The sequence below is a fragment of the Sphingomonas sp. Leaf67 genome (assembly GCF_001421965.1).
Lineage (GTDB): Bacteria > Pseudomonadota > Alphaproteobacteria > Sphingomonadales > Sphingomonadaceae > Sphingomonas.
Genome location: NZ_LMLP01000020.1, coordinates 115,343 through 172,170 on the forward strand (window position 1 = coordinate 115,343; position 56,828 = coordinate 172,170).

The window sequence follows — 56,828 nt, forward strand, 5'->3', positions numbered from 1 at the left end:
CGAGGACCAGTGGACCGAGGCGCTCGGCGGCGCGGTGCTCGGGAAGCCCCCGGTGCGGTGGCTCGACCACGACGTGGACATCTGGCGCTCGCAGCTGGCCGAGCTCGCCGCCCACTTCCTCCGCGTGGAGGCCGCGGCGTTCGGCGAGACCGAGACCATGCGCAACGCCGTGCGGGTGTCGCTCACCCGCGTCGACGGCGAGGAGCGCGCCGTGATCGTCGACGTCGGCCAGCTCGACGAGGCGCAGTCGGAGGCGATGGGCGCGATCGAGCGGCTCGCCGAGGGCGCCAACCTCAGCCTCGACACCGTCGCCGCGCTGCTTGCGCTCGAGGGCATGCGCGGCGAAGCGGCCAAGACCGCCGAACGGCCTTCGCGGAAGGAACGCGCGTGATGCGCCACATCCTCAGCCTGTCGGGCGGCAAGGACAGCGCTGCGCTCGCGGTCTATCTCCGCGACCGCGTGCCCGACATGGAGTACATCTTCCACGACACCGGCAAGGAGCTGCCCGAGACCTACGACTACATGGCGCGGCTGGAGAGCATTCTCGGCCGCCCCGTGACGCGAACGACGCCCGAGGACACGTTCGAGCACTGGCTCGCGGTGTATGGCGACATGCTGCCGTCAAACCACAGGCGGTGGTGCACGAAGATGCTGAAGCTGAAGCCGTTCGAGAATTACATCGGCGACGACCCCTGCATCAATTACGTGGGCCTGCGCGCCGACGAGAAGCGGACGGGCTACATCAGCACGAAGCCAAACATCACCGCCGTCTACCCCTTCCAAGAGGACGGGCTGGTGCGCGCGGACGTCATCCGCATCCTGGAGGACAGTGGCCTGGGGCTGCCGCCATACATGGAGTGGGGCCGCTCCCGTTCAGGCTGCTACTTCTGCTTCTACCAGCAGAAGATCGAGTGGGTCCGCCTCAAGCGGCGGCACCCGGATCTGTTCGAGCGGGCCAAGGAATACGAGGAGCGCAGCGCGCTGGTCAGCGATGGCTTCACCTGGTGCAGCCGCGAGTCCCTCAAGGAACTCGAGCGGCCCGAACGGATGGAGCAGATCGAGCGGAACTGGGAGGCGGCCGCCGCGAGGAAGTCGGCTAAGCGGGCGAACCTGCCGCTGTCGGCGGTGCTGGCAGGCGCGGAGTTCGAGGAGGAGGAGCCGGAAGGCTGCCTCATCTGCCAGCTGTAGTCAGCTGCGGAGCGAGGCCGAGCGCCTGCCGCCCTCGATCACCACGTCGACGACCTGCCATTGAGAGGGATGGGCTGCCATGACAACCTCCTCGATCTCCGGCAACGTGTCGCCCGCCTCGTCCTCGTCTAGCAGCGCCTCGACGGCGGCGACCGACGCGGCCGGCACCTCAAGCGTGGCGACGCTGAACGTCTCGGTCAACTCGTCCGAGGGCTCGCAGTAGGCGTCGAGCCCGGCGTAATAGGCGCCGATGGCATGGGCCGGATCGTCGCCGGTACAAAGGCCAAGCATCCGGTCGTCGCCGATCGAGATAAGGTAGGTGGGCACGGCCCTGCGCCTAGGCGTCTCGGGGTGCGGGTTTCGCCCTGGCCTCGGCACGCCGCACCGGGCGCATGGCCAGCGCGACTTCCGGTGCAGCCGCCGGTGCTAAGCCTATCGGCGCTCCGGTGGGCGGAGGCGGTGCGTCGCCGCCGTCCGCCGGGTTGCCGCCATCCTGCGCGTCCCCGTTTCCGCTGTAGGCCGGCTCGCCGATGACCAGCACCACCGCCGGCGGGCCAGGATGCACCCATCCGGCACCGTGCGCGATGTAGACGCATCCGCCGACGCGATCGCACTTCCCCTCCGCGGGAAGCGGCTTGTCGCCGAAGAGCTTAATCCACGTGTCCGACCCGTCGATCTGCGTCGCGAGCGCCTGGACCTTGGCCGCGAGCGGCTTGCGGGCCTTCTGGTCCTCCGCGGTCACCTCAGGCATGGCCTCGAGTTGTGTGCGGAGCAGCTCCAGGTGGTCACGACACGCGAGCTTCAGCTTCGAGATGAGCGCCGGCGTCAGCATGACGGTGCTCTTCTTCTTAAAGTGCGACACCACGACCTCAGAGGCGTCCAGCGTGTTCTCGGAAACGCCGTCGACCGAACGGTAGCGGATCTTGGCCCGCGCGTGCTTCGAGATGGGCGGCATCACCGGTGGGCCTACGCGTGTCAGGTGGCTGCCGAGCTCGTGCTGCAGCTTGATCGAGTAGATCGGACGCAGGCGATCGCGGTTGCCGAGCTCGAACCCTCCGTCCTGCAGGAACTGCGTCAGCTCGCCGAGAGGCACCGTCCGGAACGTGTTGAAGCGCCAGTCGATGCGGTAGACCTCGGTGCCCTGCACCATGCCCTCGGTCGAGGCGTCGGTCGCCTTGTCGGCGGGCGTCGTCACGGTGTTCGGGTCGCCGAACATGAGGATTACGCTCATGTTTCGATCCGGCGGCCGGCCGTGCGTCGAGAAGGCCAGGTCGCAGTCGGGGCTCAGGATCACGACCGACCTGCCGCGGTCCGCGGTCAGGAACACGTCGCCGAGCTGCACGAAAGGGACGTCCGCGATAGGGGAATCCTCGGTGGCCCGGGGATGACCCCCGAGCTTGCCCAGGTTCCTGGCGAAGAGCGCGTTGTGATAGAGTGAAGCGACCGCGACCGACGGCTCGGCCGGGCTGAATGGCCCGACGGGGAACTCCAGGGCGTCGATCACCGCCTGCTGCTCGCGCAGGCCGGTCTCGAACGCGACGGCCGTCAGCTGGGAGGATAGCAGCCAGGACAAATAGTCGCCCAGTGGATGGCCGTCCTCGTGCAACGCGATGCGCTGAATGTAAGCGAAATCGCCGATGTCCAGGTCGTCGATCGTGGTCGTAAGCGCGTCGGCGGCGGCCTTCGCGCTCGCCTTCACCGCATTGATGTAGCCGCCGAGCGCCTCGGAGTGTTGCATCCCGCGGGCGAGCATGTCCAGGTGCGCCTTGACCTTCCAGTCCTCGTCCAGGTCCAGCTTCGACACGAACGCGAACGACGCCGCCTCGATGTTCGCGTTGCGCCTGAAGTTGGCGCGCATTGCGCGCACGCCCTCCTTAGTCGACATCAGCACGATCTGCTGCCTGCGCGACACGTCGCGCTTTTCGTGGACCTGGCCGGCGATCTGTTCGGCGCGCTCGCCGTTCTCGACCTTGTCGTCCAGGTAGTAGTCGATGAAGACGATATCGAACTTGTCGATCCCGGCCAGGTCGTCGTCGGGACCGAACTCGGCCACCGTGCACCCGCCGGTCTCCCGGATTGATTCGGCGATCTGCCGCATCGACCTGCGGCGGTCGACCAGGTCCTGCGTGCGGGCCGAAACGTCGCCTATCTTCGCGAAGGCCAGTCCGTGGGCAAGGTCGGGCCTCGTCAAGGCCTCGAGGGCGGCGTTTGGCGCGGCCGCAACCTGATCGGCGCTCATACCCCGAGCCTGCAGGTCCTCAAGCACGTCGGCGTCGGCAAGGAACGCGACGACCGCGTCCCGATCGTCCTCAGGCACCCGCTCCAGTGTAAGCGGTCGAAGGTCGTCGTCGATCATCGCGATCGCGGCGAAATCCGGAGCCACCGGCTCCTGCTCGGCGGCGGCGGGGGCCGCGATCTCTGCCACGGGATCAGTCATCGTTTCCGAGTTCCAGGATAACGGAGTGGATGTAGCCGTCGTCGTCGGCGTCGCCCAACGTCAGGCTGGCGCCGTGGTAGGCCGCGATCTCGCGACCGATGTAGAGGCCCAGCCCACGGCCCTGCTTCTGTTTCTTGGTCGTGAAGAACGGCTCGAAGACAAGTTCGCGGCGATCCTCCGGGATGCCGGGCCCGTCGTCGGTGACCGTCACGCGGCCCTCGTTTGGTTCGACCAGGACGCGGACGGTGCCGATCGGGCCGTCGCCCTCCGGCTCTACCACACTGCGCTCGTACTTGTCCTGCTGCTTGATCCAGTAGACCGAGTTCGAGAGCAAGTTCTCGACGATCTGGACGAACATGCCCTTCACCGCACGGACCTTGCGGTGCGAGCCGCGCGGGGACACGCTCGTCTCGAACTCGATGCCCGCTCGGGAGTTCTGCGCGGCGAAGCCCTCGACGATGTCCGTCACCCAGTCGCCCAGGTCGAACTCCTCCTTAGTCTGCCGCGCGTTCGTCGATAGCGGATCGAGCACCTTGAGCCGCTTTTGGAGCGTGCGCAGCTGCGCGTCGAGCACCCGGAGCTGGATGCCGGTCATCTTCGGATCGGATGAGGTGCGCGCGCTGGCGATCGTCTTCAGACCCCCGGCGGTCGCCCGGTAGAGCTCGTGCGCCAGTATCTCGATCAGCAGGCCGACGCTGGCGAGGTGCATGACCCGCCCGCGCTCCTGCTCAGACGCCCGCGAAGCGGTCTCGACGTCCGACGCCGCCTCGCGCAGCGAAGCAATCGCCTCCCTGACCTGCTTGGAGAGACGGCGACCTTCGGGCGACAACTGCAGCAGCGCCAGGAGGGCGGGCGTGATCTCTTCGAGCCGCGCATCCTCCGCGCGGAACCGGTCCAAGGCGTCGGTCGCCTTGACCCGGTTGGCGCGATTGATCTCGTCGTCGACTTGGACCACGAAGCCGCGGAAATACTCCATCGTCGCGCCAAGCAGGCTAACGAACGCTTCCTTCTCAGGCGTGTCCTTCAGCCCCTCACGGTTCGACTGGTCCACCAGGTACTTGTTGCCGGCCTTCGAGATGAGCGCGCGTCCTACGATCTGGCCGCGGTTAAGCTTGAACCCGCTCGTTGAGAAGGCGTCGCGGTCGAGGTCCAGCCAATCGTCCTTCGGTCCACCGTAGGGATTGACGCGGTAGCCGTCGCGGTAGAGCGACACCCCGCCGGCCCAGCTGGCCAGCAGCCGGCGAACGGCTGCCAAATCTCCGATGCCCTCGATCTTCTTGAGGACGCGGCGATTGAACCAGTAGACCTCCAGCTTGAACGCCCCCATTCGCTTCAGCGTTTCGGCAGACGCTTCTCCAGCCAGCGTGGAGATCTCCACGCCCTTGAACTCAAACGGCCGCCTGCGTTTGCGCAGCCGGTAGTCCATCATGCCCGACAGCACGGGCCTGCCCCATTTGTCCCACTCCAGCGTCGCGTTGAACACCCCGTGGGCGTGATCCAGGATGAAGCTGGAAAAAGGGGGGATTTCAACGCTGATCGCGTTGAACGTGAGTTTCAGCGGCAGCTTGCGGCGGCTGAACGGATCCACGAGCTTTGAGAAGTGCTCGCGGGCCAGCGCGTCCAGCTTGTCGTATGTCCACACGGAGGTCAGCGCTGTGACCCTGACCAGCGTCCCGTGGCGGTCGGCATCCTTCTTCGCCCCGACCTCCGGTTTAACGTCGATCGAGGAGATGTCCTCGTCGCCGGCATCCGCGAAATCGTTCCAGTTGATGTTGAGCACGTTCCAGGTTGGATCGGCAGCCGTCGCGGTGATCACTTCCATGCTGTCGCCGAGCCGCATGGCGGACAGCCGCCCCAAGCCCTTCTCGCCTAGGATGACGTGATCTTCTTCGCCCTCTACCGGCGGACGGGAGGCCTGCAGGTCGCGCTCGCGTGCGCGCTCGCCGGTCCCGATTGTGAGATAGACCCGCTCCAGCGTGGCCTCGCTCATGCCAGTACCGTCGTCGTCGACGTCGATCCGGTTCGCCTCGCGGAGGGCCGCCACGAACTCGCGCTTGTTGTCCGCGTCGCGCAACGCGGCGATTAGCTCATTAGCTTCCGGCGCCTCCTTGTCGACCGCGTCGATTGCGGTGTCGCGCAGGTGACGCCAGTTGCGCGGCGTGAACGACGGCCTGGCGATGCCGCGCTCGTTGGGCTCGCGGCGCTCACCGAGTTCGCGGAGCAGCTCATCGTATGTTTCAAACGGCATGCGCACCAGCACGTCGACGCGCACCTCGGGCGACCTAGCGTCGAGCGAGTTCTTGACTAGTTCGTAAAATGCGATCCCGTCCGAACTGATTAGGTCGGAGCCCAGATGGAGGATCGTGCGCGCGGTGACACGGAACTTCATACCGCCGCGCTCCGGGCAGGGCTGACCGGTGCTGAAAGCGATCCGACCGTTATCAATATCCCGCCTTCGTCGCGCAATGCGTCCCCCTTGTCAATCAACATGATGCCTGCAATGCCGGCGCGGGTCTATCCCCGCGGGCGAGTTGCCGCCATGTCGGGCGCTAAGACACGCGGCTGAGACCGGCGCCGCATACGACACCGTCGACTGCCCCGACGAAGAAGATCCGCTGACCGCCCGACCGTGAACCTCAGTCCTTCCACTCACTGCGCCGGGCGGGCAGGCGCGTTTCCGCGATCCGCCATGCCTTGCCGCCGCGGCTGCCGCGGACCACTGGACTGCCGTCGCGCCGGTGAGCTACAACGCTGTCGACAACGACATTACGGAAGCGCTTCGTCTCGTCCCAATCCCAGTCGAAACTGACCGTCTCTCCCTTGAATACGAACTTGCCGGCATGCGCGGCCAGGAAAGAGTAGTTCTCTCCACCTATTCTGAGGACGTGCTGGTGCCAGGCACCCGCGTTGCCGCCCTTGCTCGGCGGCCGGTACTTGTCTTTCAGGTAAGCCCTATAGTGCTCAACCTCGGCCTGCTCCACGCGCAACTTTAATCTCCCAATGCTAAACCCTGTCTAAATGTCGGCATGGGATCAGCAGACGCAAGATCGCGGCGCTTGCTGCCGAAGTCGACTAAAGCCATTTCGCCGATATCAGGCAAAGCTGCCAGCCCGCACCCGGGCAGTCGAGGCCGCCCCGCGGCAATTGAACCAACAGCCGGTTCCGGTCAGCGCTGAAGCAGCCGCTAACGTCGGCTTTTAAGTCTTCGCAGCGGTTGGGCGACTGATTGCGACATGGACGATTTTGGCCGCTCACCGTGTTGATCGCGTTTCCGAAACGCACCGCTTGAGAGGGTCGCGGCTTTCCCGTTACTCCGTCTTCATTCGATAGTTTTGGGAAAATGCATTTGGGAAGAGATTTCGGGAAAGCAGATCCCGCAGGCTACCGTCAGGCGGATCGGCGCGGCGGCATTCCTATCGCAGGTTCGTTTTCGGGAAAGCCGCGACGGGCTGTTTCCGGCAAAGCTGCCGTTCGGCTTTCGCCCATATGCTGCCTAACGTGCCAAGCCCCATTCTGTCGATGAATTGCCGAACCGCCATGTCTTTCCGTCGGAAAGTTCGCCCCGCGCTTCGATTCGCTCAATGTTTAGGCACGTCGAACCGCCAATAGCGCTTGCTTGCCGGACCGGCCGCGCGCAGGCCTCGCTGTGCCGGTGCCGCCCCGCTAGCGAAAATCTTACGGACGTCCTCCAGCACCGAGAGATTGTCGCCAATGTAGGAGTGGCCGAGCATGTCGGCGGGCAGCTCAGAGGCGTCGATCGTCTGCAGAGGAGGTGCAATCGTCACCGACGGCTTGGTATCGCCCAGCCGGCCATAGCCATGGACCTTGGCGGACGCCGCCAACGCCATATCGCGACTGGACGCATAGATGGTTATGCGCTGTGCCGCTGCCGGCAGCTTCGGCGCAATGTCGCGCTTGAAAATGCCGGCATCGATGTCGGGTGCGGCCAAGACCACCTCCTTGATTTTAGCGCGCGCAGCCGGCGACGTTCTGCCCAGTTCGGCAAGCGTGTTCACGAGAACGCGGTTGCCCATGCTGTGCGCGATGATGAAGATTTCATTGGTATCGCCGATCGCGAGCAACCGGCGGATCACTTCGGTTAGATGGGGGATTGCCCATTGCACATCCTCCTCGTCCTTGGTGTAGCCGATCGTCTTCGCCTTCGAAGGCCAGCTGAACAGCACCGCAGGGCCGGGGAACGTGGTGTCGTGCTGGATCTGCGCGGTGCGAAACAACGCATCGGGGAACGACACGTTATAGCCATGGATGAAGAGAAGGGCCGCCTTGCGCTTCGACTGCCGCAGCCTGGCTTGGACGTCGGCGGACCAGGCGGCGGGGGTTAGCAACTCCGATTGTGCGACAGTGAAATGCTTAGCCGGATCTGGTTCGAACTGGAGGCGAAACCAACTTGGAAGCTCGACCTCGCCCGCTTCGTGCGTCCGGGGAATGCTGACCGTGGCGTGCCCATAGCGCAGATCGCTTCGCGTGCCGAGGAAGGTCTGGAGCTTGCCGGCTACCGGACCGGGCGCGCGGTCAGTCGCATAAGCGACGTGGACCAGAAATGCGTTGCCGGTATCGTTCACGACAGTTTCCGCTGGGGGGGCGGTGGTTGCGGGCGGAGGGGGCAGCGCTGCCGGCCGCTTCTTTGCACAGCCACTCATTGTCAGCGTGACCGCAAGTATCATGCACAACAACCGCGCGCGCTTCATCAGGCAGCCCCCCCAACCCCGACAATATTGCGCAGATTATGTCATGACCTCGACTTGTCGAAAAGCGGCTTCGCAGGCCTGCTTACAGCGCGCCATGCATCCGGGCATGAGTGGCCGCTGCCCACCAAGCCCAGACATTCCCATAACATCATCAGAAAACGGGAATCACCTTTTGGTGGTGGCAGGCTCGATCAAGTCCCAGCGGTTGCCGTAAAGGTCTTCGAAGACGGCCACGATACCATATGGTTCTGTCCGAGATGACTCGACGAAACGGATACCCCGCTGCGTGTAGGCGAGGTGGTCACGGGCAAAGTCATCCGTTTCGAGAAACAGGAACACGCGACCGCCGCTCTGATCGCCGATCGCATCACGTTGCCGGTCGTTGACGGCCCGTGCTAGTAACAGTGCGCTTGCCGCGCCATGCGGCGCGACCACGACCCATCGCTTGCCATCACCCAGCGCAGTGTCCTCACGCACCTCGAAGCCGAGTTTCCCAACAAAGAAAGAGAGTGCGGCGTCATATTCGTCGACGAGGAGCGCGGTCATGTTCAGGTGCTGTGGCATCCGACGATGATGCCCTGATCCCGACGGAGAGCCAACGCCCGCTTCCCATCTGGGATCCCAATCGGGAAAGCTGTCAGGATTGCGGCGAGGTCGCGATGCTGGACAGGTCCGTGGCGGCGTCGATCGGCACCCCGGCTTCCTTTCGCTCCGAATAGCGATCGACCAGTTGCGCAGTATGCGGGCGCAACAAGACGGTGAAGCGCACCAGTTCCTCCATCACGTCTACGATCCGATCGTAATAGCTCGACGGTTTCATGCGGCCGGCATCATCGAATTCGTTGAACGCCTTGGCGACCGACGACTGGTTGGGGATCGTCACCATCCGCATCCAGCGGCCCAGCACGCGTAAGCTGTTGACGCTGTTGAACGACTGCGATCCCGCCGAAACCTGCATGACCGCGAGCGTGCGGCCCTGTGTCGGGCGCATCCCGCCCATGCTGAGCGGCAGGTGGTCAATTTGCAGCTTCATGATGCCGGTAATCTGGCCGTGGCGTTCGGGGCTGCACCACACCTGCCCCTCCGACCACATCGACAGCTCGCGCAGTTCGTGGACGGCCGGATGATCGTCGCCGGCGTGCTGGTCAGGGAGCGGCAGCGTAGCGGGATCGAAAATGCGCGTCTCACAGCCGAAGAAGCGGAGCAGCCGCGCCGCTTCCTCAATGCACAGGCGCGAATAGGATCGCTCACGAAGCGATCCATAGAGAAGCAGGATACGGGGCGGCGGATCGCCAGCACCCAGCCCAAGGGCGGGCCGATCGAGCACGTAACGCCGATCGAGTGCCGGCAGATGGTCAGGGTCGGTAAGGTCGCGCAGCGGCATCAGGCAATTCCAATTCGCAGCGCGAGCGCCGCCAGCGTGATGAGCAGGACAGGCACGGTCAGCGTGACCCCGACCCGGAAATAATAGCCCCATCCGATCCTGACGCCCTTCTGCCCCAGGACGTGCAGCCACAGCAGCGTCGCGAGCGAGCCGATCGGCGTCAGTTTGGGGCCGAGATCGCAGCCGATCACGTTGGCATAGATCATCGCTTCCCTGACAGCGCCGGTTGCGTGCGTAGCGTCGATCGACAGCGCGCCCACCAGCACGGTCGGCATATTGTTCATCACCGACGACAGGACGGCCGCGATCACGCCCGTCCCCAGTGCCGCCCCCCACACCCCGCCTTGCGCGGTGCGATCGAGCAGCGCCGCCAGATGATCGGTCAGGCCAGCGTTCCGTAGGCCATAGACGACCAGGTACATGCCGAGCGAAAAGATCACGACTTGCCACGGCGCACCGCGCAGCACCTTGGCCGTCGGGATCACATGGCCCCGCCCCGCGATCACCAGCAACAGGATCGCGCCGGCAGCCGCGACGGCGCTGACCGGCACGCCGAGCGGTTCGAGTAGAAAGAACCCGGCCAGCAGGAGCGCGAGGACGATCCATCCGGCGCGGAAGGTCGCGGCGTCCCTGATCGCCGCACCAGAAGCGCGCAGCGCGGTCACGTCGTAATCCTGCGGGATATCGCGCCGGAAGAAGATCAGTAGCGCACCCAGCGTGGCGGCGATTGACACCAGGTCGACCGGCACCATCACAGACGCATATTCCCCGAACCCGATCCGGAAGAAGTCGGCCGACACGATGTTGACGAGGTTCGACACGATCAACGGCAGGCTGGCGGTGTCGGCGATGAACCCTGCCGCCATGACGAACGCCAGCGTCGCCCTGTCCTTGAACCCCATCGCCCGCAACATGGCGATGACGATCGGCGTCAGGATCAGCGCCGCGCCGTCATTGGCGAACAGCGCTGACACCGCTGCGCCGAGCAGGACGATTAGGACGAACAGCCGGCGACCATGCCCTCCGCCCCAGCGCGCGACGTGCAGTGCCGCCCATTCGAAGAACCCGGCTTCATCCAGCAACAGGCTGATGACGATGATCGCGACGAAGGCGGCGGTCGCGTTCCAGACGATGCCCCAGACCACCGGCACGTCGGACAGGGTGACCACGCCCGCGAGCAGTGCCACGACCGCCCCGCCCATCGCGCTCCACCCGATGCCGAGGCCCTTGGGTTGCCAGATGACGAGCGCGATCGTCGCGACGAAGATCAGGACGGCAAGAAGCATCAGGCGACGCGCTGGCCCGATGCATCGACCACCTGTTCGCCGTCTTCTTTGGCGAACGCGGCGCGCTGGCCGCTTGGCAGCAGATCAAGGACGGCTTCGGACGGGCGGCACAGCTTCACGCCGAGCGGCGAGACGACCAGTGGCCGATTGATGAGGATCGGGTGCGCCATCATCGCATCCACCAGCGCGCTATCGGACAGCGCCGTGTCGCCCAGGCCCAGCTCCGCATATGGTGTGCCCTTCTCGCGCAGCAGCTCGCGGGGCGTCATGCCGGCGCAGTCGATCAGATCGACCAGCAGCGGGCGCGAGGGCGGCGTTTTCACATACTCGACTACATGCGGCTCTATGCCGGCATTGCGGATCATGGCGAGGGCGTTGCGGGACGTGCCGCACTCGGGGTTGTGATAGATGACGATATCGACGGCCACGGGGCGTCCTTTCAGCAGCAGGGGGCGAGTTCGGCGAGGAGCGGCGCGCACAGTTCGGGCGAGCCGGCGCAGCAGTCCTTGACAAGGAACAGCGTCAATGCGCGCAGGCCGTCGAGATCGGCGCGATAGATGATCGACCGGCTATGGCGTTCGGAGCGGACCAGGCCGGCACGTGCAAGAATGCCGAGGTGCGCTGACATGGTATTCTGCGGCACATCGAGCAGCCGAGCAATTTCGCCGGCCGCCAGTCCGGCCGGTTCATGGCGGACCAGCAGGCGAAACACATCCAGGCGCGTTCCCTGCGCCAGCGCGCCAAGCGCAGCGATAGCCGAATCACTTTCCATATATCCAGCATAACAGATATATAGGGTGGCGCTACTCTCACTCGCTCAATCGTGGATCAGGCGTCTCACCACTCACCCCGCAACAGCTTTCGGGAGGGCTTGGCGCGTCCCGTTTGTGGATCGTTTTCGGGAAAGCCTGCATGGCATCTGGAATGGCTGAGGCTCAGCACCTCCTTCGCTGCCAACCTGAATGGATGGCAGAAGGTGGGGAGCTGAAAACGGGGCGCGAAGGGCTGCACCTCGGTCACCAGCCCAACTTAGCAAGGACGCCGACTATTCCCCGCGATGCTCGCGCCGTCCAGCCAGATCGTTGGTTTGCGGACTTCCTTACCCATCTCTCAAGGCATAAAAGGTTAGCCAAACTCATTCTCGCCTCGAGGGCAATATTTCACAAACGGCAGACGGGGTAGCCAACGTATTGCTATGCAACTATGGGCAATTCCTAGTCCTCACGGGGCATCCAGCGATATCTCAGACACACATGACATCGGATCGCGCCGTTACCCGGTGAGCAAGGCCGCGCCTGCGCAAAACGCCGCCCCGAAACAGGTCCGGGGCGACGTTCTGATCCGTACCGATCGACAAGCCGTTCAGCGCAGCCGGAGCGCCTTTCGGATGGTGTCCCAGCCTACGATCTTGAAGTTCTGTGTCTCCGGCGCGTTGTCGCCGTCCTGCGCGACCATCAGGCCGTGGCGCAGGCCGGGGCCGAAATCGCCGAGCATCAAGTCGATGCCGTCGGTCTCGCTGGTGCCGTCGATCGCGCCACCGCCGATGCGGAAACGGCCGGCATAGGTGAGCGCCGGCAGGCGGTAGAGGGTGTAGGCATTGTCGCCCTGGCTGCTGACGACCAGATAGCCGCCGTCGCGGCCCTTGGGGGCCAGTGCCAGCCCTTCGGCATCGGCGATCAGCGTCGTGCCGTCGACCTTGGCAACGGCCGTGCCGGTGACGGGCGCGGCGGGATCGGCGGCGAAGCGCCACAGGCCGATATCCTCCTCGGCGACGTAGAGCAGCCCGGTCCGGTCGTCGACCACACAGCCCTCTGCCTGCGTGCCGACCTTCATCGAACGCACCGTGCGGACCTGCGGCGTCGCGCCGGTCGTGTCGATCGACACCTGATCGATGCGGCCGTCCTTCATCACGACGAAACCGAACAGCGCGTGATCGCGCGCGCGGGTCCACAGGCACATGCCATAGGCTTCGCCGGGACCGACCGGATAGCGGCCCATCGGCACCAGCTTGCCCGCAACCGTGTCGAGGGTGAACAGCGCGACATGCGCCTCGCCAACGTCCGCACGGTCGCTGGCGACGGCGATCACCCTGCCGCCGACGTCCCGCAGGTCGACATTGTTGAGCCGCGCGGCGGGGGTGAAGCTCAGCCGTTTGCCCGACAGGCTATAGACATGAATGCCGGCCTGCTTGTCGGTGCCGATCACGAGGCTCCCGGCCGGATTGCGCCGGTTGCGCCAGATGGCGGGATCGTCGGCGGCGTCGGCGGCGGTGTCGACCGGATCGGTCTCCGCCACTGCGGCAACCATCGGCACCGCATTCGGCGTCACCGGCGGTGGGGGCGTTACCCCACACCCGCCGAGCAGCAACGCCGCGACCGCGAACCGCCGCATCAGAAGTTCACCCGCACGCCCGCCTGATAGCGGCGGCCGAATGTCTCACGCTCAATCGTGTAGCGGGCGTCGCGGACGTAGCGCCGGCCGGGACCGTTCAGCAGGTTGCTGAAATTGCCGAACAGTTCGACCTGGCTGGTGACCGCATAGCGCAGCGAGGCGTCGAGTTCGTTATCCTTCGCCCAGTAGAAGTCGCCGCCGTCGACACCACGATTGACACCGTTGATGACATCGAACGCACCCAGATCATCGAGCCATCGCGAGCGGTTCTGATACTGGACCCGCGCCGAGAAGCCGTATTTCTCGTAATAGGCACCGATATTGTACACCGCGTTCGACGCACCCGGCAGCGGTACGCGGCGGCCATCGGGGGTCTCGGCGCGGCTGCGGTTGAGCGTGGCGTTCAGCTGTATGCCGAAGCCGCCTACCCAGTCGGGCAGGCCGAGATCGGTCACGAACGGATCGAGCTGCTGCTGGATCGCGCCCTCGACACCGAGGATCGAGCCGTCGCCGCCATTGTCGATGGTCGAATACAGGTATTGCGACCGGTCGACGCCGCCGAAGTTCAACAGATCATTGCCAACCGTCCGTGTCGTGTCGAACAGCACGCCACGCAATCTCTTGTAATAGGCGCCAAACGACAGGAAGCCGCTGGGGGCAGCATAATATTCGACATAGGCGTCGACGCCCATCGCCTTTTCCGGCTTCGCTGCCGGATTGCCGCCCTCGATGGTGAAGTTTCCGTCATTGATCGACAGGTTCGGACGAAGCTGATCGTAATCAGGTCGTGCTGCGCCGGTGCTGAACGACAGCCGCGCCTTCGTATTTTCGTTCACGTCATAGTTGATGTGCAGGCTCGGATATACCAGCGTCTGGCTGGTTTTCACTTCGAGACGCTGCGGTCCAGTGCCAAACGCGCCGGAGTCATTGCGGATATGCTCGATCCGCGCGCCGCCGACGACATTGCCCCATTCGGTGACGACCGTCGCCATCGCATAGGCCGAATAGATGCGCTCGTTCACGTCATAGAGGTTGGCGGTCTGATCGACATAGCGGCCGACCGTCTTGGCGCGGTCGACGAGGTCGAGGAGCTGGGCCTTGCCGAAATACTGGAAGGTGTAGCCCAGCGGGATTTCGCCCTGAAAGCCGCCGGGGATCGCGATCTGGCCATAGCCGGTCGGGATGTGGGCGGCGGCGAACTGCGCGGCGGTGTTCAGGTCGAGCAGGCGTTCGTCGACCGACTTGGTGCGATCGTCGAAGCGCAGGCCGACCGCAAAGGTCGTCTTGTCGCCGAACAGTCCGTCGACATCATGCTGCACGTCGAGGCGCGCGGTATAGGCGTCGGTGGTGTCGGCCGCGAGCAGCGAGCGCAGGCGGACAAGTGAACGCGGGAAATCCTCGATCGCGGTCACCCGGGCACCGCGGGCAAAGGTGCCGTTGGTGTTGCGGATGGTCCGGAACAGCTGGACGCGTGCCAGTTGCGGATCGGTGAAGTCGTAGCCGACGGTCAGCCGGTTGGCGGCGTTCGCGCCGTTGGTGCCGAACGACGGGCTGTCGTAGTTCAACTGTGCGGGCTGGGTCCGGTCGTCGATCGAGCGGCTATAATTGGCCCGCCACGATACGCGCCACGTGTCGAGATCATGGTCGCCGCCCAGCGTGTTGGTGAACACCGACTGCTTGTACGCGCGCACGGTGAAGTTCGAATTCAGATCGATACCGTACACCGTGCCCTGCAGCGGGGTATTGCCGGTGCAGACATCGGCATAGCCCGTCGTGCCGGTGGCCGGCGTCGCATTGACCGCGCAGGCAGCGGTTGCGGTCGACAGGCGTGACTGCTGATCGTCGAGATCGAAAATATAGTTGTTGCGCTGTTCGTCGTCCTGGAACGCCGAATAGATGGTTTCGGCGAAGATGCGGTGGTCGGGCGACGGCTTCCAGTCGAGCCGGGTCGACAGCGCATAGTTCTTGCGGACGAGGCGATACAGCTTGTTCTCGGTTTCGCGTGCCCAGATGCGGTCGGCAAAGCCCGGCCGCGCGTCCTGCGCCACGGTTTCCCAATCGGTCTCGAAATTGTCGGTGACCATGCCGCGCCGGTACAAGCTGGCCGACGAGGCAATGCCGAATTCACCGATGCCGGTGTCGAACCGGTCGGACACGACCAGCGATCCTTCGAATTCGCGACGGTCGCCCAGTTCGACCAGACCATAGGCGGCCTTGCCCGCGACATGGAACCCGTTCTGGTCGAAACCCGAACGGGTGATGATGTCGACATTGCCCGAAATGGTTTCGCCGACCATGTCCGGGGTCACCGCCTTGCGGACGATGATCTGCTTGGCGATCGCCGACGGAATTGAATCGAACCGGGCGGCGCGACCTTCGGGGCTGACGACGTTCACGCCGTCGAACGACAGCGTGGTCCAGCGCTTCGGCGCGCCGCGCAGGTTGACGTAGCGGGCCTGACCCTGGTCGCGCTCGACGCCGACACCGGGCAGGCGGCTGATCGCCTGAGCGATGTTCTGGTCGGGCAGGCGACCGACCGCGTCGGAGGCGATGACCGAGACAAGCGCGGTGCTGTTGCGCTGGATTTCGAGCGCGGCGGCTTCGGATTCGGCGATCGGGCGGCTGCCGCGCACCACGATTTCCTGTTCCTCTTCGGGGGCCACTGGATCGGCGACGACCGGCATATCCTCGACCGGATCGGCCAGCGCGGCGACGGGCAGGAACGCCGCGCCCGTCAGCAATGCGCGCACGACGACGGCCCGCGAGGACCGGGCGAAGATACCAACCATGTCAGAAAGCCCCTTGTTAGGGGAGCGTTAACGCTCCCGCCTTGGGGTTGCCCCTGACGACGGGGAATGAAACGACCGTTACGAGATCGTTACGTAACCATTACAGTGTCGAGCGTGTTGCAGATCGGCAACAGACTTGTCCGACGGTGCGATCGTTACCCCGAAACCGGTTCGGGGCAACGATCCGCACGCGTTATCCTTCGACCTGACCGAGATAGTCGCCATACCCTTCCGCTTCCATCGCCTCCTTGGGTACGAAGCGGAGCGAGGCGGAGTTGATGCAGTAGCGCAGACCACCCCGGTCGCGCGGACCGTCGGGGAACACATGGCCGAGATGGCTGTCGCCGCCCGCCGAGCGGACTTCGGTGCGGACCATGCCATGCGTCGCGTCGCGCAGTTCGGCGACATTGGCGGGCTCGATCGGCTTGGTGAAGCTCGGCCAGCCACAGTGCGAATCGAACTTGTCGGTCGATGCGAACAATGGCTCGCCCGACACGATGTCGACATAAAGGCCCGCGCGCTTCTCGTGCAGATATTCGCCGGTGCCTGGCCGTTCGGTGCCGCTTTGCTGCGTCACATGGAATTGCTCGGGGGTCAGGCGGGCGATTGCCGCCTCGGTCTTGCGATATTCGGTCATCATGGGCTTCCGTACTGGGGTGCCGGATAGATGGGGGCGCGACGGCGGGTTCGCAAAGCCGGTCAGAACAGCTCGCCGAGGAACCCGACGACCGACGCCCAGGATCGGCGATCGGCATCGGCGTCATAGGCCATGCCCTTTTCGGGCGCGGCGGCATGGGGGTTGGTGAAGGCGTGCATCGCCCGGCCATGCGCGTGCAACTGCCAGTCGGCATGCCGCGCGCCCATTTCCTCGGCAAAGGCCAGCACCTTGTCCGGCGCGGCCATCGGGTCCTGCCAGCCATGTTCGACCAGCACCTTCGCCGCGATCGGGCCGTGACCGCCCAGATCGTTGCCATCGAGCATGCCGTGCAGGCTGACCACGCCCACCACGCCGTCGGCCCCGCCGCGCGCGAGGTCGAGGGCGCACAGCCCACCGAAGCAATAGCCGATCGCCGCGATCTTCGTCGCGTCCACCCGGTCGAGCGACGCGGCGAACGCAACGCCTGCGCGCATCCGCTGCAACAACGCGGCGCGATCGGACAGGAACGGGCCGATCAGATGGCTGTTGTCGCCCGCCGGATCGCCCTTGACGTCCTTGCCGAACATATCGATCGCGATGCCGACATAGCCGAGGGCGGCGAGCCGCTCGGCAGTCCGATGCTCGGCCTCGCCGCGTCCGGCCCATTGGTGCGCGATCAGCACAGCGGGGGCCGGGCCGTCCCCGGCGGGGAACACCACGCCCGCCTGCAACACCGTGTCGCCGTCGCGATAGTCGAACTGCTGCACCGTCATCCGTCTGCTCCATGATGGGAAAGTCGCGCGCTGAACGGTCGGACCGGCAGGGGGGTTGCGCGTGGACAGGTCCGCTTCGTACGATGCCGGCGAAGCGCCGGAATACGGGCGCGATTGCAGGAGGTTGCGCGATGCGGATGGTGTGGGCGACGATGGCGGCGGGGATCGCCACCGCCGGGGTGGCGCAGGACGCCCCGACGCTGGGTGCCAGCAACCATGCGGTCGATATCGCCATCGCGCCACCCGCCGGCACGCCGACCTTTGCCGACGAATTTACCGGCAAGACCATCGACCCCGCCCACTGGCGCTTCGATACCAGCCGCAATCGCGACGGCTGGTACAATAACGAACGGCAATATTATGCGCCCGCCAACACCCCCGCCAATGCCCGGATCGCCGATGGCGCGCTGGTGATCGAGGCGCGGCGGGAGAAACCGAAGGGCGGCGATTCCGGCGGACAGGACTATACCTCCGCCCGGATCGTGTCGGTGAAGCCGATGGGCTATGGCTTTTACGATATCCGCGCGAAGCTGCCGTGCGGACGTGGCATCTGGCCAGCGCTGTGGATGCTGCCGCCCGATGGCAAATGGCCCGAAGAGGGCGAGATCGATATTCTCGAACTGGTCGGCTACGAACCCGATCTGGTCCATGCGACGCTGCACACGGCCAAATTCAACCATGCCCGGGGCCCGCAACGCGGCGGATCGCGCAGGATGACCGACGTTTGCGGGCAATGGCATCACTATCAGCTCGACTGGACCCCACAGGCGATCATCATCGGCATCGACGGGCGCGGCTATATGCGCGTCGCCAACGACCAGCCGGGCGGGCGCGCGGCTTGGCCGTTCGACCGGCCGTTCGACCTGATCCTGAACGTCGCGGTCGGCGGCGACTGGGGCGGCAAGATGGGCATCGACGACAGCAAATTCCCGCAGTCGATGCGGGTCGATCATGTCCGCTACTGGCGACGCTGAACCACGACGATTTCGCCACAGGCGGGGATGAAGTCGACCGCGCGGGTAAGCGACTGGCCGTCGAGCACCGTGCGCAGCGTCGCGATCGGCCCGCCATGCGCGACGACCAGCACGGTCGGTTCACGGGGCAGCGCCGCCCATCCGGCCAGCACCCGGTCGGCTAGGTCGCGTCCGCGCTCTCCGCCGCCGGGCCGGTAGGTTTCGGGATCGGTCATCATCCGGTCCATCTCCGCCCCCGTCTCGCGCCAGATCGCGTTCCACGACCGGCCCTCCCATGCGCCGAAGTCGCGTTCGAGCCAGCGAGGGTCGTTGATGACCGGTACGTCGCGACCGCGCGCAATCTTCTCCGCCAGCAGCCAGCTACGGAGCGCGCCCGAATGGACGATGGCGTCGATCGTGGTGGCGGCGAGGTCGGCAACGATCCGCGCCGCCAGCGTCTGGCCCTCGCGGCTCCACCCCATGTCGGACCGGCCATAGCAGCGCCCGGCCCATGCCTTCGCGACCGGCGGGTGGCGCAGCAGCAACACCTTCACCGTACGGCGACCGCCAGCAGCAGCGCCAACTGCCCCATCGCTGCCGCGAAGCCGAGGCAGTCGCCGGTACTCCCCCCGATGCGTGCGATCAGGAAACGGCGCAGCCAGAGCAGCAGCACGAGCATCGCGCCGAACGCCGCCCCGGTCGCACCGGGCCGCAGCCACAGGATCGGGGCAAGGCCGGGCAGTGCCAGCACGATTGCCAGCGCAAGGCGGCCGCGCGGCATCCGCCCGGCACGCACCGCCATTCCTGCCCCACTGCCGACCGGGGCGACGATCGCCGCCAGCGTCACCGCGCACGACCGTCCCGCCGTCGCCGCGCCGACGATCGCCGCCGCCGCGACCGGGGCCGGCAATGCGACCATCGCCGCGATCCGCAGCACCACGCTCAACGCCAGCCCGAGCGCGCCATAGCTGCCGATGCGGCTGTCCTTCATGATCGTCAGCGCGCGCTCCCCCGACGCGGTGCCCCCGAACGCATCGCAGAAATCGGCGACCGCATCCTCGTGAAACGCACCGGTCAGCAACGCCTCGACGATCAGCGCCAGCGTCGCTGCGACCAGTGGCGGCCAAATCCAGCCGGCAACGACGAACACCCCCGCCGTCGCCGCACCGATCAGCGTGCCGACCGGCGGCAGCCACGCCATCGCCCGCGCCAGCCCCGCCCCAGCCTGTTCCGCCGACAGCCGGGCAAGGATCGGCACCGGCAGGCGGGTGAGGAACTGGACCGCCAGCAACGGCGCGGCCCAGCGCGGCGCGTCAGTCGGCACGATCCGCCCCGATCTGATCGAGCCGCACCACGTCGTTGAGCAGCGCCGACGCGGCATCGAGCAGCGGCAACGCCGTCAGCGCCCCGCTCCCCTCGCCCAGCCGCATCTCCCAGTCGAGCACCGGCGTCAGCCCGAGTGCGGCGAGCGCCGCCTGATGCCCCGGCTCGGCCGAACGATGCCCCGCGATCATCGCCTTCCCGCTGCCCGGCGCGAGCGTCTCGGCGATCAAGGCGGCGGCGGTGGCGACATATCCATCGAGCAGCAGCGTCACCCCCCGCGCCGCGCCCGCCGCATAGAAGCCGGCCATCGCCGCGATTTCATAGCCCGCGACCGATGCGATCGCTGCACGCGGATCGGCCCCGCCCCGCGCACGATCGGTCGCGGCGGCGACGACCCGGCGCTTGGCGGCAAGCACCGTGTCGTCCGCCCCTGCCCCGCGCCCGACCGCCGCAGCGGGGTCGAGTCCGGTCAGCAGCGCGGTGAGGCAGGCGGCCGGGGTCGTGTTGCCGATCCCCATCTCCCCGGCGATCAGCAGCACCGCGCCTTCGTCGATGGCGCGCTCCGCCTCGCTGGCACCGATGCCCCAAGCCGCGTCGAACTGTGCGACCGTCATCGCCGGGCGGGCACCCAGCGGCGCGGTGCCATCGGCGAGGCGCGCATCGCGAAAGAAGGCCGGCCCGTCGACCCGCGCACCCGTCATGCCGACGTCGACCAGCCGCAACGGGCAATCGGCGGCAGCTGCCAGCGCGTTGCTGGTCGCACGGCCCGACAGGATGGTGGCGACCATCATCGCCGTCACTTCGGACGGCCATGCCGACACGCCCTCCGCCACACAGCCATGATCGCCCGCGAACAACACCGCCTGTCGGGGCGAGGTCCGCGCATCGATCCGCCGCTGCGTCAGCGCCAGTTCGGTCGCCAGCGCCTCCAGCCGTCCCATCGCCCCGCGCGGCTTGGCCAGCGCGTCCAGATGCGCGCGAATCTCGTCGATCATGGGGCCTCCCCGGCAATGTCCAGAAGTGCGTCGATATCCAGCGCCGCCTCGAGCGCCCGCGCGACGCCGTCGAGCGCCGCGTCGATGCCCTCGCGCCGGTCGAGCGGATCGCCCCGCGCGCCGATCCGCCGCAACAGGCTCGCGCGCGCGCTGGCGGCATCGAACAGGCCATGGACATAGCAGCCGGCGATCTGCCCGTCGCGCGCGACCGCGCCATCGGCCGTACCCTCGGCGAACCGCAACAGCGGCGGCGTGCCCGGCGCGACGGTCGTGACGCCGGCATGGATTTCGTACCCGGCGAACGCCGCTCCGTCCGTCAGCGTGCCGGTGACCGGCCGGGTCGTCTTGGCCCCGGCCATCACCGTATCGATCGGCAGCAGCCCAAGGCCCGCCACCCGTCCGGCCGGTCCCTCGATCCCGTCCGGGTCGGCGATGCTGGCCCCCAGCATCTGATAGCCGCCGCAAATCCCCAGCACCTGCCCCCCGCGCCGGACATGCGCGCAAAGATCGATATCCCACCCCTGTCCGCGCAGGAAAGCGAGGTCGGCGATCGTCGCCTTGGTCCCCGGCAGGATCACCAGCGCGGCATCGCCCGGCAGCGGCTGGCCGGGCGGGATCATCCGCAGTCGCACCGCCGGATCGTGCGCCAGCGCGTCGAAATCGTCGAAATTGGCGATGCGCGACAGCATTGGCACCGCGATTAGCGGGCCTTCGCCGTGCTCGGCCCCGCGTCCCAGTGCCACCGCATCCTCGGCGGGCAGGCGCGCGGCGTCCGCCAGCCACGGGACCAGCCCGATATCGCGCCAGCCGGTCCGCACGACGATCTCCGCGCGACCATCGTCGAACAGCGCCGGATCGCCGCGAAACTTGTTGACCAGAAAACCGCGGATCATCGCCGCGTCGTCGGGGTCGATCACCGCCTGCGTCCCGACCAGCGAAGCGATCACCCCGCCGCGATCGATATCGCCCGCCAGCACCACCGGCACCCCCGCCGCGCGCGCGAACCCCATGTTCGCGATATCGCCGGCGCGCAGGTTGATCTCAGCCGGCGACCCTGCCCCTTCGGCCACCACGATATCGGCTTGGCCCGACAATCGGCGATAGGCCGCCAGCACCTCGGCCAGCAATTCGGGCCGCCGCCGCCGGTAATCGCCCGCGCGCATCACCCCCGCGACCCGCCCGCCGACGACCAGTTGCGACGTCCGGTCGCTCTGCGGTTTCAGCAGCACCGGGTTCATGTCGGTCGTCGGCGGCACCCGGCACGCCATCGCCTGCAACGCCTGCGCCCGGCCGATCTCGCCGCCACCCGCACAGACGGCGGCGTTGTTCGACATGTTCTGCGCCTTGAACGGGCGCACCCTGAGGCCGCGATCGGTCAACAGCCGGCACAAGCCGGCGACCAGCACCGATTTGCCGACATCCGATCCGGTCCCCTGGATCATCACCGCAGCCATGCGACGCCCCCGACCAGCAGCCACAGCAACAGGCAGGCGGCACGATAGATGCCGAGCGCGCGGGTCAGGTCGCCGGCATCGGGCGGCGGCCCTTCGCCCAGCACCGCGCGCTGCGCCGGCTCGCCATCATAGGTCACCGCCCCACCCAGCCGACGCCCCAGCGCACCCGCCATCGCCGCCTCCGGCCAGCCGCCATTGGGCGAAGCGTGGTGGCGTGCGTCGCGCAACATGGTGTGCCAGCCACCGCGGCCGGCCAGCGCGATCAATGCCCCCGCCACCCGCGCCGGCACGAAATTGACGACATCGTCGGCACGCGCCGCGGCCCAGCCGAACGCGCCGAGCGCCGGCGTACGGTGCCCGACCATCGAATCGGCGGTGTTGATCGCCTTCACCACGAACAGCCCCGGCAGTCCGAACAGCACCAGCCCCAGCGCCGGCGCGACCACCCCGTCGCAGAAACTCTCCGCCAGACTTTCGATCGCCGCCGTCGCGACGCCGGCTTCGTCCAGCGCATCGGTATCCCGCCCGACGATCATCGCCACCGCTTGCCGTGCTGCCGCAAGATCGCCCGCCATCAACGGCCGCGCCACCGCCGCGACATGATCGTGCAGACTGCGTTGCGCCAGCCCCGTAGTGGCGACCAATATCGTGACGACCGTCCCCAATCGCTCGATCGCCAGACCCAGCACGACCGACAGCGTTACCAGCAGGACGACCAGTGCCACCCCCTCCAGCCGCCGCCGCCGGTTCCAGCGCCGCTCTGCCCACGCGATCAGCGCGCCGATGCCCATCACCGGATGCCACCAGCGGCGCGGATAGCCGAGCGCCGCCTCGACGATCAGCGCCGCCAGCGCGATCACCGCGCGACCGGCAGGATATAGCGATGCCCCTGCGGCGTGCGGCCGATCTCGACATCGATGCCATAGGCCTCCGCAATGGCCGGCGCGGTCAGCACATCGTCCGCGTCACCGCTTGCCACGATCCGCCCGTCCTTCAGCAACACCGCATCGTCCGCCACCCGCGCCGCCAGATGCAGATCGTGCAGCACCAGTACCACCCCGCGCCCGCCCCCCGCGACCCCGCGCAACCGCGCCAGCACATCCAGCTGATGCGCGGGGTCGAGGCTGGCGAGCGGTTCGTCGGCGAGCAGCCAGTCGGGTTCCCCGGCCAGCACCCGCGCCAGCAGCGCGCGACCGCGCTCGCCGCCCGACAACCGTTCGACGCCCCGCCCGGCCAGCGCGGTCATGTCGGTCGCCGCCAGCGCGTCCGCCACCGCATCGCGGTCGGCCTGCGTCTCACCCCACCGCCCGCGATGCGCGAACCGGCCGAGGCCGACCAGCGTCGCCACATCGATATCCCAATGCACGTCGGCCGATTGCGGCAGCAACCCGATCGCCCGCGCCCGCGCGCGCCGGTCGATCGCCTGCACATCCTGTCCGCCCAGCCGCGCCGCGCCCTTATCGGGGCGGCGCAGCGCGGCGAGGCAGGCGAGCAGGCTCGACTTGCCCGCGCCATTGGCACCCAGCAGCGCGGTCACCCGCCCCGGCCGGAACGCGAACGACACCGCGTCGAGCACGCGCTGCCCACCAAGCGTCAGCGAAATCGCATCGGCCACCAGATCGGTCATGCCAGCCTCCGCCGCATCGCGATCAGCAGGTACAGGAAGAACGGCCCGCCCAGCATCGACATGGCGATACCCAGCCGCAATTCGCTGACCGTCGGGGCCAGTCGAACGAGGCTGTCGGCAAAGGTCAACAGCACCGCCCCCGCCAGCGCCGAAGGCAGCAGGATTGCCGACGGACGATTGCCGGCGAACGGCCGCACCATATGCGGCACGATCAGCCCGACGAACCCGATCATCCCCGCCGACGCCACCGATGCGCCGACCGTCAGCGCGACGCCGGCGATCACCAGCCGTTGCAGCCGCGCCGGATCGACGCCCATCGACCGCGCCGCCGCCTCGCCCAGCGTCAGCGCATCGAGCGACCGAGCGGTCAGCGCCAGCAGCCCGATACCTGCCACGATCAACGGTGCCGCGACGAGCACATCGTCCCAGCTGCGATCGGTCAGCGCCCCCATCAGCCACGTTACGATCTGCGACGACACGAACGGCGTCGGCGCGACGCTGATCGCCAGCGCGGTCAGCGATCCGGTGATGCTGGTCAGGATCATGCCACCCAGCGTGAACAGGATCAGGCTGCCCGAACGGCCCGCGATCAGCGCCAGCAGCGCCATCGTCACCCCTGCTCCCATCAGCGCGAAGCCGGGCAGCAGCCACATCTGCGCGGCATAGCCGAAATACAGCGCCATCACCGCCCCGAACGCCGCGCCCGACGACACGCCGAACAGCCCCGGATCGGCCAGCGGATTGCGCAGATAGCCCTGCATCACCGCCCCCGACAGTCCGAGCGCACTCCCCACCAGCAACGCAAGCACGGTGCGCGGCAGGCGCAGTTCGACGATGATGATCGATCGCGGATCGTCGGCAGTCCACGCGTCGAACGGCACCCACACCTTGCCCGCCGCAACCGACAGCGCGGCGGCGAGCAGCAACAGGACGATCAGGCCGAGGGTCAGCCGCTTCATGACGTCACTGCTCCACGCACCTGTCGCAACCGCGCCATCGCCGCGATGATCGTCGGCCCACCACAATTCATCAGACGCGTGGGATACGGGGCGACGGTGATATGCTTCGCCAGCCGCCGCACCGCCGGATGGCCGGTCATCCGGTCGTCCTGCACCCCTTGGGGCGCGGTCGACAGCAGCACGCGCGGTGGATCGGCAACCAGATATTCGAGCGGGAGGACGTCCCATTGCTTGAGGCCATAGGCCGCGCTCATGTTACGAAAACCGGCGCGTTTGAGCAGGTCGTCGGTTAGCGTACCACTACCCGGCACCAGCCCATTGCCCTGCCACACCAGCGCCCCGACTGGACGCGCGGTCGAAGGAATCGCCGCCGCCCCGATCCGCGCCGCCAGCGCCTCACCCCGGTCGGCATGGCCGGTGGCTGCGGCGATGGCGCGGACCTGATCCATGCTTTCCGGCACCGACTCCGCCACCGGATATTGCACCAGCGCGATCTTCATCCGCTTCAATGCGGCGATCGTCGCCGGTTCGACGTGCGGCCCGGCGAGGACGATGTCGGGGCGCAGCGCCACGACCTCCTCCGCCGTGCCCGACGTCGCCTTGAATCGCTGCGCCCAGCCGAGCGGCACCGACGTCCCGCGCGCATCCTGCGAATAATGGCTGATGCCGACGATCTGTGCCGGATCGGCGACCAAGCGCAGCACCGCATCGACGCACGGATTGATCGACACGATCCGGGGCGCACGCGGCGCGGCCGAGACCAGCGCGGGCGCGGCGAGCAACAGGGCGAGCGGACGGATCAATATTCGACACCCTTCTGCGCCTTGAACCCGGCATGATAGGGATGCTTCACCTCGCCGAATTCGGTGACCAGATCCGCGAGGTCGAGCAGTTCGGGCTTCGCGTTGCGGCCGGTGATGCAGATATGCTTGGTGAGCGGCCGATCCTTCAGGAAGGCGATGATGTCGGCGATCGGCAGCGTGTCGTCGCGCAGCACGATGTTCAACTCGTCGAGGATGACGAAGTCGATCGCAGGGTCGAGGATCATCTCCTTCGACCGTTCCCATGCCGCGCGGGCGGCGGCGATGTCCTGCGCGCGGTCCTGCGTCTCCCACGTGAACCCCTCGCCCATCACCTCGAAGCTGGCAAGATCGGGATGCGCGTCGAAGAAGTTGCGCTCGCCTGTCTCCCACTTGCCCTTCACATATTGGAGGATCGCGACTTTCATCCCCCAGCCGATGCTGCGGATCGCCATGCCGAACGCGCTCGACGACTTGCCCTTGCCATTGCCGGTATGGACGATCAGCAGCCCACGTTCGAGGGTGCGGCGCGCCTGCATCTTTTCGCGCGCCACCGCCATGCGCTGCATCCGGGCATTGTGGCGGGCGTGATCGTCGGGCGTCTCGGTCATCAGATAACCTCCTTCAGGGCGGTGGTCAGGCGGGACAGCGCCGCCCCGTCGGGTGGCAGGCCGATCCGCAACCGGTCGCGCCGGTCGGCGAACGGCCGGGTCAGGATGGCATGGTTGCACAGATGGCGGAACAGCGCGTGCGCGTCGCTGGTCTCGATCAGCCGGAACAACGGCGCGCGGCCGATGATATCGACCCCGGCCAGTGCCAAGTCGAGCAGCGCGCCGACCGTCGCGATCCGCTCTGCCTGTGCATCGGCAAAGGTGCGGTCGGCATAGGCCGCCGTCCCGATCCGCACCGCCGCGCTCGACACCGGCCAGTCGCCGAGCAGGTGACGCAGCGCACCCGCCACCCCGCTCCCGGCAACGACGAAGCCCAGCCGCAATCCGGGCAGGCCGTAGAATTTGCCGAACGATCGCAGCACGATCAGCCGGTCGGACGCTTCCCCCGCCAGACCGGCCACGGGATCGGCATAGGCTTCATCGACGACCAGTGTCATCCGCCGCGCCAGTGTGCGCAGATGGTCCGCCGGCGTGACGAAGCCGTCGGGATTGGCGGGGCTAGCCAGCACTAGCAGGTCGGCATCGCGCGGATCGGCGAGCGCGGCCACGGCGCTTGCGTGCGGCCATGCGGCCGCGTGGCCGGCATAGCCCGGCCGCACTACCGCCGGCCGCCCGGCGGCAAGGATCACCCCCAGCAGCCGCAGCGCCAGATCGGTACCCGGCACCGCGACCACCGCTGTAGGGTCGGCCACCCCGAACGCCCGCGCCGCCGCCCGTTCCAGCGCCGCCAGTTCGCCCGGTTCGGGCAGCCGGTCATGGCCCGGATCGATCGCGCCATGGGGATACGCCCATGGCGCGATGCCGGTCGACAAATCGATCCAGTCGTCTCCGCCGAACGCACGCATGGCGGCGGTCACCCGCCCGCCATGCGCACAATATTCGGCGAGGTCGATCATCAGTAGGTCAGCCGCACGCCGCCATAGGCAGCGCGCCCCGGCGTCCCGTACTGGAAGATCGTCTGATAGCGTTCGTCGAACAGGTTCTCGACGCGGCCATAAACCTCGACCCGTTCGGTCACCGCGAACGACGCGCGCAGATCGGTCAGGACATAGCCGTCCAGCCGCCGCGCGTTCGACGCATTGTCGAAACTGTCGCCGACCATGGTGACGATCGCCCCCATCGCCAGCCCGAACGCCCAGCGGTAATCGGCGTTGACGGTCAGGCTGTCGGCAGGACGCCGGGCCAGCTTGCGCCCGAAATTGGCGGTCCCGGCCGACCGGTTCTCGGCATCCAGCCATGTATAGGCGGCAGCGACGGTGAACGCCTCGACCGGCTTCAGCTTCAGCGCGAATTCCAGCCCCTTCGCCTCGGCGCGGGCGATATTGTCATAGGTGCCGTTCGGCTTGCCCACACAGACGCCGGTCGTCACGCCGAAGCACGACACGAACGCGATCAGATCCTTCGACGTGCGATCGAACCATGTCGCGCTGGCCTCCACCGCACCATCGAGGCCACGCTGGGTGATGCCCGCGTCCCAGCCCTGCGAACGCTCCGGGGTCAGCGCCGCATTGCCATATTCGCTCTGCAACTGGAACAGGGTTGGTGCCTTGAACCCTTCCGAATAGCTCGCCCGCAACACGGTGTTGCCGGCGTTCGGCGACCACACGCCGCTACCCGAAAACACCGTCGCCCCGCCGAAGACATTATGGTCGTCGTGCCGCACGCCGCCGGTCAGCGTCAGGTTCTCGATCGGCGTCACCGCCAGCTGACCGTAGACGCCCAGCAGCCGCGCCCGACCGGTGGCGGTCGGACCGCCGAAGCTCGACGTCGTGAAGCGCGACACCTCACGCTCGACGCCAAAGGTCGCGAATACCGCGTCGGTCACGTCGAACGACCCCTGATAGTCGATGCGGTCGTTGCGCCCCTTGCCCCGGAACGTCTCGGTCGGCGTGCCATCGGGGTCGGTGTTGGTGCGGTTGCTCGACGTATGGGCATAGCCGATGCGATTGCGGAACCGCCCGTCGAACAGCGCCGCGTTCAGGCCGGTATAGCCGGTCCATTGCTCGGCATCGCCGTATTCGCGGGTATCGCCGAAGCTGAACGTCGGCGCGGGGAAGCCGTCGATCTCGGTCCGGCCGTTGGAATAGAAGCCGCGGACATCGACCGACACGCTGTCGGCCAGCGCCACCGACACGCTGCCGTTCGCGCCATAGCTGCGATAGCCGTCCGCCTCGCGCCCCGGCGCATAGGCCGAGATGCCGTCGGTGGTCAGGAAGCCGCCGCCGATGCTGGCCGATACCGGCCCCGCCTTCCCCGAGATGTTCGCGAACCCCTGTCCGGTGCCGAACGAGCCGCCCTCGCCGCGCACGTTGATCGACAGCGCGTCGGTCGGCTGGCGGGTGATGAGGTTGACGACGCCGCCGATCGCCTGGCTGCCCCACAGCACCGACTGCGCCCCGCGCAGCACTTCGATCCGGGCGATATTGCCGATCAGCAAATTGCCGAAATTGAACCCGCCGCCCGGCGAGGACGGATCGTTGAGCTTCACGCCATCGATCAGCGCCACGGTCTGGTCGCTGTCCGCGCCGCGGATGTTGACGCTGGTCGTCGTGCCGATGCCGCCGTTGCGGGTGACGGTGACGCCGGGCGTCTGGCGCAGCAGGTCGGACACGACCACCGCCTGCCGCTGTTCGATGGTGGTCAGGTCGAGCACGGTGATCGCCTGCCCGACGGTATCGACCGGGCGGGCTTCGCGGTTGGCGGTGACGACGATCTCGTCGCCTTCCCCCGCCACGCGTTCGAGGCCGACCGACGATTGCGCGCTCTGCGCGAAGGCCGGGGCAGCCGCGAACAGGCACGGCAGCAACAGCAAACGGGTCTTCGAAATCTTCATGAGGCACTCCCCCCAGACATAACCAGGGGGACGCGCACCGATGACGCCGGAACAGGCTGTTCCCATGCGCGCACGACCCCCAAACGACGTCGTCACGCGAGGAAACCCTCGATCGCCCGGCACACCCCGTCCGCGCGAAGGACAACCGCGACGGGCAGGTCTCCTGGCTTCCGGGTCGTCGCCTTGCCCGGCCTTCCCGGACCGAAGTCCAGTGGCACGCGGGGGAGCAAGGCTCGCCGGTCACAGTTGCGGGGGCAGCCCCGGATGACGCGTCCAAAACGCGCTTCCGGGTTCCCTTTTCATCCCGTTTCTGGGAACCTGTCGCATCCGCGCCCTTAGAGCGCATCGGGGCACAGGACAAGATGGCGACGACAACCCTGTTCATGGGCGGCGCGCGCTCGGGCAAGAGCCGGCTGGCGCAGGCGGCGTGCGAGGCGCTGGCGGGGCCGTGGACCTATCTCGCCACGGCGGAGGCGTGGGACGAGGAGATGACCGACCGCATCGCCTGCCACCGCGCCGATCGTGGTCCGGGATGGCACACGGTCGAATGCCCGATCGATCTGGCCAGCGTGATCGATGCGGCGACGGGGCCGGTGCTGATCGATTGCCTGACGCTGTGGTTGTCCAATCTGATGCTCGGCGACCATGATATCGACCGTCATACCACCGATCTGCTCGCCGCGATCGGCCGCGTGGCGCATCCGGTGCTGCTGGTCAGCAACGAGGTCGGCATGGGCATCGTCCCCGACCACCCCCTCGGCCGCCGGTTCCGCGACGCGGCGGGGCGGCTCAATCAGGCGGTGGCGGCGACGGTCGATCGCAGCTGGTTCGTCGTGGCGGGGATGATGTTGCCGCTGGAGCGGTTCGATCCACACGCAACGCGGTGACCCCCGCGCAGGGGGATAGGATCATCCCTGCGCCACCACCTCGCGCAACGGCGTCCACGCCACGTCATACCGCCCGTTATCCACCGGCGCCGACGGTGCGCGACCGTCGAACATATTGTGGAGATACTGCATCCCCTGCCACGCCGGAAACACCTGATCGCGCGCGGGGAACAGCCGGCGCGTCACCCCGATCATCCGCGACAGCGCCGCCAGCGATCCGGCGCGCAGCAGACCATAGGGCCGCCCCGTCACCTCGCCCATCAACGCCGCCAGATCGCGCGCGCTGACCTCAGCCCCCGCGATATGCAGGTCGCGCGGCGCGGCGGGGTCGAGCGCGGCGGCGGCGGTATAGGCGGCGACATCGTCTTTGGTCGTCAGCGCGAACTTCGTGTCGGCATCGCCCCAGTACAGCACCCGCCGCACCCGCCGCTGGATCAACGGCATCTGTCCGTTGAGCATATCGGCGAATGCGCCGTTGAAGATCGACGTCGCCATGATCGGCGCGGTGTCGATCCGGGTGCGGAACGCGCGACGCAGGTCGAAATTGCGGTTGGTGCCGGTCGGCAACGCGCGATAATCGATCGAGAAATCGGACGGAATGAACCGTGCCGCCCCGCCGCCCAGCGCCGCATCGAGCAACCGTGTCTGGGTATCCAGAATCGTCTCGCCCAGCCCGTTCAGCGCCGATACCACGCACAACACCCCGCGACAGGCATGGGCCAGCGCCTGCGCATCGTCGAAATCGACCGGACAGGGTTCGGCCCCGATCGCTTCCAGTGCGGCGATGCGCTCGGCCGCGGTCTCGGGGCGGACCAGCGCCCGCACCTTCGCGCCGCGCGCAACGGCCGCCTTCGCGATCCGGCCGCCAAGGTCGCCGGTCGCGCCTGCGACGATGATCGTGTCGTTGGTCGTTTCCCGCATCAATCCTCCGAACCGCCACGCGACGTCGTGCGTTCCCCGACGCAGCAACGCAAGGGGGCGGATGGGATGAATCAGGATTGGCCACGCTGCCCGATCTGCGGCAACGCCAACTGGCACGACCGCGCGCTGCCCGAATGCACCCATTGCGGGTTGGCGGTCGCCGATCTGGCCTTTGACCCGGTCGCGCTTCGCGCGGCGGTCGCCGACCATCTGCGCGGCGGCACGCCCGAACGCGGATTCGCGCTTTCCCCCCATGCCCGTCGCAACGCCGCATGGGCGCTGGGACTGATCGACGGCAAACCGGCGACACCGCAGCCGCACGCCGTGACGCTTGGCATGATCGCCCGTGCCGGCGAAGCCGACGGGGTCGCGGCGATGCTGACGGGGTTGCGTTCCGACTTTCCCCGCGCGATCGTCCTGCTCGACGGCACGGTCGACGACGCGGCGGCGCTGGCCGGACGGGTGCCATGGGCGCGGATCGTCGCCCATCCGCTGAACGGCGACTTTGCCGCGCAACGCAACCGGGTGCAGGCATCGGCGACCGGCTGGATCCTGCAACTGGATACCGACGAACGGCCCGATGCCGCGCTGCTGACGTCTCTCGGCTGGCTCACCGCAGCGGCCGATCGCGACGGGCTGCAGTCGCTAGGCTTGGCGCGCCGCAACCGGGTCGACGGGGTACCATCGGCGCTGTGGCCCGACATCCAGTACCGGCTGAACCGGGCCGAGGTCCGCTTCGCCGGCATCGTCCATGAACGCCCGGTGGTGGCGTTCGAACGCACCTCGCTCGCGCTGGCCGGGGCGATCGACCATTTTCTCAGCCGGTCGCGCGTCCTCGAACGGTCGCGCGTTTACGAAGCCATGTCGACCGGTGCCGGCCGCCCGAGCGACGAGGCGGCCCTGCTCCGCCCGTTCGCCGCCGCGACATAGGCCGCCGCCGTCTCCACCGCGAGGCCGGCGCGGGTGAACCGCCCCGCCGCCACCCTTGCCGCCGCCGACAGCGCCAGCCGCAGCGCATCATCGCACAGCATCCGCCGCAAGACCGCGCCCAGCGCGATGGCCGTGCAATCCTGCGCCAGCAATCCCGCGCCGCTGCTGCCGACGAACAGCCTCGCGCTCGGGTCCTCGCCGCACGCCGCGATCGGTCGGCCGAACGTCATCGCCTCCTGATAGACCAGCCCGAAACTCTCGTAGCGCGACGGCGCGACGACGATATCCGCCGCCGCCAGCGCGGCGTGGAGCGCATCGTCCTCGACCCGGTGATGGATGTCGATCCGCCGGAGCGCCGCCGGCGGCAACCCGTCGAGTTCGTGGCGGTGCAGCCCGATCATCGTCAGCCGGAACTCGGGCAGCGTGCCGGCATCGGCCTCCGCCGCCAGCGCGGGCAGCGCACCGATCAGCGCATCGGTTCCCTTGCGCGGTTCGTTGCGCCCGACGAACAACATGCGTAGCGGGGCATTGCCCGGCGGATAGAGCGCGGCCTGTCCGGCCGCCACGATCGCGGGCGGCAGGCTCAGCCCGATCACGGCATGTCCCGGCCCCGGCGGCACCGTGCCGTACAGCGCCGCGACCTTCGCACCATGCGCTTCGGTATTGGAGATCAGGCCGGCGGACTGCCGCGCCGACAGCGCCTCCAGCGCGACCGCCGCCCACCGGTCGATCCGGTCGCGCAGGGTGCGGGGCCGCCCAGCGCTGGTCGCGACCGGCGTCGAATTGCGGGTGACCAGCGGCACCGGCCCGGTGAGCGCGACCCACAGCCCCGGCGCATACCAGTTGGTCGCCTCGACCACGTCGAACGGCCGCTCGGCATGCAGCCGCCGCACCGTCCGCGCGATCATCGCCGGGCCGCACGCATGACCGATGCCGGGCCAGCGCCGCAACCGGGCCAGCCAGCCATCGACCTGCGCGCCGATCACCTCGACCGCGCCGTCCATGCTGCGGTCGCGGCGGTCCATCGTCACGACGCGGACGTCATGTCCCGCCTCGGCCAGCGCCTGCGCAATCTCCTGCGCAGCGCGCGACAGGCCGCTCTTTTCGGGGGGATAGGCCCAGCTGATCAGCCCGACCCTCACGCCACCGCCCCATGCGCCAGCGCGATCCGTTGCCGGTACAGCGCCACATACTCCGCCGCCATGCGCGTCGCGGTGAAGCGCGCCTCGAACCGTTCGCGCACCTTTGCCCGGTCGAGCGTATCGATGCGCGCCAGCGCCGCGATCGCCTCGTCCTCGTTCCTGACGACGAAGCCGGTGACGCCGTTGTCGACGACCTCGCGCACGCTGCCGCGATCCCATGCGATCACCGGCGTCCCGCAGGCCATCGCCTCGATCATCACCAGCCCGAAGGGTTCGGGCCAGTCGATCGGGAACAGCAGCGCCGCCGCCTCGCCCAACAACGCCTGTTTGGCGCGGTCGTCGACCTCGCCGACATGTTCGGCATCGTTGCCCAGCAATGGTGCGACCCGTTCGTCGAAATAGCGCGGATTGCCGACATCGATGCCCCCGGCCAGCCGGATCGACCGCCCGGCGGCGCGCGCGACGCGGATCGCGACATCGGGCCGCTTCTGGTCGGTCATCCGCCCGATAAAGGCGACTCCCGGCCCACCCGGACCGGCCGAGAACCGCTCGGCTGGAATGCCGTGATGCACCACGCCCGCGCGGTTGGCGCGCGGCAGGTCGCGCGCCTGCGCCGCCGAGATCGCGACGACCGGCAATTCGGGAAAGCTGTGGAAGAACAGCTTGCGGTCGAGCTCGTCCAGCCGCCAGTGGACCGTCGTCACGCTCTGCCCTATCCGCTTGCCCAGCACCGCGGCATGGGCGAACTCGCCATGGCAATGGACGATGTCGAATTCGTGGCAGTGCTGCGCCAGCAGCCCCAGCTGCGCCGCCTCCAGCGCGGCGGGCACTCCCGGCGCGACCGGACCGTGATAGGCCTGCAACGCCTGCAGGCTGGGATGCGCCGACAGATGGCGGGCGGTGGTCACGCTGTCGCTCGGGGCGATCAGCGTCACGTGATGGCCCATCGCCATCAACGCCTCGGTCAGGTCGGACACGACCCGTTCGGTCCCGCCCGTCCTGCCCGGTGGCGTGGGGTAGATGACGGGGGCGATCTGCGCGATCCGAAGCGGGGATACCATCGTCCACCGGAACCAAGCGAAAGCCGAACGGTTCCTGTGAAGACGGTCACAAGTCCGTATTTTTTAACGGGAAAGTTCCGTAATGTTCATCCTCCATCTCGCGCTTCAGGGCTGTCTTCGTGCGCACGAGGTGGAATATGGCGTCACTGCCGATACCGGCGGCCACATCCGCTACCTCCTTGATCTTGTTGCCGCGACCGGTCGGAACGATGCGATCACCCGGACCGATATCGTCACCCGCGCCTTTCGCGGCGGCGCGCTCGGCGATGGCTATTGGCACGCGGTGGAGCCGATCGACGACACGACGCGCATCGTCCGCCTGCGTTCGGCCAGCGACGCCTATCTGCCCAAGGAAGCCCTGTGGCGCGAACAGGACAGCATGGTCGACGCGCTGGTCGCGCATATCGAGGGGCTGGACCGTCGCCCCGACCTGATCCACGCCCATTATGCCGATGCCGGCGCGGTGGCGGCGGCGGTCAAGGCGCGGCTGGGCATCCCCTATCTCTTCACCGCCCACTCACTGGGACGCGTCAAGCGCATCGCTTTTGGCACCGACTGTGCAGAGACGCAGGGGCTGGAGCGCCGCATCGCCATCGAAGACCGCGCGATCGCCGATGCCGACGCGATCATCGCTTCGTCCCGCGACGAGGCGGAGGTGCAATATGCCGGCTATGCCAGCTATGATCCCGGCCGCATCCGCATCATCCCGCCGGGCAGCGATCTGGCGATGTTCGCGGGCACCTGTACCGATCCGATGGTCGATGCGCGGATCGACCGCTTCCTCGCCGATCCGTCGAAGCCGGTGATCCTCGCGCTGGCCCGCCCGGTCAGCAAGAAGAACCTCGCCGCGCTGGTCCATGCCTATGGCCGCTGCCCCGCGCTTCAGACCGCCGCCAATCTGGTGATCGTCGCCGGCACCCGCGACGATCCGCGCAGCCTCGAACCCGAACTGGCCGGCAACATGGCCGAACTGTTCGCGCTGATCGACCGCTACGACCTGTACGGATCGGTCGCGATCCCCAAGACCCATGCCCCGCACGAAGTCCCCGCCATCTATGCCCATGCCCGCGCGCGGCGCGGCATCTTCGTCAACCCGGCGCTCAACGAACCCTTCGGACTGACGCTGCTGGAGGCGGCGGCGTCGGGCCTGCCCCTCGTCGCGACCGACAGCGGCGGGCCGAACGACATTATCGAGGGGTGCGGCAACGGCATCCTCGTCGACCCGCGCGATCCACAGGCGATCGGTCGGGCGATGCTGACCATCCTGTCCGACGATGCGCTGTGGGATCGCTATTCGCGCGCCGGGGCGACCGCCGCCGACCTGTACGACTGGGACGGGCATGTCGCGCGCTATGCCGAACTGGCGCAGGCGGTGATCGCCCCGCCCGCCCCGGTCGCGGAAACCCCGCGCCTGTTGCTGGTCTCCGACATCGACAACACGCTGCTGGGCGAATCCGAAGCGGCGCAGGCGTTCAACCTGTGGCACGGCGACCAGCACGACATGCTGTTCGGCATCGCCACCGGACGCAGCCTGCACAGCGCGCTGGCGATCCTTGCCCAGAATCAGGTCGCGCCGCCCGCCGTCATGATTACCTCGGTCGGCTCCGAAATCTATCACCGTGCCCATGGCGGCATCTATGTCCGCGACGATACGTGGACGGCGACGATCGATGCCGGCTGGGACCGGGCGGCGATCGGCGCGCTGCTCGCCGCACAGTCCGACCTGCGCCCGCAAAGCCCGCTCGAACAGCGCAGTCACAAATTGAGCTACTTCACCGCCGGCGAAACCGACATCGCCCAGCGGGTCCGCGACCTGCTCGCCGATGCCGGTTTCGCCGCCTCGGTGATCCACAGCCATGGCCGCTATCTCGACATCCTGCCGCTCGCCGCGTCGAAGGGGACGGCGGTCGAGTATGTCCGCCAGCAGGCGGGGATGCGCCGCGATCAGGTGATCGTCGCCGGCGACAGCGGCAACGACGTCGAAATGCTGCGCGCCTGCGCCCATGCGATCATCGTCGGCAATTATTCGGACGGCCTCGCAGAGCGTCCCGACCTCGCCCACAGCTATGTCGCGCGGCGCGGCTATGCCTTCGGGATCATGGAGGGGGTCGCCCATTTCCGGGGGCAGCCGGTGCAGCAGCGCCTGTCGGCGTGATCTCGGTCTGCACGCTGGTGCGCGGGCGGACCGCGCACCTCGCCAACCTGTTGTCGGGCATCGCCGCGCAGACCCGCGCCCCCGACGAGCTGGTCATCGCCTATATGCAGGATGCCGCACCCGCCGGCCTGCCCGATCCAAGGGTGCCGGTGCGCGAGGTATTCGTGCCCGGCGACCCGATGCCGCTGGCCGAGGCGCGCAATGCGGCAGCCCTGGCGGCGCGCGGCGATAGCCTGATCTTCCTCGATGTCGACTGCATCCCGTCACCGTCGCTGGTCGCCCGCTATGCCGAGGTGCTCGACGATCGTCCCGCCTGCTATCTGGGCGAGGTCCGCTACCTGCCGCCCGGCACGGTCGATCTGGCGCAGGCGGTCCGCCATCCGGCCAAGCCGGCGCTTGCCGATGACGAAGTCCGCCCTGTGCCGAGCCATGGCGAGCTATGGGGCCTGTCCTTCGCCCTGCCGCGCAGCGCCTGGGATGCGGCGGGCGGCATGGACACCGGCTATGTCGGCTATGGCGGGGAGGAGACCGACTTCGCATGGGCGCTGGCGGCGGCGGGCGTGCCGATGGCATGGGTCGGCGGCGCGGTCGCATGGCATCAGCATCATGCGGTTCATGTCCCGCCGTTGCATCAATTCGACGCGATCCTGCGCAACGCCACCCGCTTCCGCGCGCGCTGGGGGCGGTGGTGCATGGACTATTGGCTGGGGCAATTCGCCGACGCCGGGCTGATCCGCTGGTCGCCCGATGCCGATACGATCGCGGTGCTGCGGCATCCGACCCCGGCCGAAATTGCCGCCAGCCACCGCCGCGACGCGCTGTTCAGCTAACGGGTACCGATCGGGCTGGACGGAAGCATCGCTGTCTGAGGGTGACAGCACCCACCACCGTACCCCCGCGCAGGCGGGGGTCCAGGGTCCCGCACGCAAGCGGTTGTTTTGCTTGGCTCCGGCCCCCCGCCTGCGCGGCGGCACGGTGCATCAGCGGTTGAGCTCGCGACTTGCCCAGAGGTCTTGATCGTACCCCGGCAACGATAGCAACGGACCGGCCCGCCTCGGCCCACCCGGCTTTCCTACAACGAACCGTTCTGGTTACGTTCTCCATCCAACAGGAGGACAATATGGACGCGACCCCATTGATCGAAGACGTCATCGACCGCGAAGGCGGCTATGTCGACCACCCCGCCGATCGCGGCGGTCCGACCCGGTTCGGCATTACCCAGGCCGTCGCCCGCGCCGAAGGATATACCGGCCCGATCCGCGAACTGCCGCGCGCCGCCGCCGCTACCGTCTACCGTCGCCGCTACTGGCAGGCCCCGGCCTTCGACCGCGTCGCGTCGCGCGCGCCCGCTCTTGCCGCCGAACTGTTCGACACCGGCGTCAACATGGGACCGGCGGTCGCCGCGACCTTCCTGCAACGCGTGCTCAACGCCCTGAACCGTGAGCAGCGCGACTGGGCCGACATCGCGGTCGATGGCACCATCGGCGCGAAAACGTTGCACGCGCTCGACACCCTGCTCGCCACGCGCGGCCCGGGTGCCGAAGCAGTTTTGGTCAAGGCGATCAACGCCTTGCAGGGCGAACGCTATCTCCGCCTCGCCGAAACGCGTCCCGCCAGCGAAGCCTTTCTCTACGGCTGGCTGGCCCACCGCGTCGATACGTCGCGAGTGTGACCTTTGTGACCTTTGAACCTGTGGGAGGACTTATGCTCGACACCCTGATCGCGCCGATCGCGGCGCTGCTCGACAAGCTGATTCCCGACCCCCGCGCGAGGGACGCCGCCAAGCTCGAACTGCTCAAACTCGAAGGGAGCGCCGATCTCGAACGGGTAAAGGCGCAACTCTCGGCGATCGTGGCGGAGGCGCAGTCGACCGATCCGTGGACCTCGCGCGCGCGTCCCGGCTTCCTCTACGTCATGTACGCGCTGCTGCTCTGGGCGATCCCGATGGGCCTGATCTCGGCGGTCCAGCCCGCCATGGCCGAGAGCATCGCCCGCGGCATGACCGCCTATCTGCGCGGCATTCCGGAGGAATTGTACGCACTCTTCGGCACGGGTTACTTGGGCTACACCGCTGCACGGGCATGGGGGAAGGCGAAGGGCGTGGAACGCTAAAATCCTCCCCGGCACGGGGAGGGGGACCAGCAAAGCTGGTGGAGGGGGGATCTCCCCACACGGAACGACAGCGTTCGCGACCGCCCCTCCACCACCCCCGCTTGCACCGGCGAACCCCCTCCCCATATCCGCGCCCATGAGCAAAGAGACGGTGTGGCACGGCACCACCATTGTATCCGTGCGTCGCGGCGGTCGGGTGGTGATCGCGGGGGATGGGCAGGTTTCGGCCGGACAGACGGTCATGAAACCCAATGCGCGCAAGGTCCGCCCGCTGGGCGATGGCAAGGTGATCGCGGGCTTCGCCGGTGCCACCGCCGACGCCTTCACCCTGTTCGAACGGCTGGAGGCGAAGCTGGAACGCCATCAGGGCCAGCTGCTGCGCGCCGCCGTCGAGCTGGCCAAGGACTGGCGCACCGACAAGTTCCTCCGCAATCTGGAGGCGATGCTGATCGTCGCCGACAAGGACGTGACGCTGGTCGTCACCGGCAATGGCGACGTGCTCGAACCCGAAGCCGGCATCGCCGCGATTGGTTCGGGCGGTAATTTCGCCCTCGCCGCCGCCCGCGCGCTGTCAGATTATGAAGGCGACGCGGAGAAGGTCGCGCGCAAGGCCTTGGCCATCGCCGCCGAACTCTGCGTCTACACCAACGATCGCGTCACCCTCGAAGCGCTCGACAGCGCGAACTGACGGACATCCCATGCAAGACAATCTGACGCCCAAGGCGATCGTCGCCGCGCTCGACGCGCATATCATCGGCCAGCAGGACGCCAAGCGCGCCGTCGCCGTGGCGCTGCGCAACCGCTGGCGTCGCCAGCAGCTCAGCCCCGACCTGCGCGACGAGGTGTCCCCAAAGAACATCCTGATGATCGGGCCCACCGGCTGCGGCAAGACCGAGATCAGCCGCCGTCTGGCGAAGCTCGCCGACGCGCCGTTCGTGAAGGTCGAGGCGACCAAGTTCACCGAGGTCGGCTATGTCGGCCGCGACGTCGAACAGATCGCCCGCGACCTGGTCGAGGAAGCGATCCGGCTGGAGCGCGAACGCCGCCGCGTCGCGGTGAAGGACAAGGCCGAGGAAGCGGCAATGGCCCGCCTACTCGACGCACTGACCGGCAAGGGTGCCAGCGAGGCGACCCGCGAAGCCTTCCGCCAGCGCTTCGCGGACGGCCATCTCGACGACAAGGAAGTCGAGCTCGAACTCGACGCCGCGCCGCAGATGCCGTTCGAAATTCCCGGCGCCGCGCCACAGATGATCAACCTGTCCGAGATGATGGGCAAGGCGTTCGGCGGCGGCCAGCAGAAGCGCCGCAAGCTGACCGTCCGCGCCGCATGGGACAAGCTGGTCGAGGAAGAGGCCGACAAGCGCCTCGACCAGGACGAGGTCAGCCGCGTCGCGCTGGCGGACGCGGAGGCGAACGGCATCGTGTTCCTTGACGAGATCGACAAGATCGCGGTCAGCGACGGGCGCGGCGGCGGATCGATCAGCCGCGAAGGTGTGCAGCGCGATCTGCTGCCGCTGATCGAGGGGACGACGGTCGCCACCAAATACGGCCCCATGAAGACCGACCACGTCCTCTTCATCGCCAGCGGCGCGTTCCATGTCGCCAAGCCCAGCGACCTGCTGCCCGAATTACAGGGTCGCCTGCCGATTCGCGTCGAACTGAAGGGGCTGACCGAAGCGGATTTCATCGCGATCCTGTCGGATACCAAGGCGTCGCTGCCGGCCCAGTATCGCGCGCTGCTGGCGACCGAACAGGTCAGCATCGACTTCACCGACGACGGCATCGCCGCCGTCGCCCGGATCGCAGCGGAGGTGAATGCGGAAATCGAGAATATCGGTGCCCGGCGCTTGCAGACGGTCATGGAAAAGCTGCTCGAAGAGGTCAGCTTCGACGCCGAGGATCGCGCGGGACAGGCGGTGACGATCGACGCCGCCTATGTCGACAAACAGCTGGCGAGCATCGCGCGCAACACCGACCTCAGCCGTTACGTGCTGTAAGAGGTTCTCGACAAGCTCGAACTGAACGGGGTGGCCGGGAACCCGCGCCACCTTCCGTTCGGTTCGAGCAGCTTCGAGCTTGTCGAGAACGGGGTGCCTAAGGCACCCGGTTCCCCACAGCTCACCCGGCCTTGTCGTACGGCACGAAGTCCCCGAACGTGCAGTCGCCCGACGGGATCGATACCCCGCGATCGATCAGCCGGAAGCGGTCGTTGCGGCACACATTGGTCCCGTACAGGATCGACACCACGATCTGATCGTCGCGCAGGAACGGGCAGCGGTCGCGGACCTGGGTCCGCCACAGCCGCTTGCCGCTCTGACGATAGATCAACGAATCACCGACCACCTGCGGACCATCGATGAATCCCGTCGGCAGGCAGTTTTCGGGCTTGCCCGCGACCCGCCCTTCCAGCGTCTTTGCCAACAGCCGGTCGCCCTTCGCCTGCATCTCCGCCTGTTGCTGCGGGGTCGCACATGCGCCCAGCAGCAGCGCCGCCGTCCATGCCAATCGCTTCATGCCGCTTCTCCTTGTCCGGTCAGAACGCATCCTTCGCCGCGCGGTGCCGTGCCAGTTCCTCGACCGACCCTGCGCGTAGAAACGGATTGGTGGCGAGTTCCGCACCGATCGTGGTCGGCACCGTCGCCTCGCCCTTGGCCCGCATCGCCTCGACCGCCTGCATCCGCTCGACGATCGCCGCATTGTCCGGCTCGGCGATCAGCGCATAACGCCCGTTCGACAGCGTATATTCGTGCCCGCAATAGACCCGCGTTTCGGGAGGCAGGTCGGCATAGCGCCGCATATTGCCGAACATGTCGGCCGCCGTCCCTTCGAACAAGCGACCACACCCCATCGCGAACAGCGTGTCGCCGGTGAACAGCAGCGCCTCGTCAGCGAAATGGAACGCGATATGCCCCGTGGTATGACCCGGCACCGACCACACGGTCGCCTGCGCGTCCCCGACCGACAGCATCGCGCCTTCGCCGACGCCCCGGTCGAGGTCGGCGATCTTCGTACGCTCCGCCTCCGGCCCGGTCACCTCCGCGCCGGTCGCCGCCTTGATCGCCGCATTGCCGCCGACATGATCGGGATGCCAATGCGTGTTCCAGATCGCGCCGATCGTCCAGCCGCGCGCCGCCGCCGCGTCGAGCAGCGGCTGGCCCTCGCCCGGATCGATCGCCACCGTCTCACCGCTCGCGTCGTCGTGCAGCAGCCACGCATAATTGTCCGACAGGACAGGGACGCGGACGACTTCCATCACCACGTCCCGACATTGGGCATCGATGCCCAGGGTTCGGCGGCGGGCAGCGACCCGTCCTGCAACAGTTCGATCGAGATGCCGTCGGGCGTCTTCACGAACGCCATATGGCCGTCGCGCGGCGGGCGGTTGATCGTCACCCCGGCGTCCATCAACCGCTGGCACGTGGCGTAGATGTCGTCGACGCGGAACGCCAGATGGCCGAAATTGCGGCCGCCGCCATACGGCTCCGGGTCCCAATTATGGGTCAGCTCGACCTCGGCCACGCCCTCCTGCCCCGGCGCGGCGAGAAAGATCAGCGTGAACCGCCCCTTCTCACTGTCCATGCGCCGGACCTCTTTCAGGCCCAGCATGTCGAAAAAGGCGATCGTGGCGTCCGGGTCGGTCACCCGGATCATGGTATGGAGATAGCGGGTCATCGACGGCTCCGTTGGTTCGAACCCGGATATCGGGTCGCCGTCGCATCCTCGCAACCGCGTCAGGCCGGCGGCAAGGTATCGAGCGCGGCGGATGCGGCCTTTGCCTGCGCACTGTCGGGGGCGAGCCGCTGAACCGCCTCGAATGCCGCGCGCGCCGCTTTGGCGTCCCCCGACAACCCGGCGATATTGCCCAGCTCCAGCTGTACCGACGGATCGTCGGCCGACCGCCGCACCGCTTCGGCGATGTCGGTTCGCGCCCGGGTCAGATCGCTGGTCCGCCGCGCGAGCGTCGCCGATAACAGCCACGCCAGCGGATCGGCCGGCGCGTCCTTCAGCGCGCTGTCGATGTCGCCGCGCGCACCCGCCAGATCGCCCGCCGCGACGCGGACCCGCGCCCGGTCGAGCTGCGCCTCACCCCGCGCCAGTCCGGTCAGCGCGCCGCTGGCCAGCGCCGCGTCCAGCGCCGCGCCTGCCGCGATCGTATCGCCATCGGCCAGCCGCGCATTGCCCGCCTGCGCCCAGTAATTGGCGGCACGGACGTCCTTGGCCACCTCCGCCTCGCGTGCGGCCTGTTCGAACGCCTCCGCCGCCGCGCTCCACTTCTGCCGCGTCGCATAGCTCATGCCGAGGCATTGGCGGGCAAGGAACCCGCCTCCGGCCAGCCGCCATTGGCCCGCGATCCGTTCCGCCACGTCCGGCGTCGTCGTCGCGGCATCGACGCACTGGTCGTACCGGGCCTCGGGCGTCGCCCCGGCCGGAAGCTGGGGCCCGGCGGTGGCTTGCAGGGCGAGGAACAGCAACGATGACAGCATCAGCTCAACACATCCTTGATGGCGCGCAGGATCAGCGCGATATCGCCGTCGCGCGACAGGCGATGGTCGCCATCCTTGACCAACACCGTCTGCACATCGGCTGAACGAAGCCGCGACGCGAGGTGGACCGCGCGCTCCCACGGCACATCGGCATCGCGCTGCCCCTGTACCAGCCGCACCGGCACGTTGATCGGCACATCGCCGTGCATCAGCCGGTTCGCCTCCCCCGACGACCAGAAGGCGCGGGTGAACACGGTCGGCGTATCGGCATAGGGCGATGGCCGCTCGATCCGTCCTTCGGTCAGCATCGCCATCTTCTCGGCCTGCGAAAAGCCCCAGTCGGTGAAGTCGGGCGCGGGCGCGATGCCGACCAGTCCGACGATCCGCTCCGGCCGGGCGCGCGCCACCAGCAGTGCGATCCAGCCGCCCATCGACGATCCGACCAGCACCACCGGCCCGTCGACGCACAAGTCGACCATTGCCAGCGCGTCGTCGACCCAGCCGGCCAGGGTCTGTTCCTCGAACACGCCGGGGCTCTCACCGCATCCGGCATAGTCGAAGCGCAGGAACGCCTGCCCCCGCGCCTTGGCCCATGCTTCGATCGCCAGCGCCTTGGTGCCGGCCATGTCGGACGCATAGCCGGGCAGGAACAGGATCGTCGGGCCGGCACCGGGCGTGTGACGATAGGCGAGCGGGCGGGGATCGGTCATGCCCGCGTCCATGCCATGCGCCGAACCGCGACGAAAGCCGCCGTCAGCGAAGCGTGCGCAGATGCCCCCGCACCAGCTTCCCCGATCCGGTCAGATCGCCGGCAAGCCATCCCGCCACCGCCTGCGTCCCGGGCTTCAGGATTGCCGAGGCCTCGTCCTTGTTCGCGACCGACCAGTTCAGATAGCTGACACCGTTCCTCGCGCACCATTCCCACCAGATGCGTGTTTCCGCCGCATCGATCGGCGCATCGCCATTGGCGGCGGTCGTGCCATATTCGGTGACGAACAGGGCAATGCCCCGCCGCATCGCCAGATCGGCCTTGGCGCGCAGTTCGGCTTTGTGCGTCGCCGCGTAGAAATGCAGCGTGTAGGCGACATTGGCAAAGGGCAGCGGATCGGCCGCCGCTTCGTCGACATCCTGCGACCAGCTCCGCGTGCCCGCCACGACGAATGCTTCCGGGTCGATCGCCCGGATCGCTCCGATCACGCGGATGTGATAGGGTTTGAGCACTTTGGCCCAGCCATGTTCGGGCAGCGGCTCGTTATAGGGTTCGTAGATCAGGTTGGGAACGCCGCGATACTTGCGGGTGATATGGGTGAAGAAGGTCACCGCATCGTCGGCGCGCGGTTGATGCGCGTGCCAGTCGACCACGACATAGATCCCCCGGGCGATCGCCGCGTCGATCACCGTCTCGGCCCGCCTGGTTTCGATGTCGGGTTGCTTGTCATAGCCGCCCGACTGTGCCCCGATCGCCGCCCGCACCGCCGTTATGTGCCAGTCGCGCACCAGCCAGTCGATCGTCGCGGCATCATAGTAACGCGGCTGCCACTGGCTCCAGAACAGCGACATGCCTTGTACCGCATAGGGCTCGCCCCGCCCATCGACGACCCGATTGCCCTTGACGGCCAACCGCCCATGCACCGCGACAGGTGATCCGGACGGCGGCAGCGGCGACGCCCACGCACCCTGGCCGACCAGCAACGCGACCAGCAGCACCCACCAGCGACGCATGACACCTCTCCCATTCCTCGTTGCGGCGAGCGTGCCGCTCCACGTCGACGCGGTCAACGCGCCTGCCCGGCAGGAATTACCGCTGCGGTGATGGGTCGGGTTCGGCAGAAGGCGGCGAATCGTTCAGTTCCCGCGCCTGCCCCTTACGGCGCCGGAGGTTCTGGCGGAGCGCCTGTGCCAGCCGCGCCTTGCGTTCATCGTCGTCCATTCGCGCTTTCTACGCTTTTCGCGGCCAATTCGACAACCGTCGCTTGACATCCCGACCAATGGCTGCACATAGGCCCCTCCCGCCGCCGAGGGTTTCCCCCGGCTCGGAGTGCTGCCGTAGCTCAGTGGTAGAGCGCATCCTTGGTAAGGCTGAGGTCGTGAGTTCAATCCTCACCGGCAGCACCATTTCTCACGCTTAGGTGGATTTGTCACCGCCCTTCGGGGTCCGGGTCATCGGTCGCCGGCAACCCTCATGGATGCCAGGCGACGCCGGTGTCGCCAGCGGTCGGACCCGGGACGAGCAACGTTGCGCCCGATACGGAAACCGCGACCTCCTCCGGCCCTTGTCATTCCACTTTCACGAAGCATCCCTAGGTGCCGAGGCTGAGCGACGGGCGGAGTGACAGGGTGGCATCGACGAGCGGCACAGCGCCGGATTCAGCGGCATGCCAAGGCGGTGTTGACGAGCCGGCGCTGTACGCCTTGCTGCATCGTTTTGCGCTGTCCCGGCTACGCGACCGGTGCGACAGCGACGATCTGGTACAAGAAACCTTTCTCCGCCTTTATGCCTATCGCACCCGGCGGACGGTGGAGGACGTCACCGCCTTCTGCCTGGCGGTGGCCGGGAACCTCATCCGCGACCGGTTTCGGCAGAGCGGCAAGCGGCCGGTGATGGTCGAAGTGCCGGTAACGCTTGTATGCCCACGGCTGCGGGCTGACGAAGTCCTGCTGTACCAGGAGCGCGTCCATGTCCTTGTGGCGGCGATAGAGGCCATGCCACCATTGCGGCGCGAGGTGTTCCTGCGGCGGCGGCTCGATGGCGATACCATCGATACGGTCGCGGCGGATCTCGACCTGTCGCCTGCCGCGATCGAGAAGCATGTGACGCGCGCACGCTCCGATTTGCGCCGGGCCCTTTGCCGCCGCGATCTTTGGATCGACAAGGGCGCATGAGAAACGATCATGACGACATGGCGCCAACGGAACGTGATTTCGCGCCGGAGCTGGCGGACGCCCTCGTAAGCTGGCGTGATCGCGGGCGGCTGTCGAACGAAGAAGTGCGCTCACTGCGGGCGCGCAGACGCCGCGTGACGACAGGCGCCACGGCCGGCGTCGTCGCGCTCGTCGCCCTGTTCGGACTTCCGCGGGCATGGCTTGGACCGGCACCGGATCGGATCGCCTCGCTGCGAACCGGGCGGGGCGAAACGCGCGCAGTGCGGCTGCCCGATGGGACGCGGCTGCGCCTCGACGGGGCGACGCAACTCACCGTCCGCTATGGGAAAACGGCCCGGGACGTGACGCTGGCGGACGGTGCGGCGTTCTTTGACGTGGCGCACGATCCCGCCCGGCCGTTCACGGTGCGCGCAGGCGATGGCAAGGTCCGCGTACTCGGCACGGCGTTCGACATTGATCGCACCGTCGGTCGAATGGATGTCGCAGTATATCGCGGTGCGGTGCGGGTCGCCGGGACGGACGATACATATAGCGAGCGGGTGCCGGCGGGATGGCGTGGGCATGTCGTGCGCGGACATGTCGGCCCCGCGGTACGCTTCGATGCCCGTGCCGACGATCGTCGTCAGGGCTGGCTGGATGTCGACGGGTTGCGGCTTGGTGATCTGGTGGCGATACTCAACCGGCAATCGGGGCCGATTGTACAATCACCACCAGCCGGATTGGCCGATCTGCCGATCAGCGGCCGGTTTCGGATCGATGACGCGCCCTCGCTGTTACGATCACTCGGCATGACCTACGGATTTGTCGTAAAGAAAACAGATTCTACGCTGATCTTGTCACCGGAGTGAATTATTAGTGACATAAAAATGCTATAAAATTATTTATGTCCGTACCGTCGTTGATTGACGTCTTCCTTTCGTGACGGCTGCCATGCAGCCGATTGGGGGAAAGATACATGCGACGTTCGACGATGATGGGTGCCAGTGTTTTCAGTCTGACGATGGCGATACTGGTACCGCAAGCCGCCATGGCGGCACAGATGCCCGCATCGTGGACCGCGCACGCTGATTTCGCGATCCCTGCCGGTGATCTGAGGCAGAGCATCTCGCTCTATTCGCGTGCGACGGGCATTCAGGTCATGGTCGCGCCGGGCAATGCGGCGGGGCGGCGGGCGGCGGCCGTGGCCGGGCGGCTGACGCCGCGCGCCGCACTGATCGCGATGCTGCGCGGCACCGGGCTGGTGCCGGTGGTCCGCGGCAATCTGGTCGTGCTGACGCCGCGCGCGGCGCCGGCGCGGGTGATCCCGGTCGCCATATCAGCCCATGCCGCGCCCGAGCCGGCGCAGGATGCGGCGAACGCCCCGGCGCAGGGCGAGGGACAGGACATCGTCGTCACCGGTCTGCGCAAGAGTCTGGAAAGTGGGATCGCCGCGCGGCGTGATGCGATCGGGCTGACCGACAGCATCTTCGCCAAGGACATCGCCGCCTTCCCCGACACCAACGTCGCCGAGAGCATCCAGCGCATTCCTGGCGTGCAGATCACGCGCGACGCGGGCGAGGGCCGGCAGATCGCGGTGCGCGGCCTGAACGCCGATTTCACCCGCGTCCGGTTGAACGGCATGGAGGCGCTGGCGACCACCGGCACCACCGATCAGCGTGGCGCGGTGAACCGGTCGCGATCGTTCGACTTCAACATCTTCGCTTCCGAACTGTTCAGCCGGATCGATGTGGTGAAGGCGCGGTCGCCGTCGCTGGACGAAGGCGGCATCGCCGCGACGGTCGACCTGCACACGCTGCGGCCGTTCGACAATGCCGGCTTCCACGTCGTCGCCTCGGGGCAGGCATTCTGGGCGACGCGTACCGATGATGTCGGCCCGCGGGCCGCGCTCGTGGTGTCGAAGACGAGTGACGACGGCGTATGGGGCGCATTGGTGTCGGCGGCCTATTCGCGGCGGCAGGTGATCGAGGACGGTCACCAGACGCTGCGCTGGGCAAGCGGTGGCTGGACCCTCGCCAACGTGTCGGCCGCGATCGATCCCGCGACCCGCGCGCGGCTGAACGGCACCGGCTCCGACCGGCTGTTCTACCCGCGGACGCCGCGCTATTTCATCTTCGACCACGACCAGAAGCGGCTCGGCCTGACCGGGGCGTTCCAGTTCCGGCCAAGCGATGCGCTGCATGTCGACCTCGACGTGCTGTATGCGCGGCTGAAATCGACCCGGCTGGAATATTTCCTCGACGCTCAGTCGTTCAGCCGCACCGATGCGACCGGCATCCGGGAAACGACGATCCGCAGCCTGGTCACGCAGGGCAACGACATCGTGGCAGCGGAATTCGGCAACGTCGACAACCGCATCGATAACCGCCGCGACCGCAACGACACGAAGTTCCACCAGTTCGCGCTGACGACGACATGGAAGCCGACCGATCGGCTGACCGTCGACCTGCTCGCGGGCGTCGAGGGGTCGGACTATACGGTCGACACGCGGACGCTGCAGGCACTGACCAACAACCGCGATTTCGCCTATGACTATCGCCCGAACGATCGCGTGCCGGTGATGACGTACGGTTTCTCGCTCACCGATCCGTCGGCGCTGCGGCTCGACCTGTACCGGCCGCGCATCAACGTCGTCGACAACGACTACCGGATCGGCAAGGTCAACCTCGCCTATCGCGCGAACGACGCGGTGACGGTCAGGGCTGGCGCGAGCCATACGCGCTACATCTTCGACACCTCCGATTTCGGCCAGGACGTGACAAGCGTGCGCGGCCGGACGATCGCGGACCTGGTGTACGCACGATCGCCCTACACCTTCGGCAAGGCGCTCGACCTGCCCGCGGGCGCGCCGCGCGAATGGCTGTACGTCGATTTCGACAAGGCGCTGCCGCTGATCGACCCCAACGCCACTCCGCTGACGCGCAATCGCGAGAACGACCGGCGCGTCAAGGAGGAGGTGCTGGCCGGCTATGCCCAGCTCGACCTGCGCGGCGAACTCGCGGGGATGGTCGTGCGCGGTGATGCGGGTGTGCGCGTCGCGCGGACGCGGACTACCGCGACCGGTGCCGTCGTCGTGGGCGGGGTCGCGCAACCCGTGACGTTCGAGCGGAGCTACACCGACTGGCTGCCATCGGCGAACCTCGTCTTCGAACTGGCCCCCCGGTTGCAGCTGCGCGCCAGCGCCAACCGCAACATCACGCGCCCGACGCTCACATCGCTGACGCCTGGCGGGCAGGTGCAGGTGAATACGCGCACCGTGTCGGTCGGCAATCCTGACCTTGAGCCGTTCCGCGCCGATTCGGTCGATCTCGCGCTGGAATTCTATCCCTCCCGCGACGGCTTCTTCGCGGTCGGCCCGTTCTACAAGCGGATCGACAGCTTCATCACCAACCGCACCACCGAACAGGCCTATGCCGCGTCGGGCTATCCGATCGCCTTCCTCGGCAATCAGCAGGTGGCGCGGCCCGAGGACATCTTCTTCTTCACCCAGCCGGTCAACGGCCCCGGCACGAGCCTGAAGGGCGTGGAGGTGATCGCGCAACAGGCGTTCACCTTCCTGCCCGGCGTGTTGCGGCACCTGGGCGCGATCACCAACTACACCTACACCAGCTCGGATACCGACTATGCGCTGACCGCGACGACCAGCGTGCGCAAACCGCTGGTTGGTCTGTCGAAACACTCGGCCAACGCGACGCTGTATTACGAGACACCGGTCTATGGCGGACGCGCGTCGATCAACTATCGCGACCGCTATCTGACCGCGGTTCCCGGGGCCAACGGCAACGACATCGCCGGGGTCAACGCGGCGACCTATGTCGATGCCTCGCTGTTCTGGAACGTCACGCCGCGCTTCACGGTCACGCTGGAGGGCGTGAACCTGACCAATCAGGCGGAAGACCAGTTCGTCGACAGCTCCGACCGGGTGAGCAGCTATGCGCGCAGCGGCCGGCAACTGCTCGCCGGCATACGGTGGCGGATGTGATCCGCGCCGCGCGCCTGATCGCGCTGGTCGCCGCGACGGCGGCACCGGCGCGGGCGCAGGACACGGCGCTGCGGGTCAACGACATCGTCGCGGTCGGCACGCACAACAGCTACAAGCAGGCGATCCCGCCCGCCGTGATGGCGCGCCTGATCGCGGCCGATCCGCGGGCGGTGGCGCTGGACTATGCGCACCGGCCCCTCACCGCGCAGCTCGACGCGGGGATGCGCCAGATCGAGCTGGATGTGTACCGCGACGATGCGGGCGGCCGCTATGCCCGGGCCGGCGATGGTCCCGCCATGGCCGCGCCCGGGCTGAAGGTGATGCACATGCCCGGCATCGACCGGGGCTCGTCCTGCCTCACGCTGGCCGCTTGCCTGCGTGAGGTACGGACATGGTCCGACGCGCATCCGGATCACGCGCCGATCCTGATCCTCGTCAACGCCAAGGACGAGGCGAGCCCGATGGCGCCCGTCCCCGAACGGTTCGACGCGGCCGGCTTCGACATGCTCGACACCGAACTGCGCAGCGGCCTGCCCGGCCGGCGCCTCATCACCCCCGACGAGGTACAGGGGACCAGCCCGACGTTGCGCGACGCGGTGCTGGCAGGGGGCTGGCCGACGCTGGCGCAGGCGCGCGGGCGCGTCCTCGTCGCGCTCGACGAGGGGCCGGCGAAGGTCGCGCTCTATCGCGGCGCGCGACGCGCGCTCGAAGGACGCGCGATGTTCGTCAACACCGACGAAGCCTCGCCGGCGGCGGCCTATCTCACGCTCAACGACCCCGTCGCCGACGGGCCGCGGATCGCGGCGGCGGTACGCGCCGGCTTTCTCGTCCGCACCCGCGCCGACGACGGCACGCGCGAGGCGCGCGATGGCGACACCCGCCGCCGCGACGCGGCGCTGGCGAGCGGGGCGCAGTATGTCTCGACGGACTATCCCTGGCCGGATCGCCGTTTGGGCGGCTATCGCGTCATGCTGCCGGGCGGGGCGGCGGCCGGCTGCAATCCGGTGCGTGCCGCCACGCGCTGTACCGACGGGCCGGTGGAGCGTCTGGGCGGCTATCTCGTCGCGCGGGACCGCCCCGATCTGACGCGGATCCTGCCGGGGCCGCCCGCGCCGGGCTCTCCCCCGGCACTGGCGGATGCACGCCGCTTCGTCGAGGCGCGGGCGCTGGCCGGTTCGCCGCGCTGGCGACAGGCGCAGGCCGACGTGTCCGACGACCTGCCGGCCCGTTTCCGCGATGCGATCGGGTTCGCGATCGACATCGGCCGCACGCCCGTCCTCGCGCGATTGCTCGCCCGGTTCGGCGCCGATCGTTCCGCCGCCATCGGCGCGGCCAAGCGCCATTGGCATAGCGCGCGACCGTTCGTGAGCAACGACCTGCCGATCTGCGAGCCCCGCACGGCAGCGCTCGCCGCCAACGGCGACTATCCCTCGGGCCATGCCGCCAACGGCATGGCGTTCGCGCTGATCCTGGCGGAACTGTTGCCCGATCGTGCCACCGCGTTGCTCGCGCGGGGTCGCGATTATGCCGACAGCCGCCTCCTCTGCGGTTCGCATTCGGCCAGCGCGGTGGAGGGCGGGCTGCTCGCCGCGGCCGCGCTGGTGGCCGCGGCGCACGGCTCCGCAGACCTTCGCGGCGACCTCGTGGGCGCCCGCGCTGAACTCGACGCGCTCCGGCCCGCTTCAGCGCACCCGGCAGGAGACGATCAATGACCCTGCCGCGCTAGCCTGCTGCCGCACTGGGCTATCCTCGCGCTGGTCGGCCTGTCGGTTGGCAGTCGATACTGCTGTCATTCCCCCCGACAAGGTCCGCGACTTTCCCGACCGCATGTCGGACGATTTCAGAACGTTCCATCGTCACCTGAAGGTATCTTCCGGCTGCATGCCGTCCTTTTCCAGAACGCCCGCGCCGTACGATGATCGTTCCCGATCGGGAAGGTAGCGTCCAACCGGTTCTTGCGTCCAGCCAATTAGCGCTTGCTTCGATGTCTATACCTGATCTGGCCCCCGTTTTACCGGACGGAATTAGGCGGTTGCAGAAACCAGTGCGCGATGCTCGCGCGGCGAACGCATTTTGAGCCCTGAGTGGGGGTGGTTGTCGTTGTAGTCCTCGATCCATCCGGCCAGCGATGTCAACGCGGTGAGTGCATCGGGGAGCGGGGAGACACGGACGTAATCTCGTTTGAGGGTATGCACGAAGGCCTCGGAGATGCCGTTGGACTGCGGGCTGCGGACAGGGGTGAAGCAGGGTTTGAGGCCCAGCTGCCGGGCAAAGGTCCGTGTTTCGCGGGCGGTATAGGCCGAGCCGTTATCGGACANAGACACGGATGTAATCTCGTTTGAGGGTATGCACGAAGGCCTCGGAGATGCCGTTGGRCTGCGGGCTGCGGACAGGGGTGAAGCAGGGTTTGAGGCCCAGCTGCCGGGCAAAGGTCCGTGTTTCGCGGGCGGTATAGGCCGAGCCGTTATCGGACAGCATCTCGACCGGCGTGGTCGCGCGCATGCCGCCGAAGCGGGTTTCCACGGCTTCCAGCATGATGTCGCGCACGTCCGAGCCGCTGATGCCGGCATTGGCGACCGCGCTCCAGGCGATGATCTCGCGGTCATGGGCATCGATGATGAAGGCGCCGCGCACGACCTCGCCGTTCCAGCAGGTGAAYTCGAAGCCGTCCGAGCACCAGCGCAGGTTGGAGCGGATCGTCACCACGACGCCGTCATGGCCATAGTCGGCCCGCTCGGTATAGCGCCGCGCCAGCAGCAGGCGGTCCGCCGCCATGATGCGATAGACGCGCTTGTGGTTGACCGGCGCCAGCCCTTCGGCGCGCTGCTGTCGATTGAGGACCGCCGCGATGCGGCGGTAGCCGTATGTTGGCCGCTGCGCGGCGATCTGGCGAATGCGGGGCAGCAAATCCGCATCCTCGGCCTTGGTGTACGGCCCGCGAGCCTTGGTGCTGCCGGCCAGGCGGTCGTACACCGTCGAGCGCCCGACCCCGAGCGTGCTGGCGACCAGGCTCACCGGATAGTCTTGGCGCGCTGCTGTCGATTGAGGACCGCCGCGATGCGGCGGTAGCCGTATGTTGGCCGCTGCGCGGCGATCTGGCGAATGCGGGGCAGCAAATCCGCATTTCGGCCTTGGTGTACGGCCCGCGAGCCTTGGTGCTGCCGGCCAGGCGGTCGTACACCGTCGAGCGCCCGACCCCGAGCGTGCTGGCGACCAGGCTCACCGGATAGTCTYCGGCAGCGGCGAGTGCATGAGCAAGCTCGCTTTTTTTGGGCGTGAACGCTCCAGCGCTTCCTTCRGGATCTCGACCTCCAGCGTCTTGCGGCCGAGCTGGCGCTCCAGTTCGCGGATGCGATTGTCCATCTCGCGGACCTGGCGGTTGCTGGTCACGTCATCGNGGGATCTCGACCTCCAGCGTCTTGCGGCCGAGCTGGCGCTCCAGTTCGCGGATGCGATTGTCCATCTCGCGGACCTGGCGGTTGCTGGTCACGTCATCGTCGCCGGCGACCGCTACGCTTCCGCCTTCCAGCATCAGCCGCCGCCAGCGGTACAGCAGGTTCGGCGCCACGCCGTTGCGGCGCGCCACCACCGAGATGCTCTCGCGACCGTCGAGCGTCTCCTCGACGATCCTCAGCTTCTCAGGCGTGCTCCAGTGACGGCGACGACCGCCGTCGGCGATGATCTGAGCTCATTTGGAACGTCACCCGGNGGCGCGCCACCACCGAGATGCTCTCGCGACCGTCGAGCGTCTCCTCGACGATCCTCAGCTTCTCAGGCGTGCTCCAGTGACGGCGACGACCGCCGTCGGYGATGATCTCGGACACGGACATAAGCCTATGCTCAGGGGATAGCCCCAAGCCTCCTTCTTAGGCTTAATTCCGTCCGGTCAAAACAGGGGCCAGTTCAATCGATTGGCAGCATATCTCCAACTTCGTTCGGTTTGCCCGTGCCAAAGGGTGCTGCGAGCATTGCGGTCGGAGACATCTGAAGCGCGTCTTCCATATGGGCGATGGACGATGGTGGAACGCCGAACGCCGAACGCCGGTATTGGCGGAATGGGCAGGGCAGGCGTCCGCACAGCAGCCTCGGCGGCATGGTACCCCGCCGAGTTCAGCCGATGGCTGTACGGACTCGATCGCGTCTTCAGCCGTGCCGAGCGGGGTTAATTGTTGGTCGAGGTACGCAACTGCCGTCATCTGCTGGCGATGGGCGCATGGTGGCCAGGCCCAACGGGCCGCGCCTCGATCCGGCGTTGCTGCCGCTTAAAGCACTCGAGCGCCTCATCCAGTGCCACCCCGACAGCGCGCTGGCTGATGCGCTGCATGTCGATTCGACGTATCGCCCCCGTGCAAAGTTGTATATCCCAGCGACATATCCAAATAGCGACGGTCTAGAAGGAGTGCGTCAGTTGACCCGGACCAACCTGTTCCAATCCAATCGTTCGCAGGCCGTCCGTCTGCCCAAGGATGTGGCGTTTCCCGAGGGTGTCCGCGAGGTCGCCATCCTGCGTGACGGAGACAGGCGTGTAATCGTGCCGGCGGACCGCCAGTGGGACGACTTCTTCGCTGCGTCTGGGATCGATATCGACGAGAACAAGCAGCCGGAAGCGCAGGTACGAGAGTCGTTCTGATGCTTCGCTACATGCTCGACACGAACCTGTGCATCCGGGTGCTGCGCGATCGGCCACAGACGATCCGGGAGCGGTTCAATGCCGAGGCCGATGGCCTGTGCATATCCAGTATCGTGCTGTTCGAGCTCCTCTACGGGGCTGCCAAATCCGCGCGCCCGATCGAGAACCGCAGCGAGGTCGAACGTTTCGCGAGCCGTTTGGACGTGCTGCCCTTCGACGACGATGCGGCAGCCCATGCCGGTGACATTCGCGCCGTTCTGGCGAGACAGGGGCGGATGATCGGTAGCTACGACCTGCTGATCGCGGGACATGCCCGCAGTCGGGGGCTGGTCGTTGTCACCGGCAACCTCGGCGAATTCGAACGGGTAGAAGGACTACGCTGCGAGGACTGGCTTCCTGCCCACTGAGCTGTTGCAGGGGAGAAGAGGGGGAGGGGTGGAGGTACACCGTGGTCCTGTCGCTGACGCTCGACGAGAACAAGGTCCAGCTCATCTGCGTGCGCATCCTCGCGTGGTTCTGGGACTGGGTTGGGTTCGATCAGACAAAGGCGGTCGACCTGCTGATGCCCGATGGTTCATGCCAACGCACCGTCATGGGCATGGTCCCCCATGTCGGCGAGGTCATCCGCGCGTGGAACAAGGCGACCCGCGGCCTCGTCGGTTCGCTGCTGATGGCCACCTTCGCCACCGTTCCGCTCGCCATCTGGTTCGTCGATTACTCGAAGCGGCGCGGGCGCGACATTCTCGCCGAACGCCACGAACGCGGGGCGGCGCTGGTCGAGCGCGACGTGCTGCGCAAGGAGCTTGGCGGCTACAACCGCGCCCAGTTCCTGAAGGAAGCCCGCGACCGCCACGCCTGACCGAAAAGCAGGTCGATACCTTCACCCGGAAGGCGCTTGCCGCAGCCGGACTGCCCCATTCCGTATCGGATCGAGCAGGCCCACACGACACTCATCGGGACCTTGCCCACCACCGTCATATTGTCGCGTTGCGCGATGCCGGAATGTGTGTTGCTCGAACCGCGGAACTGGCAGGACGCAGCATTGCGCAGGTCAAGCGCGTGACGGCGCTGCACCGCCAACGACTTGCTGGAACAGCGACCTCCAACCTTGCCGCGGCAGGAGTCCGTCTGACGGTGTTGTTCCCGGCGCGCTACAGGCGTGCGAACGGACGGTGATCGATGGGGTGACCATCCAGACCCAAGGGATGGTTCGAAGCGATGGCGAAACGCTCTTTCGTACGTTTCCAGACAGACGCTACACCGACACCCCCGTCAGCTGCTCGACCAGCTGCATCTGCCGCGGCAGGCAGACCGACAGGGCGCAACGGCCGACGGCGGTCGCCCGGGCGGCCTTGCGCAGGCGCAGATGGTCGCTGCGATCGGCGAGGGTGGCGATGATCCGGTCGGCGATGGCGGCGGGGTCGTGGAAGGGGACCAGATGCCCGTTGATGCCGGGTTCGAGGAATTCGAGCACCGGCGCGGTATCCGATGCGATCATGACGCACCCGGTCGCCATCGCCTCGACGAACGACCATGACAGCACGAACGGCACGGTCAGATAGGTGTGGACGCTGGAGACGCGCAGCAGCGACAGATAGTTCGCATAGGACAGCTTGCCGGTGAAATGGACGCGATCGGCGAACGGACCGGTGGTCAGCGGCACCTCCAGCTCCATCTGCTCGCGCCACGACCGCCCTTCGGGGGCGGGCGCGCCATAGCTGACCTGATCGCCGCCGGTGATGACGACCTGCGCTTCGGGCCGGGCGGTCAGGATGGCGGGCAGCGCGCGGATGAAGGACGGATAGCCGCGATAGGGTTCGAGGTTGCGCGCGACATAGGTGATGACCTCGTCCTGCCGCGACAGCGTGCGCCCGTCGGGCAGGCGAAAGCGCGCCGCCGGATCGGGCTTCACCACATCGGTCTCCACCCCGTCGAAGATGGTGCGGATGCGGGGCTGGTAGATGGCGGGATGGCGGCTGCGCTGCCATTCGGTCGGTGCGATGCCGGCATCGGCCATGTCGAGGCTGAGCAGCAGATGCGCGTTGCGCGCCCGCGTGCGACATACGGTGTCGAGATCGGCGGGCTGCGCCGGATCGAAACCGACATCGGCCCCGGCCCCGTGATAATAGAATTCGGCATAGCTGAGGATGACGGCGCGCGGGAACACGTCGCGCACGAACATCATCTCGCCCCAGCCCGGATGGCCGATGACGATCGTCGGCACGAATCCTTCGCGTTTCAGCTGGAGCAGCGTGCGCGCGACCTGCTGCCCGTAACGGACGCTGGCTTCGTACAGGCGGACATAATGATGGGTGGTCGGATTGGCCGGACGCGGCGCTTCATAGCCGACACAGCGGACGCCGGGAATATCGACGCCTTTGCCACGGGTTACGAAGACGACGCGATGTTTTCCCGATGCCGCCAGCGCGGGCGCA

Annotated in this window: 54 protein-coding genes, 1 tRNA gene, 3 pseudogenes and 1 riboswitch (2 of these 59 running past the window's edge); of the genes and pseudogenes, 19 read left to right on the forward strand and 39 right to left on the reverse strand. The window is 67.4% G+C overall.

From position 1 onward, the window contains the following. Both ASE90_RS11445 and ASE90_RS11450 read left to right on the forward strand, forming a co-directional pair. Positions 1–391 carry the final stretch of a hypothetical protein gene (locus tag ASE90_RS11445; protein WP_156361548.1) on the forward strand. Its footprint begins 2,996 nt before the window's first position, so 391 of the gene's 3,387 nt are visible here — the last part of the coding sequence; its start codon lies beyond the left edge, outside the window; its stop codon occupies positions 389–391. Then, the gene (locus tag ASE90_RS11450) at positions 391–1,188 is read left to right on the forward strand and encodes a phosphoadenosine phosphosulfate reductase family protein (protein WP_056000467.1); all 798 of its coding nucleotides are present in this window, start codon (positions 391–393) and stop codon (positions 1,186–1,188) included. The genes ASE90_RS11445 and ASE90_RS11450 overlap by 1 nt, the downstream gene beginning before the upstream one ends. On the opposite strand, the gene ASE90_RS11455 is transcribed toward ASE90_RS11450, so the two are convergent. The 14 genes from ASE90_RS11455 to ASE90_RS11520 form a co-directional block, all read right to left on the reverse strand. Beyond that, positions 1,189–1,515, reverse strand: a complete 327-nt coding sequence (locus tag ASE90_RS11455; RefSeq protein ID WP_156361549.1) for a hypothetical protein — start codon at positions 1,513–1,515, stop codon at positions 1,189–1,191. It lies immediately after the preceding gene. A gap of 10 nt (positions 1,516–1,525) precedes the next feature. After that, entirely contained in the window at positions 1,526–3,613 is a 2,088-nt protein-coding gene (locus ASE90_RS11460; RefSeq protein ID WP_156361550.1) for a hypothetical protein, read from the reverse strand. A 4-nt stretch (positions 3,614–3,617) separates the two neighbouring features. Further along, positions 3,618–6,014: a sensor histidine kinase gene (locus tag ASE90_RS11465; RefSeq protein WP_056000475.1), complete on the reverse strand. Its 2,397-nt coding sequence runs from the start codon at positions 6,012–6,014 to the stop codon at positions 3,618–3,620. Positions 6,015–6,261: 247 nt separating this feature from the next. After that, positions 6,262–6,606 (reverse strand): hypothetical protein, encoded by a 345-nt coding sequence (locus ASE90_RS11470; RefSeq protein ID WP_156361551.1) that lies wholly within the window; start codon positions 6,604–6,606, stop codon positions 6,262–6,264. Positions 6,607–7,203: 597 nt separating this feature from the next. Next, positions 7,204–8,208, reverse strand: coding sequence for an alpha/beta hydrolase (locus ASE90_RS11475; protein WP_056000482.1), 1,005 nt, complete (start codon positions 8,206–8,208; stop codon positions 7,204–7,206). Between the two features lie 291 nt (positions 8,209–8,499). After that, on the reverse strand, positions 8,500–8,898 hold the full coding sequence (locus ASE90_RS11480) for a VOC family protein (RefSeq protein ID WP_056000485.1): 399 nt from the start codon (positions 8,896–8,898) through the stop codon (positions 8,500–8,502). 73 nt (positions 8,899–8,971) lie between these two features. Continuing rightward, positions 8,972–9,718 carry an arsenical resistance protein ArsH gene (arsH, locus tag ASE90_RS11485; RefSeq protein ID WP_056000488.1) on the reverse strand — a complete coding sequence of 249 codons (747 nt, stop codon included), beginning with the start codon at positions 9,716–9,718 and terminating at the stop codon, positions 8,972–8,974. Continuing rightward, positions 9,718–11,004, reverse strand: coding sequence for an arsenic transporter (locus ASE90_RS11490; protein WP_056000492.1), 1,287 nt, complete (start codon positions 11,002–11,004; stop codon positions 9,718–9,720). The genes arsH and ASE90_RS11490 overlap by 1 nt, the downstream gene beginning before the upstream one ends. Beyond that, positions 11,004–11,432 (reverse strand): arsenate reductase (glutaredoxin), encoded by a 429-nt coding sequence (gene arsC / locus ASE90_RS11495; RefSeq protein WP_082449747.1) that lies wholly within the window; start codon positions 11,430–11,432, stop codon positions 11,004–11,006. Before arsC ends, ASE90_RS11490 begins: the two co-directional genes overlap by 1 nt. A gap of 11 nt (positions 11,433–11,443) precedes the next feature. Beyond that, the gene (locus ASE90_RS11500) at positions 11,444–11,776 is read right to left on the reverse strand and encodes an ArsR/SmtB family transcription factor (RefSeq protein WP_056000495.1); all 333 of its coding nucleotides are present in this window, start codon (positions 11,774–11,776) and stop codon (positions 11,444–11,446) included. A gap of 590 nt (positions 11,777–12,366) precedes the next feature. Then, entirely contained in the window at positions 12,367–13,395 is a 1,029-nt protein-coding gene (locus ASE90_RS11505; RefSeq protein ID WP_200910871.1) for a phytase, read from the reverse strand. Next, positions 13,395–16,184 carry a TonB-dependent receptor gene (locus ASE90_RS11510; RefSeq protein ID WP_056000498.1) on the reverse strand — a complete coding sequence of 930 codons (2,790 nt, stop codon included), beginning with the start codon at positions 16,182–16,184 and terminating at the stop codon, positions 13,395–13,397. Before ASE90_RS11510 ends, ASE90_RS11505 begins: the two co-directional genes overlap by 1 nt. Before the next feature lie 193 nt (positions 16,185–16,377). Then, on the reverse strand, positions 16,378–16,821 hold the full coding sequence (msrB, locus tag ASE90_RS11515; RefSeq protein WP_056000854.1) for a peptide-methionine (R)-S-oxide reductase MsrB: 444 nt from the start codon (positions 16,819–16,821) through the stop codon (positions 16,378–16,380). Between the two features lie 62 nt (positions 16,822–16,883). Beyond that, the gene (locus tag ASE90_RS11520; protein ID WP_056000501.1) at positions 16,884–17,594 is read right to left on the reverse strand and encodes a dienelactone hydrolase family protein; all 711 of its coding nucleotides are present in this window, start codon (positions 17,592–17,594) and stop codon (positions 16,884–16,886) included. 131 nt (positions 17,595–17,725) lie between these two features. Here ASE90_RS11520 and ASE90_RS11525 point away from each other — a divergent pair, with 131 nt between their 5' ends. After that, positions 17,726–18,568, forward strand: coding sequence for a family 16 glycosylhydrolase (locus tag ASE90_RS11525; protein ID WP_082449748.1), 843 nt, complete (start codon positions 17,726–17,728; stop codon positions 18,566–18,568). Here ASE90_RS11525 and ASE90_RS11530 read toward each other — a convergent pair. The 11 genes from ASE90_RS11530 to ASE90_RS11580 are packed head-to-tail and all read right to left on the reverse strand — an operon-like array spanning position 18,553 to position 29,209. Next, on the reverse strand, positions 18,553–19,101 hold the full coding sequence (locus ASE90_RS11530; RefSeq protein WP_056000504.1) for a histidine phosphatase family protein: 549 nt from the start codon (positions 19,099–19,101) through the stop codon (positions 18,553–18,555). The two genes, ASE90_RS11525 and ASE90_RS11530, sit on opposite strands and share 16 nt — an antisense overlap. Then, positions 19,098–19,871 (reverse strand): adenosylcobinamide-GDP ribazoletransferase, encoded by a 774-nt coding sequence (locus ASE90_RS11535; RefSeq protein WP_235531778.1) that lies wholly within the window; start codon positions 19,869–19,871, stop codon positions 19,098–19,100. The genes ASE90_RS11530 and ASE90_RS11535 overlap by 4 nt, the downstream gene beginning before the upstream one ends. After that, positions 19,861–20,865, reverse strand: a complete 1,005-nt coding sequence (gene cobT / locus ASE90_RS11540; RefSeq protein WP_056000510.1) for a nicotinate-nucleotide--dimethylbenzimidazole phosphoribosyltransferase — start codon at positions 20,863–20,865, stop codon at positions 19,861–19,863. The genes ASE90_RS11535 and cobT overlap by 11 nt, the downstream gene beginning before the upstream one ends. Further along, on the reverse strand, positions 20,862–22,319 hold the full coding sequence (locus ASE90_RS11545) for a cobyric acid synthase (protein ID WP_056000513.1): 1,458 nt from the start codon (positions 22,317–22,319) through the stop codon (positions 20,862–20,864). Before ASE90_RS11545 ends, cobT begins: the two co-directional genes overlap by 4 nt. Continuing rightward, on the reverse strand, positions 22,307–23,176 hold the full coding sequence (gene cbiB / locus ASE90_RS11550) for an adenosylcobinamide-phosphate synthase CbiB (RefSeq protein WP_056000860.1): 870 nt from the start codon (positions 23,174–23,176) through the stop codon (positions 22,307–22,309). The genes ASE90_RS11545 and cbiB overlap by 13 nt, the downstream gene beginning before the upstream one ends. After that, complete coding sequence (locus tag ASE90_RS11555) at positions 23,176–23,946, reverse strand: ABC transporter ATP-binding protein (RefSeq protein ID WP_056000515.1); 771 nt, start codon at positions 23,944–23,946, stop codon at positions 23,176–23,178. Before ASE90_RS11555 ends, cbiB begins: the two co-directional genes overlap by 1 nt. After that, positions 23,943–24,905, reverse strand: coding sequence for a FecCD family ABC transporter permease (locus ASE90_RS11560; RefSeq protein ID WP_056000518.1), 963 nt, complete (start codon positions 24,903–24,905; stop codon positions 23,943–23,945). Before ASE90_RS11560 ends, ASE90_RS11555 begins: the two co-directional genes overlap by 4 nt. Next, on the reverse strand, positions 24,902–25,708 hold the full coding sequence (locus tag ASE90_RS11565) for an ABC transporter substrate-binding protein (RefSeq protein WP_235531779.1): 807 nt from the start codon (positions 25,706–25,708) through the stop codon (positions 24,902–24,904). The genes ASE90_RS11560 and ASE90_RS11565 overlap by 4 nt, the downstream gene beginning before the upstream one ends. After that, complete coding sequence (cobO, locus tag ASE90_RS11570) at positions 25,705–26,316, reverse strand: cob(I)yrinic acid a,c-diamide adenosyltransferase (RefSeq protein ID WP_056000522.1); 612 nt, start codon at positions 26,314–26,316, stop codon at positions 25,705–25,707. Before cobO ends, ASE90_RS11565 begins: the two co-directional genes overlap by 4 nt. Next, entirely contained in the window at positions 26,316–27,272 is a 957-nt protein-coding gene (locus ASE90_RS11575; RefSeq protein WP_056000525.1) for an aminotransferase class I/II-fold pyridoxal phosphate-dependent enzyme, read from the reverse strand. The genes cobO and ASE90_RS11575 overlap by 1 nt, the downstream gene beginning before the upstream one ends. Next, positions 27,272–29,209 (reverse strand): TonB-dependent receptor plug domain-containing protein, encoded by a 1,938-nt coding sequence (locus ASE90_RS11580; protein WP_056000528.1) that lies wholly within the window; start codon positions 29,207–29,209, stop codon positions 27,272–27,274. Before ASE90_RS11580 ends, ASE90_RS11575 begins: the two co-directional genes overlap by 1 nt. A 135-nt stretch (positions 29,210–29,344) precedes the next feature. After that, positions 29,345–29,546, reverse strand: a riboswitch (cobalamin riboswitch). A 25-nt stretch (positions 29,547–29,571) separates the two neighbouring features. Between ASE90_RS11580 and cobU the strand changes: the two genes are divergently transcribed. Beyond that, complete coding sequence (gene cobU, locus ASE90_RS11585; RefSeq protein WP_056000530.1) at positions 29,572–30,096, forward strand: bifunctional adenosylcobinamide kinase/adenosylcobinamide-phosphate guanylyltransferase; 525 nt, start codon at positions 29,572–29,574, stop codon at positions 30,094–30,096. A gap of 21 nt (positions 30,097–30,117) precedes the next feature. On the opposite strand, the gene ASE90_RS11590 is transcribed toward cobU, so the two are convergent. Beyond that, the gene (locus ASE90_RS11590; RefSeq protein WP_056000533.1) at positions 30,118–31,017 is read right to left on the reverse strand and encodes an NmrA family NAD(P)-binding protein; all 900 of its coding nucleotides are present in this window, start codon (positions 31,015–31,017) and stop codon (positions 30,118–30,120) included. Between the two features lie 66 nt (positions 31,018–31,083). Here ASE90_RS11590 and ASE90_RS11595 point away from each other — a divergent pair, with 66 nt between their 5' ends. Then, positions 31,084–31,947 carry a hypothetical protein gene (locus ASE90_RS11595; RefSeq protein WP_056000536.1) on the forward strand — a complete coding sequence of 288 codons (864 nt, stop codon included), beginning with the start codon at positions 31,084–31,086 and terminating at the stop codon, positions 31,945–31,947. Here the strand turns inward: ASE90_RS11595 and ASE90_RS11600 are convergent. Together ASE90_RS11600 and ASE90_RS11605 are read right to left on the reverse strand one after the other, a co-directional pair. Beyond that, on the reverse strand, positions 31,869–33,089 hold the full coding sequence (locus ASE90_RS11600; protein WP_056000539.1) for a glycosyltransferase family 4 protein: 1,221 nt from the start codon (positions 33,087–33,089) through the stop codon (positions 31,869–31,871). The two genes, ASE90_RS11595 and ASE90_RS11600, sit on opposite strands and share 79 nt — an antisense overlap. Further along, complete coding sequence (locus ASE90_RS11605; protein WP_056000541.1) at positions 33,086–34,150, reverse strand: glycosyltransferase family 4 protein; 1,065 nt, start codon at positions 34,148–34,150, stop codon at positions 33,086–33,088. The genes ASE90_RS11600 and ASE90_RS11605 overlap by 4 nt, the downstream gene beginning before the upstream one ends. Before the next feature lie 82 nt (positions 34,151–34,232). Here ASE90_RS11605 and ASE90_RS11610 point away from each other — a divergent pair, with 82 nt between their 5' ends. The 6 genes from ASE90_RS11610 to hslU all read left to right on the forward strand — a co-directional run bounded on the left by ASE90_RS11610 (position 34,233) and on the right by hslU (position 40,414). Continuing rightward, on the forward strand, positions 34,233–36,305 hold the full coding sequence (locus ASE90_RS11610; protein WP_056000544.1) for an HAD-IIB family hydrolase: 2,073 nt from the start codon (positions 34,233–34,235) through the stop codon (positions 36,303–36,305). Further along, positions 36,302–37,135, forward strand: a complete 834-nt coding sequence (locus tag ASE90_RS11615; protein ID WP_200910873.1) for a glycosyltransferase family 2 protein — start codon at positions 36,302–36,304, stop codon at positions 37,133–37,135. Before ASE90_RS11610 ends, ASE90_RS11615 begins: the two co-directional genes overlap by 4 nt. 290 nt (positions 37,136–37,425) lie before the next feature. After that, positions 37,426–37,977 (forward strand): glycoside hydrolase family 108 protein, encoded by a 552-nt coding sequence (locus tag ASE90_RS11620; protein ID WP_056000547.1) that lies wholly within the window; start codon positions 37,426–37,428, stop codon positions 37,975–37,977. A gap of 32 nt (positions 37,978–38,009) precedes the next feature. After that, positions 38,010–38,417 (forward strand): holin family protein, encoded by a 408-nt coding sequence (locus ASE90_RS11625; RefSeq protein WP_056000551.1) that lies wholly within the window; start codon positions 38,010–38,012, stop codon positions 38,415–38,417. Positions 38,418–38,553: 136 nt separating this feature from the next. Next, complete coding sequence (hslV, locus tag ASE90_RS11630) at positions 38,554–39,105, forward strand: ATP-dependent protease subunit HslV (protein ID WP_055757729.1); 552 nt, start codon at positions 38,554–38,556, stop codon at positions 39,103–39,105. A 10-nt stretch (positions 39,106–39,115) separates the two neighbouring features. Next, complete coding sequence (gene hslU / locus ASE90_RS11635) at positions 39,116–40,414, forward strand: ATP-dependent protease ATPase subunit HslU (RefSeq protein ID WP_056000554.1); 1,299 nt, start codon at positions 39,116–39,118, stop codon at positions 40,412–40,414. Positions 40,415–40,535: 121 nt separating this feature from the next. Here hslU and ASE90_RS11640 read toward each other — a convergent pair whose 3' ends face one another. From ASE90_RS11640 to ASE90_RS11665, 6 genes are read right to left on the reverse strand one after another with little or no spacing between them, the layout of a single operon-like run. Then, positions 40,536–40,931 carry a hypothetical protein gene (locus ASE90_RS11640; RefSeq protein ID WP_056000557.1) on the reverse strand — a complete coding sequence of 132 codons (396 nt, stop codon included), beginning with the start codon at positions 40,929–40,931 and terminating at the stop codon, positions 40,536–40,538. Positions 40,932–40,950: 19 nt separating this feature from the next. Continuing rightward, complete coding sequence (gene gloB / locus ASE90_RS11645) at positions 40,951–41,673, reverse strand: hydroxyacylglutathione hydrolase (RefSeq protein WP_056000868.1); 723 nt, start codon at positions 41,671–41,673, stop codon at positions 40,951–40,953. Beyond that, entirely contained in the window at positions 41,670–42,089 is a 420-nt protein-coding gene (locus ASE90_RS11650; RefSeq protein WP_056000560.1) for a VOC family protein, read from the reverse strand. The genes gloB and ASE90_RS11650 overlap by 4 nt, the downstream gene beginning before the upstream one ends. A 59-nt stretch (positions 42,090–42,148) precedes the next feature. Continuing rightward, complete coding sequence (locus tag ASE90_RS11655) at positions 42,149–42,901, reverse strand: tetratricopeptide repeat protein (protein WP_056000563.1); 753 nt, start codon at positions 42,899–42,901, stop codon at positions 42,149–42,151. After that, positions 42,901–43,611 (reverse strand): alpha/beta hydrolase, encoded by a 711-nt coding sequence (locus ASE90_RS11660; protein WP_056000872.1) that lies wholly within the window; start codon positions 43,609–43,611, stop codon positions 42,901–42,903. Before ASE90_RS11660 ends, ASE90_RS11655 begins: the two co-directional genes overlap by 1 nt. 43 nt (positions 43,612–43,654) lie before the next feature. Next, positions 43,655–44,623: a glycoside hydrolase family 5 protein gene (locus ASE90_RS11665; RefSeq protein ID WP_056000566.1), complete on the reverse strand. Its 969-nt coding sequence runs from the start codon at positions 44,621–44,623 to the stop codon at positions 43,655–43,657. A 318-nt stretch (positions 44,624–44,941) separates the two neighbouring features. Here ASE90_RS11665 and ASE90_RS11670 point away from each other — a divergent pair. The 5 genes from ASE90_RS11670 (at position 44,942) to ASE90_RS11690 (ending at position 51,475) form a co-directional block, all read left to right on the forward strand. Further along, positions 44,942–45,016 (forward strand) — tRNA-Thr (locus ASE90_RS11670). Between the two features lie 222 nt (positions 45,017–45,238). Further along, on the forward strand, positions 45,239–45,784 hold the full coding sequence (locus ASE90_RS11675; protein WP_162233693.1) for an RNA polymerase sigma factor: 546 nt from the start codon (positions 45,239–45,241) through the stop codon (positions 45,782–45,784). 17 nt (positions 45,785–45,801) lie between these two features. Next, positions 45,802–46,632, forward strand: a complete 831-nt coding sequence (locus ASE90_RS11680; RefSeq protein ID WP_056000572.1) for a FecR family protein — start codon at positions 45,802–45,804, stop codon at positions 46,630–46,632. Between the two features lie 107 nt (positions 46,633–46,739). Beyond that, positions 46,740–49,763: a TonB-dependent receptor gene (locus ASE90_RS11685; RefSeq protein ID WP_056000575.1), complete on the forward strand. Its 3,024-nt coding sequence runs from the start codon at positions 46,740–46,742 to the stop codon at positions 49,761–49,763. Further along, entirely contained in the window at positions 49,760–51,475 is a 1,716-nt protein-coding gene (locus ASE90_RS11690) for a Ca2+-dependent phosphoinositide-specific phospholipase C (protein ID WP_200910875.1), read from the forward strand. Before ASE90_RS11685 ends, ASE90_RS11690 begins: the two co-directional genes overlap by 4 nt. Positions 51,476–51,787: 312 nt before the next feature. On the opposite strand, the gene ASE90_RS19145 is transcribed toward ASE90_RS11690, so the two are convergent. From ASE90_RS19145 to ASE90_RS20635, 4 genes and pseudogenes are all read right to left on the reverse strand, one after another. After that, the coding region (locus ASE90_RS19145; protein WP_156361564.1) for an integrase core domain-containing protein at positions 51,788–52,080 on the reverse strand (293 nt) is incomplete at its 5' end. 1 nt (position 52,081) lies between these two features. Then, positions 52,082–52,799: pseudogene (locus ASE90_RS11695) on the reverse strand (IS3 family transposase); the annotation flags it as partial. A gap of 14 nt (positions 52,800–52,813) precedes the next feature. After that, a pseudogene (locus ASE90_RS20630) lies at positions 52,814–53,160 on the reverse strand (IS3 family transposase); the annotation flags it as partial. A 1-nt stretch (position 53,161) separates the two neighbouring features. Then, positions 53,162–53,445: pseudogene (locus ASE90_RS20635) on the reverse strand (transposase); the annotation flags it as partial. Between the two features lie 534 nt (positions 53,446–53,979). Here ASE90_RS20635 and vapB point away from each other — a divergent pair. From vapB to ASE90_RS11720, 3 genes are read left to right on the forward strand one after another with little or no spacing between them, the layout of a single operon-like run. Continuing rightward, on the forward strand, positions 53,980–54,393 hold the full coding sequence (gene vapB / locus ASE90_RS20855) for a type II toxin-antitoxin system VapB family antitoxin (protein WP_268795011.1): 414 nt from the start codon (positions 53,980–53,982) through the stop codon (positions 54,391–54,393). Between the two features lie 11 nt (positions 54,394–54,404). Next, positions 54,405–54,800 (forward strand): type II toxin-antitoxin system tRNA(fMet)-specific endonuclease VapC, encoded by a 396-nt coding sequence (gene vapC, locus ASE90_RS11715; protein ID WP_321163782.1) that lies wholly within the window; start codon positions 54,405–54,407, stop codon positions 54,798–54,800. Between the two features lie 41 nt (positions 54,801–54,841). Beyond that, the gene (locus tag ASE90_RS11720; RefSeq protein ID WP_056000585.1) at positions 54,842–55,252 is read left to right on the forward strand and encodes a hypothetical protein; all 411 of its coding nucleotides are present in this window, start codon (positions 54,842–54,844) and stop codon (positions 55,250–55,252) included. A 396-nt stretch (positions 55,253–55,648) separates the two neighbouring features. On the opposite strand, the gene ASE90_RS11725 is transcribed toward ASE90_RS11720, so the two are convergent. Then, positions 55,649–56,828: the 3' portion of a glycosyltransferase family 4 protein gene (locus ASE90_RS11725; protein ID WP_056000588.1), read on the reverse strand. It continues 50 nt past the right edge of the window; 1,180 of the gene's 1,230 nt are visible here — the last part of the coding sequence; its start codon lies beyond the right edge, outside the window; its stop codon occupies positions 55,649–55,651.

What these genes read in the sequence shown, in the direction of transcription:
- ASE90_RS11450 (WP_056000467.1), top strand. Translation starts at nt 391, where the DNA reads ATGCGCCACATCCTCAGCCTGTCGGGCGGCAAGGACAGCGCTGCGCTC.
- ASE90_RS11465 (WP_056000475.1), bottom strand. Translation starts at nt 6,014, where the DNA reads ATGAAGTTCCGTGTCACCGCGCGCACGATCCTCCATCTGGGCTCCGAC.
- ASE90_RS11480 (WP_056000485.1), bottom strand. Translation starts at nt 8,898, where the DNA reads ATGCCACAGCACCTGAACATGACCGCGCTCCTCGTCGACGAATATGAC.
- arsH (WP_056000488.1), bottom strand. Translation starts at nt 9,718, where the DNA reads ATGCCGCTGCGCGACCTTACCGACCCTGACCATCTGCCGGCACTCGAT.
- ASE90_RS11490 (WP_056000492.1), bottom strand. Translation starts at nt 11,004, where the DNA reads ATGCTTCTTGCCGTCCTGATCTTCGTCGCGACGATCGCGCTCGTCATC.
- ASE90_RS11500 (WP_056000495.1), bottom strand. Translation starts at nt 11,776, where the DNA reads ATGGAAAGTGATTCGGCTATCGCTGCGCTTGGCGCGCTGGCGCAGGGA.
- ASE90_RS11505 (WP_200910871.1), bottom strand. Translation starts at nt 13,395, where the DNA reads ATGCGGCGGTTCGCGGTCGCGGCGTTGCTGCTCGGCGGGTGTGGGGTA.
- ASE90_RS11510 (WP_056000498.1), bottom strand. Translation starts at nt 16,184, where the DNA reads ATGGTTGGTATCTTCGCCCGGTCCTCGCGGGCCGTCGTCGTGCGCGCA.
- msrB (WP_056000854.1), bottom strand. Translation starts at nt 16,821, where the DNA reads ATGACCGAATATCGCAAGACCGAGGCGGCAATCGCCCGCCTGACCCCC.
- ASE90_RS11520 (WP_056000501.1), bottom strand. Translation starts at nt 17,594, where the DNA reads ATGACGGTGCAGCAGTTCGACTATCGCGACGGCGACACGGTGTTGCAG.
- ASE90_RS11525 (WP_082449748.1), top strand. Translation starts at nt 17,726, where the DNA reads ATGCGGATGGTGTGGGCGACGATGGCGGCGGGGATCGCCACCGCCGGG.
- cobT (WP_056000510.1), bottom strand. Translation starts at nt 20,865, where the DNA reads ATGATCGACGAGATTCGCGCGCATCTGGACGCGCTGGCCAAGCCGCGC.
- ASE90_RS11545 (WP_056000513.1), bottom strand. Translation starts at nt 22,319, where the DNA reads ATGGCTGCGGTGATGATCCAGGGGACCGGATCGGATGTCGGCAAATCG.
- ASE90_RS11555 (WP_056000515.1), bottom strand. Translation starts at nt 23,946, where the DNA reads ATGACCGATCTGGTGGCCGATGCGATTTCGCTGACGCTTGGTGGGCAG.
- ASE90_RS11560 (WP_056000518.1), bottom strand. Translation starts at nt 24,905, where the DNA reads ATGAAGCGGCTGACCCTCGGCCTGATCGTCCTGTTGCTGCTCGCCGCC.
- cobO (WP_056000522.1), bottom strand. Translation starts at nt 26,316, where the DNA reads ATGACCGAGACGCCCGACGATCACGCCCGCCACAATGCCCGGATGCAG.
- ASE90_RS11575 (WP_056000525.1), bottom strand. Translation starts at nt 27,272, where the DNA reads ATGATCGACCTCGCCGAATATTGTGCGCATGGCGGGCGGGTGACCGCC.
- ASE90_RS11580 (WP_056000528.1), bottom strand. Translation starts at nt 29,209, where the DNA reads ATGAAGATTTCGAAGACCCGTTTGCTGTTGCTGCCGTGCCTGTTCGCG.
- cobU (WP_056000530.1), top strand. Translation starts at nt 29,572, where the DNA reads ATGGCGACGACAACCCTGTTCATGGGCGGCGCGCGCTCGGGCAAGAGC.
- ASE90_RS11590 (WP_056000533.1), bottom strand. Translation starts at nt 31,017, where the DNA reads ATGCGGGAAACGACCAACGACACGATCATCGTCGCAGGCGCGACCGGC.
- ASE90_RS11595 (WP_056000536.1), top strand. Translation starts at nt 31,084, where the DNA reads ATGAATCAGGATTGGCCACGCTGCCCGATCTGCGGCAACGCCAACTGG.
- ASE90_RS11605 (WP_056000541.1), bottom strand. Translation starts at nt 34,150, where the DNA reads ATGGTATCCCCGCTTCGGATCGCGCAGATCGCCCCCGTCATCTACCCC.
- ASE90_RS11610 (WP_056000544.1), top strand. Translation starts at nt 34,233, where the DNA reads ATGTTCATCCTCCATCTCGCGCTTCAGGGCTGTCTTCGTGCGCACGAG.
- ASE90_RS11620 (WP_056000547.1), top strand. Translation starts at nt 37,426, where the DNA reads ATGGACGCGACCCCATTGATCGAAGACGTCATCGACCGCGAAGGCGGC.
- ASE90_RS11625 (WP_056000551.1), top strand. Translation starts at nt 38,010, where the DNA reads ATGCTCGACACCCTGATCGCGCCGATCGCGGCGCTGCTCGACAAGCTG.
- hslV (WP_055757729.1), top strand. Translation starts at nt 38,554, where the DNA reads ATGAGCAAAGAGACGGTGTGGCACGGCACCACCATTGTATCCGTGCGT.
- hslU (WP_056000554.1), top strand. Translation starts at nt 39,116, where the DNA reads ATGCAAGACAATCTGACGCCCAAGGCGATCGTCGCCGCGCTCGACGCG.
- ASE90_RS11640 (WP_056000557.1), bottom strand. Translation starts at nt 40,931, where the DNA reads ATGAAGCGATTGGCATGGACGGCGGCGCTGCTGCTGGGCGCATGTGCG.
- ASE90_RS11650 (WP_056000560.1), bottom strand. Translation starts at nt 42,089, where the DNA reads ATGACCCGCTATCTCCATACCATGATCCGGGTGACCGACCCGGACGCC.
- ASE90_RS11655 (WP_056000563.1), bottom strand. Translation starts at nt 42,901, where the DNA reads ATGCTGTCATCGTTGCTGTTCCTCGCCCTGCAAGCCACCGCCGGGCCC.
- ASE90_RS11660 (WP_056000872.1), bottom strand. Translation starts at nt 43,611, where the DNA reads ATGACCGATCCCCGCCCGCTCGCCTATCGTCACACGCCCGGTGCCGGC.
- ASE90_RS11665 (WP_056000566.1), bottom strand. Translation starts at nt 44,623, where the DNA reads ATGCGTCGCTGGTGGGTGCTGCTGGTCGCGTTGCTGGTCGGCCAGGGT.
- ASE90_RS11680 (WP_056000572.1), top strand. Translation starts at nt 45,802, where the DNA reads ATGGCGCCAACGGAACGTGATTTCGCGCCGGAGCTGGCGGACGCCCTC.
- ASE90_RS11685 (WP_056000575.1), top strand. Translation starts at nt 46,740, where the DNA reads ATGCGACGTTCGACGATGATGGGTGCCAGTGTTTTCAGTCTGACGATG.
- vapC (WP_321163782.1), top strand. Translation starts at nt 54,405, where the DNA reads ATGCTCGACACGAACCTGTGCATCCGGGTGCTGCGCGATCGGCCACAG.